This window comes from Pseudomonas sp. SC3(2021) (genome assembly GCF_019856535.1).
Classification (GTDB): Bacteria; Pseudomonadota; Gammaproteobacteria; order Pseudomonadales; family Pseudomonadaceae; genus Aquipseudomonas; species Aquipseudomonas monsensis.
In genome coordinates, this window is record NZ_CP082236.1 from 6,004,128 (window position 1) to 6,061,798 (window position 57,671).

Annotated in this window: 49 protein-coding genes and 4 tRNA genes (1 of these 53 only partly in view); 32 read left to right on the plus strand and 21 right to left on the minus strand. The window is 60.1% G+C overall.

Going from position 1 to position 57,671, the window contains the following annotated elements:
* The 8 genes from puuE to K5Y35_RS26630 all read left to right on the plus strand — a co-directional run.
* Nucleotides 1-592, plus strand: partial view of an allantoinase PuuE gene (puuE, locus tag K5Y35_RS26595; protein ID WP_222833359.1) — the 3' portion only. It extends 335 nt beyond the left edge of the window; the window shows 592 of its 927 coding nt (coding positions 336-927); its start codon lies off the left edge, out of view; the stop codon is at nt 590-592.
* The gene (gene uraD / locus K5Y35_RS26600) at nt 589-1,104 is read left to right on the plus strand and encodes a 2-oxo-4-hydroxy-4-carboxy-5-ureidoimidazoline decarboxylase (RefSeq protein ID WP_186747529.1); all 516 of its coding nucleotides are present in this window, start codon (nt 589-591) and stop codon (nt 1,102-1,104) included. The genes puuE and uraD overlap by 4 nt, the downstream gene beginning before the upstream one ends.
* A gap of 87 nt (nt 1,105-1,191) precedes the next feature.
* Nucleotides 1,192-2,187 carry an allantoicase gene (gene alc, locus K5Y35_RS26605; RefSeq protein ID WP_128616521.1) on the plus strand — a complete coding sequence of 332 codons (996 nt, stop codon included), beginning with the start codon at nt 1,192-1,194 and terminating at the stop codon, nt 2,185-2,187.
* 121 nt (nt 2,188-2,308) lie between these two features.
* The gene (locus K5Y35_RS26610; protein ID WP_016773758.1) at nt 2,309-2,812 is read left to right on the plus strand and encodes an ureidoglycolate lyase; all 504 of its coding nucleotides are present in this window, start codon (nt 2,309-2,311) and stop codon (nt 2,810-2,812) included.
* A gap of 51 nt (nt 2,813-2,863) precedes the next feature.
* The gene (locus K5Y35_RS26615; protein ID WP_222833360.1) at nt 2,864-4,174 is read left to right on the plus strand and encodes a urate hydroxylase PuuD; all 1,311 of its coding nucleotides are present in this window, start codon (nt 2,864-2,866) and stop codon (nt 4,172-4,174) included.
* A gap of 168 nt (nt 4,175-4,342) precedes the next feature.
* Nucleotides 4,343-5,701 carry a nucleobase:cation symporter-2 family protein gene (locus K5Y35_RS26620; RefSeq protein ID WP_123467409.1) on the plus strand — a complete coding sequence of 453 codons (1,359 nt, stop codon included), beginning with the start codon at nt 4,343-4,345 and terminating at the stop codon, nt 5,699-5,701.
* 155 nt (nt 5,702-5,856) lie between these two features.
* Nucleotides 5,857-6,642 carry an outer membrane protein OmpK gene (locus K5Y35_RS26625; RefSeq protein ID WP_222833361.1) on the plus strand — a complete coding sequence of 262 codons (786 nt, stop codon included), beginning with the start codon at nt 5,857-5,859 and terminating at the stop codon, nt 6,640-6,642.
* A gap of 372 nt (nt 6,643-7,014) precedes the next feature.
* Nucleotides 7,015-7,800 (plus strand): outer membrane protein OmpK, encoded by a 786-nt coding sequence (locus K5Y35_RS26630; protein WP_123467415.1) that lies wholly within the window; start codon nt 7,015-7,017, stop codon nt 7,798-7,800.
* Between the two features lie 114 nt (nt 7,801-7,914).
* Here the strand turns inward: K5Y35_RS26630 and K5Y35_RS26635 are convergent, their stop codons facing one another.
* Nucleotides 7,915-9,087 (minus strand): patatin-like phospholipase family protein, encoded by a 1,173-nt coding sequence (locus tag K5Y35_RS26635; RefSeq protein WP_123467417.1) that lies wholly within the window; start codon nt 9,085-9,087, stop codon nt 7,915-7,917.
* A 36-nt stretch (nt 9,088-9,123) separates the two neighbouring features.
* Nucleotides 9,124-10,056: a lipid A biosynthesis lauroyl acyltransferase gene (locus K5Y35_RS26640; RefSeq protein WP_222833362.1), complete on the minus strand. Its 933-nt coding sequence runs from the start codon at nt 10,054-10,056 to the stop codon at nt 9,124-9,126.
* Nucleotides 10,057-10,173: 117 nt separating this feature from the next.
* Between K5Y35_RS26640 and minC the strand changes: the two genes are divergently transcribed.
* The 8 genes from minC to K5Y35_RS26680 all read left to right on the plus strand — a co-directional run bounded on the left by minC (nt 10,174) and on the right by K5Y35_RS26680 (nt 18,225).
* Complete coding sequence (minC, locus tag K5Y35_RS26645) at nt 10,174-10,911, plus strand: septum site-determining protein MinC (RefSeq protein ID WP_038367080.1); 738 nt, start codon at nt 10,174-10,176, stop codon at nt 10,909-10,911.
* A 169-nt stretch (nt 10,912-11,080) separates the two neighbouring features.
* A complete protein-coding gene (gene minD, locus K5Y35_RS26650) occupies nt 11,081-11,893 on the plus strand; it encodes a septum site-determining protein MinD (protein ID WP_096822931.1) in 813 nt (270 codons plus the stop codon).
* Nucleotides 11,893-12,147, plus strand: a complete 255-nt coding sequence (gene minE, locus K5Y35_RS26655) for a cell division topological specificity factor MinE (protein ID WP_003223146.1) — start codon at nt 11,893-11,895, stop codon at nt 12,145-12,147. Before minD ends, minE begins: the two co-directional genes overlap by 1 nt.
* A gap of 91 nt (nt 12,148-12,238) precedes the next feature.
* Nucleotides 12,239-12,874 carry an RluA family pseudouridine synthase gene (locus K5Y35_RS26660; RefSeq protein ID WP_007960625.1) on the plus strand — a complete coding sequence of 212 codons (636 nt, stop codon included), beginning with the start codon at nt 12,239-12,241 and terminating at the stop codon, nt 12,872-12,874.
* Between the two features lie 115 nt (nt 12,875-12,989).
* On the plus strand, nt 12,990-14,279 hold the full coding sequence (locus tag K5Y35_RS26665; RefSeq protein WP_123467421.1) for a M18 family aminopeptidase: 1,290 nt from the start codon (nt 12,990-12,992) through the stop codon (nt 14,277-14,279).
* A gap of 137 nt (nt 14,280-14,416) precedes the next feature.
* The gene (locus K5Y35_RS26670) at nt 14,417-14,593 is read left to right on the plus strand and encodes a hypothetical protein (protein WP_177490707.1); all 177 of its coding nucleotides are present in this window, start codon (nt 14,417-14,419) and stop codon (nt 14,591-14,593) included.
* A 77-nt stretch (nt 14,594-14,670) separates the two neighbouring features.
* On the plus strand, nt 14,671-16,824 hold the full coding sequence (locus K5Y35_RS26675; protein ID WP_222833363.1) for a mechanosensitive ion channel family protein: 2,154 nt from the start codon (nt 14,671-14,673) through the stop codon (nt 16,822-16,824).
* Between the two features lie 66 nt (nt 16,825-16,890).
* Nucleotides 16,891-18,225 carry an amidohydrolase gene (locus K5Y35_RS26680; protein WP_222833364.1) on the plus strand — a complete coding sequence of 445 codons (1,335 nt, stop codon included), beginning with the start codon at nt 16,891-16,893 and terminating at the stop codon, nt 18,223-18,225.
* A gap of 498 nt (nt 18,226-18,723) precedes the next feature.
* Here K5Y35_RS26680 and K5Y35_RS26685 read toward each other — a convergent pair whose 3' ends face one another.
* Nucleotides 18,724-19,437 (minus strand): UTRA domain-containing protein, encoded by a 714-nt coding sequence (locus K5Y35_RS26685; RefSeq protein ID WP_123467427.1) that lies wholly within the window; start codon nt 19,435-19,437, stop codon nt 18,724-18,726.
* Nucleotides 19,438-19,788: 351 nt separating this feature from the next.
* On the opposite strand from K5Y35_RS26685, the gene K5Y35_RS26690 reads away from it, so the two are divergent.
* The 6 genes from K5Y35_RS26690 to K5Y35_RS26715 all read left to right on the plus strand — a co-directional run bounded on the left by K5Y35_RS26690 (nt 19,789) and on the right by K5Y35_RS26715 (nt 25,142).
* A complete protein-coding gene (locus K5Y35_RS26690; protein ID WP_123467429.1) occupies nt 19,789-20,856 on the plus strand; it encodes an ABC transporter substrate-binding protein in 1,068 nt (355 codons plus the stop codon).
* 176 nt (nt 20,857-21,032) lie between these two features.
* Complete coding sequence (locus K5Y35_RS26695) at nt 21,033-21,839, plus strand: alkaline phosphatase family protein (RefSeq protein WP_222833365.1); 807 nt, start codon at nt 21,033-21,035, stop codon at nt 21,837-21,839.
* A gap of 5 nt (nt 21,840-21,844) precedes the next feature.
* Nucleotides 21,845-22,681 carry an ABC transporter permease gene (locus tag K5Y35_RS26700; protein ID WP_177490697.1) on the plus strand — a complete coding sequence of 279 codons (837 nt, stop codon included), beginning with the start codon at nt 21,845-21,847 and terminating at the stop codon, nt 22,679-22,681.
* Nucleotides 22,668-23,468, plus strand: coding sequence for an ABC transporter permease (locus tag K5Y35_RS26705; RefSeq protein WP_007965346.1), 801 nt, complete (start codon nt 22,668-22,670; stop codon nt 23,466-23,468). The genes K5Y35_RS26700 and K5Y35_RS26705 overlap by 14 nt, the downstream gene beginning before the upstream one ends.
* A complete protein-coding gene (locus K5Y35_RS26710) occupies nt 23,465-24,454 on the plus strand; it encodes an ABC transporter ATP-binding protein (RefSeq protein ID WP_222833366.1) in 990 nt (329 codons plus the stop codon). Before K5Y35_RS26705 ends, K5Y35_RS26710 begins: the two co-directional genes overlap by 4 nt.
* Before the next feature lie 34 nt (nt 24,455-24,488).
* Nucleotides 24,489-25,142, plus strand: coding sequence for an HAD family hydrolase (locus tag K5Y35_RS26715; protein WP_128616332.1), 654 nt, complete (start codon nt 24,489-24,491; stop codon nt 25,140-25,142).
* A 143-nt stretch (nt 25,143-25,285) separates the two neighbouring features.
* On the opposite strand, the gene K5Y35_RS26720 is transcribed toward K5Y35_RS26715, so the two are convergent.
* A complete protein-coding gene (locus K5Y35_RS26720) occupies nt 25,286-26,248 on the minus strand; it encodes a zinc-binding dehydrogenase (protein WP_123467439.1) in 963 nt (320 codons plus the stop codon).
* A gap of 138 nt (nt 26,249-26,386) precedes the next feature.
* Between K5Y35_RS26720 and K5Y35_RS26725 the strand changes: the two genes are divergently transcribed.
* The gene (locus K5Y35_RS26725; RefSeq protein ID WP_185015818.1) at nt 26,387-28,471 is read left to right on the plus strand and encodes a carboxy terminal-processing peptidase; all 2,085 of its coding nucleotides are present in this window, start codon (nt 26,387-26,389) and stop codon (nt 28,469-28,471) included.
* 133 nt (nt 28,472-28,604) lie between these two features.
* On the plus strand, nt 28,605-30,395 hold the full coding sequence (locus K5Y35_RS26730; protein WP_222833367.1) for a bifunctional diguanylate cyclase/phosphodiesterase: 1,791 nt from the start codon (nt 28,605-28,607) through the stop codon (nt 30,393-30,395).
* Between the two features lie 78 nt (nt 30,396-30,473).
* On the opposite strand, the gene K5Y35_RS26735 is transcribed toward K5Y35_RS26730, so the two are convergent.
* The 7 genes from K5Y35_RS26735 to K5Y35_RS26765 all read right to left on the minus strand — a co-directional run bounded on the left by K5Y35_RS26735 (nt 30,474) and on the right by K5Y35_RS26765 (nt 38,531).
* On the minus strand, nt 30,474-30,833 hold the full coding sequence (locus tag K5Y35_RS26735; protein WP_222833368.1) for a hypothetical protein: 360 nt from the start codon (nt 30,831-30,833) through the stop codon (nt 30,474-30,476).
* Nucleotides 30,830-35,596, minus strand: coding sequence for an RHS repeat-associated core domain-containing protein (locus K5Y35_RS26740; RefSeq protein WP_222833369.1), 4,767 nt, complete (start codon nt 35,594-35,596; stop codon nt 30,830-30,832). The genes K5Y35_RS26735 and K5Y35_RS26740 overlap by 4 nt, the downstream gene beginning before the upstream one ends.
* Nucleotides 35,597-35,835: 239 nt before the next feature.
* The gene (locus tag K5Y35_RS26745; RefSeq protein WP_128616548.1) at nt 35,836-36,243 is read right to left on the minus strand and encodes a sel1 repeat family protein; all 408 of its coding nucleotides are present in this window, start codon (nt 36,241-36,243) and stop codon (nt 35,836-35,838) included.
* Nucleotides 36,244-36,615: a hypothetical protein gene (locus tag K5Y35_RS26750; RefSeq protein WP_003223109.1), complete on the minus strand. Its 372-nt coding sequence runs from the start codon at nt 36,613-36,615 to the stop codon at nt 36,244-36,246.
* Nucleotides 36,612-36,953 (minus strand): helix-turn-helix domain-containing protein, encoded by a 342-nt coding sequence (locus tag K5Y35_RS26755; protein WP_123465960.1) that lies wholly within the window; start codon nt 36,951-36,953, stop codon nt 36,612-36,614. Before K5Y35_RS26755 ends, K5Y35_RS26750 begins: the two co-directional genes overlap by 4 nt.
* A 112-nt stretch (nt 36,954-37,065) precedes the next feature.
* Nucleotides 37,066-37,521: a YkvA family protein gene (locus tag K5Y35_RS26760; protein WP_123465958.1), complete on the minus strand. Its 456-nt coding sequence runs from the start codon at nt 37,519-37,521 to the stop codon at nt 37,066-37,068.
* Between the two features lie 293 nt (nt 37,522-37,814).
* On the minus strand, nt 37,815-38,531 hold the full coding sequence (locus tag K5Y35_RS26765) for an FKBP-type peptidyl-prolyl cis-trans isomerase (RefSeq protein WP_123465956.1): 717 nt from the start codon (nt 38,529-38,531) through the stop codon (nt 37,815-37,817).
* A gap of 271 nt (nt 38,532-38,802) precedes the next feature.
* On the opposite strand from K5Y35_RS26765, the gene K5Y35_RS26770 reads away from it, so the two are divergent.
* Both K5Y35_RS26770 and K5Y35_RS26775 read left to right on the plus strand, forming a co-directional pair.
* Complete coding sequence (locus K5Y35_RS26770) at nt 38,803-40,611, plus strand: di-heme-cytochrome C peroxidase (RefSeq protein ID WP_222833370.1); 1,809 nt, start codon at nt 38,803-38,805, stop codon at nt 40,609-40,611.
* The gene (locus K5Y35_RS26775; protein ID WP_222833371.1) at nt 40,608-41,777 is read left to right on the plus strand and encodes a catalase family protein; all 1,170 of its coding nucleotides are present in this window, start codon (nt 40,608-40,610) and stop codon (nt 41,775-41,777) included. The genes K5Y35_RS26770 and K5Y35_RS26775 overlap by 4 nt, the downstream gene beginning before the upstream one ends.
* A gap of 202 nt (nt 41,778-41,979) precedes the next feature.
* Here K5Y35_RS26775 and K5Y35_RS26780 read toward each other — a convergent pair.
* The 4 genes from K5Y35_RS26780 to K5Y35_RS26795 form a co-directional block, all read right to left on the minus strand.
* Nucleotides 41,980-42,056 (minus strand) — tRNA-Asp (locus K5Y35_RS26780).
* Between the two features lie 19 nt (nt 42,057-42,075).
* A tRNA-Val gene (locus K5Y35_RS26785) sits at nt 42,076-42,151 on the minus strand.
* A gap of 198 nt (nt 42,152-42,349) precedes the next feature.
* Nucleotides 42,350-42,426: transfer RNA gene (locus K5Y35_RS26790), tRNA-Asp, on the minus strand.
* 19 nt (nt 42,427-42,445) lie between these two features.
* Nucleotides 42,446-42,521, minus strand: a tRNA-Val gene (locus K5Y35_RS26795).
* Between the two features lie 159 nt (nt 42,522-42,680).
* On the opposite strand from K5Y35_RS26795, the gene rdgC reads away from it, so the two are divergent.
* The 3 genes from rdgC (at nt 42,681) to sugE (ending at nt 45,163) form a co-directional block, all read left to right on the plus strand.
* Entirely contained in the window at nt 42,681-43,601 is a 921-nt protein-coding gene (gene rdgC / locus K5Y35_RS26800) for a recombination-associated protein RdgC (protein WP_047600223.1), read from the plus strand.
* A gap of 162 nt (nt 43,602-43,763) precedes the next feature.
* Nucleotides 43,764-44,729: a bile acid:sodium symporter family protein gene (locus K5Y35_RS26805; protein ID WP_222833372.1), complete on the plus strand. Its 966-nt coding sequence runs from the start codon at nt 43,764-43,766 to the stop codon at nt 44,727-44,729.
* 119 nt (nt 44,730-44,848) lie between these two features.
* Complete coding sequence (gene sugE, locus K5Y35_RS26810; protein WP_123465948.1) at nt 44,849-45,163, plus strand: quaternary ammonium compound efflux SMR transporter SugE; 315 nt, start codon at nt 44,849-44,851, stop codon at nt 45,161-45,163.
* Between the two features lie 97 nt (nt 45,164-45,260).
* Here the strand turns inward: sugE and K5Y35_RS26815 are convergent, their stop codons facing one another.
* The 4 genes from K5Y35_RS26815 to K5Y35_RS26830 form a co-directional block, all read right to left on the minus strand.
* Nucleotides 45,261-47,135: an MFS transporter gene (locus K5Y35_RS26815; RefSeq protein ID WP_222833373.1), complete on the minus strand. Its 1,875-nt coding sequence runs from the start codon at nt 47,133-47,135 to the stop codon at nt 45,261-45,263.
* A gap of 99 nt (nt 47,136-47,234) precedes the next feature.
* Nucleotides 47,235-48,386 (minus strand): TDT family transporter, encoded by a 1,152-nt coding sequence (locus K5Y35_RS26820; RefSeq protein WP_222834503.1) that lies wholly within the window; start codon nt 48,384-48,386, stop codon nt 47,235-47,237.
* 105 nt (nt 48,387-48,491) lie between these two features.
* Nucleotides 48,492-48,803 (minus strand): cupin domain-containing protein, encoded by a 312-nt coding sequence (locus K5Y35_RS26825; protein WP_222833374.1) that lies wholly within the window; start codon nt 48,801-48,803, stop codon nt 48,492-48,494.
* A gap of 52 nt (nt 48,804-48,855) precedes the next feature.
* Entirely contained in the window at nt 48,856-50,055 is a 1,200-nt protein-coding gene (locus K5Y35_RS26830) for an MFS transporter (RefSeq protein WP_222833375.1), read from the minus strand.
* A 91-nt stretch (nt 50,056-50,146) separates the two neighbouring features.
* On the opposite strand from K5Y35_RS26830, the gene K5Y35_RS26835 reads away from it, so the two are divergent.
* On the plus strand, nt 50,147-50,689 hold the full coding sequence (locus tag K5Y35_RS26835; protein ID WP_123465938.1) for a TetR/AcrR family transcriptional regulator: 543 nt from the start codon (nt 50,147-50,149) through the stop codon (nt 50,687-50,689).
* Nucleotides 50,690-50,934: 245 nt separating this feature from the next.
* Nucleotides 50,935-54,405: a PAS domain-containing hybrid sensor histidine kinase/response regulator gene (locus K5Y35_RS26840; RefSeq protein ID WP_222833376.1), complete on the plus strand. Its 3,471-nt coding sequence runs from the start codon at nt 50,935-50,937 to the stop codon at nt 54,403-54,405.
* Between the two features lie 34 nt (nt 54,406-54,439).
* Here K5Y35_RS26840 and rmuC read toward each other — a convergent pair whose 3' ends face one another.
* Complete coding sequence (rmuC, locus tag K5Y35_RS26845) at nt 54,440-55,804, minus strand: DNA recombination protein RmuC (RefSeq protein ID WP_185015799.1); 1,365 nt, start codon at nt 55,802-55,804, stop codon at nt 54,440-54,442.
* A 175-nt stretch (nt 55,805-55,979) separates the two neighbouring features.
* Nucleotides 55,980-56,303 (minus strand): sel1 repeat family protein, encoded by a 324-nt coding sequence (locus tag K5Y35_RS26850; RefSeq protein ID WP_186748347.1) that lies wholly within the window; start codon nt 56,301-56,303, stop codon nt 55,980-55,982.
* Between the two features lie 1,022 nt (nt 56,304-57,325).
* Here K5Y35_RS26850 and K5Y35_RS26855 point away from each other — a divergent pair.
* Complete coding sequence (locus K5Y35_RS26855; RefSeq protein WP_108589715.1) at nt 57,326-57,550, plus strand: hypothetical protein; 225 nt, start codon at nt 57,326-57,328, stop codon at nt 57,548-57,550.
* The last annotated feature ends 121 nt before the right edge of the window (nt 57,551-57,671 follow it).

The following is a 57,671-nucleotide window of genomic DNA, read 5'->3' on the forward strand; positions in this document are numbered from 1 at the left end:
GATCCGTGCGATGGTCGAAGCCGGTCACGAGATTTGCAGCCACGGCTACCGCTGGATCGACTACCAGTACATGGACGAGGCGCAGGAACGCGAGCACATGCTCGAAGCAATCCGTATCCTCACCGAAATCACCGGCGAGCGCCCATTGGGCTGGTACACCGGCCGCACCGGCCCGAACACCCGTCGCCTGGTGATGGAAGAAGGCGGTTTCCTCTACGACTGCGACACCTACGACGACGACCTGCCTTACTGGGAACCGAACAACCCGACCGGCAAGCCGCATCTGGTGATCCCGTACACCCTCGACACCAACGACATGCGCTTCACCCAGGTGCAGGGTTTCAACAAGGGCGACGATTTCTTCGAATACCTCAAAGACGCATTCGACGTGCTCTACGCCGAGGGCGCCGAAGCGCCGAAGATGCTTTCGATCGGTCTGCACTGCCGCCTGATCGGTCGTCCGGCGCGTCTGGCGTCGCTCAAGCGCTTCATCGAATACGCCAAAAGTCATGAACAGGTGTGGTTCAGCCGTCGCGTCGACATCGCACGCCACTGGCACGCAACCCACCCGTACCAAGGGGCCGCCAAATGAGCCGCTTTCAAACCCTGCAACCGTCGAGCCTGAGCCGCGACGCCTTCGTCAACGCCTTCGCCGACATCTACGAACATTCGCCATGGGTGGCCGAGAAGGCCTACGACCTGGGCGCGGACGCTTCGATCGACGAGATCGAAACCCTGCACCAGCGCATGAGCGACATCCTGTTGAGCGCCGATCACGCCAGCCAGCTTGCGCTGATCAACGCTCACCCGGACCTGGCCGGCAAAGCCGCCGTCCAGGGCCAGCTTACCGCGGCCAGTACTGAAGAACAGTCTGGCGCGGGGATTCACCAATGCACGGCCGAAGAGTTCCAGCGCTTCACCGAGCTGAACGACGCCTACAAGGCCAAGTTCAAGTTTCCCTTCATCATGGCGGTAAAAGGCAGCAACCGGCATCAGATCCTCGCGGCGTTCGAAACGCGCATTCACAACTCGGTCGATACCGAATTCAAATGCGCGCTGGCGGAGATCAACAAGATTGCCCTGTTCCGTTTACTGACCCTATAGCGAGCCTGACCCGAGTACATCAAACGCGGAGAGTACCCAGGGTCTTGCAAGCATCCCCAGCCACTTATTTAAAGGCAGACAAGAAGAATGAAAGCTTACGCCGTACCTTTCGAGAAGTTCGTCAACCTGGCCGATGCCCGTCTGGGCACCAAAATCATCTCGGTCACCGATGACTGGTTCGCAGACGCCAATCGTCTGTTTCAGCCGACCCCGGCCGTGTGGAAGGAGGGGGTGTTCGACGACAACGGCAAGTGGATGGACGGCTGGGAATCGCGCCGCAAGCGCTTCGAAGGCTTCGACAGCGCCGTAATCCGTCTGGGCGTACCGGGCTCGATCAAAGGCGTGGACATCGACACTTCATTCTTCACCGGCAACTTCCCGCCATCGGCCTCGCTGGAAGCGTGCTTCCTGGCCTCGGGCGAGCCGGACGAAAACACCCAGTGGACTGAAGTGCTGTCGGCCGTCGAGCTGCAGGGCAACAGCCACCACTACCACGAAATCAGCAACGACAAAGCCTTCAGCCACCTGCGCTTCAATATCTACCCGGATGGCGGTGTGGCCCGTCTGCGCGTGTACGGCATTCCGTTCCGCGACTGGTCGGCGGTTGGCGACAACGAGCAAGTCGACCTGGCTGCAGCCCTGAACGGTGGCCGCGCCCTCGCCTGCTCCGACGAACACTTCGGCCGCATGAGCAACATCCTCAACCCGGGCCGTGGCATCAACATGGGCGACGGCTGGGAAACCGCACGTCGTCGTACCCCGGGCAATGACTGGGTGATCGTCGCACTGGGCCACCCGGGCGAGATCGAAAAAATCATCGTCGACACCCTGCACTTCAAGGGCAACTACCCAGACACCTGCTCGATCCAGGGCGCGTTCGTGAAAGGCGGTACTGACAGCCAGATCGAAACCCAGTCGCTGTTCTGGCGTGAACTGCTGCCGAGCCAGAAGCTGGAAATGCACGCCGAACACACCTTCGTCGAACAGATCAAGGCACTGGGCCCGATCACCCACATCCGCCTGAACGTGTTCCCGGATGGTGGTGTGAGTCGCCTGCGTGTATTGGGCAAGGTCGCTAAATAAGCAGTGAGGCTATTCGCGAGCAAGCTCGCTCCCACATTTGGAATGCATTCCCCTGTGGGAGCGAGCTTGCTCGCGAAGGCGTCGGTACAGTCAACACAGAATTTTGGATAAGAAGAACAGCATGCGCACACTGACGATTGAACCGCTGACCAAAGAAGCCTTCGCCCCCTTCGGTGACGTGATCGAAACCGACGGCAGCGATCACTTCATGATCAACAACGGTTCGACCATGCGCTTCCATAAACTGGCGACGGTCGAAACCGCTACGCCTGAGGACAACGCGATCATCAGCATTTTCCGCGCCGACGCGCAGGACATGCCGCTGACCGTTTGCATGCTGGAACGCCATCCGCTGGGCAGCCAGGCTTTCATTCCGCTGCTCGGCAACCCCTTTCTGATCGTGGTCGCGCCAGTTGGCGATGAACCTGTATCAGGCTTGGTCCGCGCCTTCGTCACCAACGGCAGGCAGGGCATTAATTACCATCGCGGCGTCTGGCACCACCCGGTGCTGACGATCGAAAAGCGGGATGACTTCCTGGTGGTTGATCGCAGTGGCACAGGCAATAACTGCGATGAGCATTTTTTCAAAGAGGATGAGCGTTTGATCCTCGCCCCCCACCAATAAGAGAAGGTCTGATCACTCGACAACAAGAGTGACAGGCGAGAGGTAAAGACTGTGGAAGCACATCTGTTGGAATGGCTGAACCTGAGCGTGCGCTGGGTTCACATGATCACTGGCGTGGCCTGGATCGGCGCGTCGTTCTACTTCGTCTGGCTGGAGAACAACCTCAACCGCGTCAACCCGAAAACCGGTCTGGCCGGTGACCTGTGGGCGATCCACGGCGGCGGTATCTATCACCTGGAAAAATACAAACTGGCCCCACCGTCGATGCCGGAGAACCTGCACTGGTTTAAATGGGAAGCCTACTTCACCTGGATGTCGGGGATCGCGCTGCTGTGCGTGGTGTTCTACTCCAATCCGACGCTCTACCTGCTGGCTCCGGGCAGCACACTGAGCGGCCCTGAAGGCGTGGCCATCGGTATCGGCTCGCTGTTCCTCGGCTGGTTCATCTACTCCTTCCTGTGCGACTCGGCCCTGGGCAAACGCCCTGCTCTGCTCGGCTTCATTCTGTTCGTGCTGATCATCGGCGCAGCGTATGGCTTCAGCAAAGTGTTCAGCGGTCGTGGTGCGTACCTGCACGTCGGCGCGATCATCGGCACCATCATGGTCGGTAACGTGTTCCGCATCATCATGCCGGCGCAACGTGCACTGGTTGCCGCGATTGCCGAGAACCGCACGCCGGATCCGGCGCTGCCAGCCAAGGGTCTGTTGCGTTCGCGTCACAACAACTACTTCACCCTGCCGGTGCTGTTCATCATGATCAGCAACCACTTCCCGAGCACTTACGGCAGCCAGTACAACTGGTTGATCCTGGCCGGGATTGCAGTGTTGGCGGTGTTGGTGCGTCACTACTTCAACACCCGTCATGACAGCCACAAGTTTGCCTGGACCTTGCCTGTGGCAGCGGTGGGCATGATCAGTCTGGCGTACGTCACCGGCCCGATGCCGATGTCGACCGCGCCGGAAGTGGCCAAGGCGCCAGCCAAAATCGAGTACCAACCGCTGCCGGAAACGGCACTGGGCGGCGGCTTGAAACCGGCTGAAGCGGCACCGGCAGCCCCTGCCGAACCTGCAGCAGCACCGGCGCAAGCCTCCAACGCAGGGCCTGGCTTCGACAAAGTGCACAACGTGATTCAAGAGCGTTGCACGGTTTGCCATTCGGCCAAACCAACCAGCCCGTTGTTCAGCGCAGCTCCGGCGGGTGTGATGCTCGACACCCCTGAGCAAATTCGCCAGAACGCGGCACGCATCCAGGCGCAAGCCATCACCACGCAGATCATGCCACTGGGCAACATCACGCAGATGACCCAGCAGGAACGTGACCTGATTGGTGCATGGATCGCCCAGGGAGCGCAGACCAACTAAGCAGTAAAAGCATCGCTGGCAAGCCAGCTCCCACAGGGTTTTGCACTGCCTGTGTGGGAGCTGGCTTGCCAGCGATTGGCCGCAACGCGGTTGACCTGATGCAAAGAAACAGCTGTGAGCAACCCGGCAGCTGTTCAATCACAAGAATAAAAAGATCCGAGGTGTTGCATGTCCGAGCTGTCCAAAGCGCGCATCCCCGACGCACCCGCCATTCAGCGTTTGCCCCTTTTGCAACTGATCCTGGTCGGTTTGCAACATGTTCTGCTGATGTACGGTGGTGCCATCGCGGTGCCGCTGATCATTGGACAGGCCGCTGGCCTGAGTCGTGAAGAAATTGCCTTCCTGATCAACGCCGACCTGCTGGTCGCCGGTGTCGCCACCATCGTGCAGTCCTTGGGTATCGGCCCGATGGGCATTCGCATGCCGGTGATGATGGGCGCCAGTTTTGCCGCCGTCGGCAGCATGGTTGCCATGGCCGGCATGCCCGGTATCGGCCTGCAAGGCATCTTCGGTGCGACGATCGCCGCTGGGTTCTTCGGCATGCTCATTGCGCCTTTCATGTCCAAGGTCGTGCGCTTCTTCCCGCCGCTGGTGACCGGCACGGTCATCACCTCGATCGGTTTGTCGCTGTTCCCCGTGGCCGTGAACTGGGCCGGAGGCGGTGCCGCCGCTGCGCAATTCGGTTCACCAATTTACCTGGCCATCGCCGCACTGGTGCTGGCGACCATTCTGCTGATCCACCGTTTCATGCGCGGTTTCTGGGTCAACATTTCCGTGCTGATCGGCATGTGCATCGGCTACGTGCTGTGCGGCGCGCTCGGCATGGTCGATCTGAGCGGCATGGCCAACGCGCCATGGATTCAGTTCGTCACCCCGCTGCATTTCGGCATGCCGAAATTCGAACTCGCGCCGATTCTGTCGATGTGCCTGGTGGTGGTGATCATCTTCGTCGAGTCCACCGGGATGTTTCTGGCGCTGGGCAAGATCACCGACCAGGAAGTCTGCCCACGGATGCTGCGTCGCGGCCTGCTGTGCGATGCCGGCGCCTCGTTCGTCGCCGGTTTCTTCAACACCTTCACCCACTCCTCGTTCGCGCAGAACATCGGCCTGGTGCAGATGACCGGCGTGCGCTGCCGCTCGGTGACCATCGTTGCCGGCGGCCTGCTGATCGTGTTGAGCCTGCTGCCGAAAGCCGCGTTCCTCGTCGCGTCGATTCCACCGGCGGTGTTGGGCGGCGCAGCGATTGCGATGTTCGGCATGGTTGCCGCAACCGGCATCAAGATCCTCCAGGAAGCCGACATCGGTGACCGTCGCAACCAACTGCTGGTGGCGGTGAGCATCGGTATGGGCCTGATCCCGGTGGTGCGTCCGGAGTTCTTCGCCCACCTGCCAATGTGGATGAGCCCGATCACCCACAGCGGCATCGCCATGGCCACGCTCAGCGCGCTGACGCTGAACCTGCTGTTCAACATCCTTGGCGGCAAAGAGCGCGCAGCGATCAACGACTGCCACGCGCACCAGCACTAACGAAATAACCCTGTGGGAGCGAGCTTGCTCGCGAAAGCGGTGCGTCATTCAACAGTGATGGCGACTGACACGCCCTCTTCGCGAGCGAGCTCGCTCCCACAGGGGGCAAGCAACCGCTCTGCGCCTCAAACAATAAAAACAAGAGGGAGCACCAGATGATTCGCACGCAAACCAACGTTCTGTTGAGTGGCGGCCTGCTGGCCGCGAGTCAGGCCATGGCCGGCGATTTACTGCTGTGGCAGACCAACAGCCTGAGCTATCTGTATGGCAAGAACTTCGCGATCAACCCGTCGATCCAGCAGACGGTGACGTTCGAACACGTTGACAAATGGAAGTACGGCGACAACTTCCTGTTCGTCGACAAAATCTTCTACAACGGCCAGGAAGACCGCAACAAAGGCCCCCATACCTTCTACGGCGAATTCACCCCACGCTTCTCGTTCGGCAAGATCTTCGACCGCAAGCTCGAATTCGGGCCGATCAAGGACGTGCTGCTGGCGATGACCTACGAGTACGGCGAAGGCGAGAGCGAGGCCTACCTGATCGGCCCCGGTTTCGACCTCAAGGTGCCGGGCTTCAACTACGTGACCCTGAACATCTTCCGCCGCCAGACCGAAGGCCCGCGCCCCGGCGACGGCGTCTGGCAGATCACCCCCGGCTGGTCCTACAGCTTTCCCCTGGGCAATTCCGATGTGCTGATCGACGGCTATCTGGACTGGGTGGTCGACAACGATGAGAACTCGCGCGGCACCTACCACGCCAACCTGCACATCAATCCGCAGATCAAGTACGACCTGGGCAAGGCCTTGGGCTGGCGTCAGAAGCAGCTGTATGTCGGTACCGAATACAGCTATTGGAAGAATAAATACGGCATTGAAAGCAGCCACAACTTCGACACCAACCAGAACACCGCCAGCCTGCTGGTGAAGGTGCACTTTTAAGATGGCCCGCAACCGTGCCCCATACCTGTCGTCGGTGCTCTGTTGCGGGGCACTTGAGAGCTGGCCGAGGAGTCAGTATTCTCCGCGGCCTCTTGAATTCGGTCTAAAAAAAAGCCCGGATTTAATTCCTGACCAGCGGGCCAACTTATCCCGGCCCCGGTCAGTACCGAGGCATCCCGAAAACACGCTCAATCGACTGTTTTTCAGCAGCCGATCGGGCGTTTTTTTGCTTTTCGAACGCCTTGGCTCAGCTCTTGCTAACAGCATCAAAGCTGACCGGTCGGATGACTTTTACAGCAATGAAAAAAGGTGCCACACCAGAGCGCCGATCTTAAAAAAAATAAACGTAGAACCTACTTTGGGAGCAACCGAATGAAACGTATGTGCACCAGCCTGATGCTCGCGGGATCGATGTTGGCCGGCGGCCAGGCCATGGCCGACGGCCTGCTGCAATGGCAGAACAACAGCCTGACCTACCTCTACGGCAAAGACTTCAAGGTCAACCCGGCGATCCAGCAGACCGTTACCTTCGAGCACGCCGATGGCTGGAAGTATGGGGACAACTTCCTGTTCGTCGACAAGATCTTCTACAACGGCAAGCCGGACGGCGGCGTCGGCAACAACACGTACTACGGCGAGTTCAGCCCGCGCCTGTCGCTCGGCAAGATCCTCGACCAGAAGATCGAGTTCGGCCCGATCAAGGACGTGTTGCTGGCGATGACCTATGAGTTCGGTGAGGGCGATGTCGAGTCTTACCTGATCGGCCCAGGCTTCGACCTGGCGATCCCGGGTTTCGACTACTTCCAGTTGAACTTCTACCAGCGTCACACCGAAGGTTCGCGCCCGGGTGACAACGTCTGGCAGATTACGCCGGTGTGGTCCTACACCATCCCGGTCGGCGACTCGAACATTCTGATCGATGGTTTCATGGACTGGGTGGTCGACAACGACGTCAACAGCAAGGGCGAATACCACGCCAACCTGCACTTCAACCCACAGATCAAATACGACCTGGGCAAGGCGCTGAATTTCGGCGAGAAGCAGCTCTACGTCGGTGTTGAATACGACTACTGGAAAGACAAGTACGGGATCGACGACACCCGTGCATTCACCACCAATCAGAACGTGACCAGCTTCCTGGTGAAGTTCCACTTCTGATCCAGCGGCGTCCGCAAGGACGCCTTCGCGAGCAAGCTCGCTCCCACAGGGATTTTGTGAACGACACATTTCCTGTGGGAGCGAGCTTGCTCGCGAATGGCTTCAGCACAGGTTTCAGGCCGGAACCACCGCCTCGGTGATCCCCAGAAACCGGCACAGCTCCTCGCGCTTGGCCAGCGCATCGCGCCGTCCCAAGTCAATCAGCTCGCTGCAATACCCCGCCTCGAACAGCAGATAACTCAACACCCCTGCCCCACTGGTCTTGGTCGCCCCCGGTCCGCGCAAGAACAGGCGCAACGCCGCTGGCAATTCCTGGCGATGCCGCGCCGCGATCTCATCAATCGGCTGACTCGGCGAAATCACCAGCACCTCCACCGGCGCCACGCCCAGCGTACGGGTCGGCGTGCCTTCGGGCATCAAATGGCTGAACTGGTTGAGACGCTGCAGCAGTTCGATATCGCTCTCCAGACTGTCAATAAACGTGCTGTTGAGCATGTGCCCGCCGATCTGTGCCAGCGTCGGCTGTTGCCCGGTGTAGGCGCGCTCCAACGGCTGCTGCGGATCGAAACCGCGCGGGTTGCCACTGACGCCCACCACCAGCACCCGGCTCGCGCCCAGATGCAGTGCCGGGCTGATCGGCGCGGACTGGCGCACCGCGCCATCACCAAAATATTCATCGCCGAGTTTGACCGGCGCGAACAGCAACGGAATCGCCGAACTGGCAAGCAGATGCTCCACCGTCAGTTGGGTCGGCACGCCAATACGCCGATGCCGCAGCCACGCGTCGATCTTGCCGCCGCCCTGATAGAACGTCACGGCTTGCCCCGACTCGTAGCCGAACGCCGTCACCGCCACCGCATGCAACTGCTTGCGCGCGATGGATTCGGCGATACCGGGCATGTGCAGTTTTTCTTCGAGTAAATCGCGCAAGGGCGAACTGTTGAGCAGCGCCACCGGCAATTGTCGACCGAGGCCGAGCAGGCTGTGGCTGACAAAACGACTGGCCTGATGAATGACGCCAGGCCAGTCACTGCGCAGCACACGATGACTGCGAAAGCCTTGCCAGAACAAAGTGAGGCGTTCGATGGCGGCGCGAAAGTCAGTGGCACCGCTGGCCAGACTGACGGCGTTGATCGCCCCGGCCGAGGTGCCGACGATCACCGGAAACGGATTGTCCGCGCCCGACGGCAGCAACTCGGCAATCGCTGCCAGCACGCCCACCTGATACGCCGCCCGAGCCCCGCCGCCGGAAAGAATCAAACCTGTAACCGGTTCAGCTGGGCTCATCGCAACACTCCGGGGTGCTTGAAGGGATGGGGGCAATCAACCGCGTTTGGCGTACAGCTTCGGCTCGCCGGGCGGGCGGCTCTTGAAGCGGCGATGTGCCCACAGGTATTGCTCGGGACAGGCTCGCAGGGCACTTTCCACCCACTGGTTGATGCGGATGCAATCGGCTTCTTCGGTCTCGCCGGGAAAGTCTTCCAGCGGCGGATGAATCACCAAGCGGTAACCGCTGCCATCGGCCAGACGTTCCTGAGTGAACGGCACGACCAGCGCCTTGCCCAGACGGGCAAATTTCGTCGTCGCAGTAACGGTCGCCGCCTGAATGCCGAACAGCGGCACGAAGATACTTTGCTTGGCGCCGTAGTCCTGATCCGGTGCGTACCAGATTGCCCGTCCCGAGCGCAGCAGCTTGAGCATGCCACGCACATCGTCGCGCTCCACGGCCAGCGAATCGAGATTGTGCCGCTCGCGACCACGACGCTGAACGAAGTCGAACAATGGATTCTTGTGTTCGCGGTACATGCCGTCGATGGTGTGTTGCTGGCCGAGCAGCGCCGCGCCGATCTCCAGCGTGGTGAAGTGCGCGGCCATCAGGATCACGCCCTTGCCTTCACGCTGGGCCTTTTGCAAATACTCAAGGCCTTCAACGTGGGCCAGTTTGGCCAGGCGCTCGCGCGACCACCACCAGCTCATCGCCATTTCAAAAAAAGCGATGCCGGTGGATGCGAAGTTTTCCTTGAGCAGGCGTTTGCGCTCGGCGGCGGATTTTTCCGGGAAGCACAGCTCAAGATTGCGCTTGGCGATGCGCCGCCGGTCGCCGGCCACGCGATACATCAAGGCGCCCAAAACTCGACCGATGGTCAGCAACACCGGATAAGGCAGCTGCACGATCAGCCACAAAAGCCCCAGACCGCACCAGAGCGGCCAGAAGCGTGGAGAAAGAAATGTTTTTCGAAAACGCGGGCGATCCATTAAAGCTTCCGTAAATACAGTGGCCGCGCATTCTACATCGTTCGACCCGGCTTGCGGCCTGCGGGCGTTCTCGTTATAAGTCTCGGCACTTTTAGTGACAAGCCGTTGTATGCCGACATGAGCCAAACCGAACCGTTAGACCAAGATCCCGTATTCCAGCTCAAGGGCAGCATGCTGGCCATTACTGTGCTGGAACTGGCCCGTAACGACCTCGAAAGCCTCGATCGGCAATTGGCCGCCAAAGTCGCCCAGGCGCCGAATTTCTTCAGCAACGCGCCGCTGGTTCTGGCACTGGACAAACTGCCGCCGAGCGAAGGCGCGGTCGATCTGCCGGGGCTGATGCGCGTTTGCCGTCAGCACGGCCTGCGCACCCTGGCGATCCGCGCCAGCCGTATCGAAGACATTGCCGCGGCCATCGCCATCGACATCCCCGTACTGCCACCGTCCGGTGCCCGTGAACGGCCGCTGGAAACCCCGGAAGCGGAAGTCAAAAAGAAGCCGGAAAAACCGCCTGAGCCGACCATCAAACCGACCCGCGTCATCACCACGCCAGTACGTGGTGGCCAACAGATATACGCCCAGGGTGGCGATCTGGTGGTGGTGTCGTCGGTCAGTCCGGGGGCGGAACTTCTCGCCGATGGCAACATCCATGTATACGGCCCGATGCGTGGCCGTGCGCTGGCCGGCGTCAAGGGCGATACCAAGGCACGGATTTTCTGTCAGCAATTGAGCGCTGAACTGATCTCCATCGCAGGCCATTACAAGGTTTCCGAGGATTTGCGTCGTGATCCGATGTGGGGCTCGGGCGTACAGGTCAGCCTGTCGGGCGACGTGTTGAACATCATTCGGCTTTAACGGATACTGCCGCATTTTCCAAGCATCTCTAAAACGTAGCGAAAACGGCTCAAACGAAGTAGGAAAAAGGCCAAAAGCCGAATTCCAGCCAAGGCTGTCCGACTGCAGTAGTTTTCAAGAGATGTTTTTCAGGGGCTAAAAAGTCCTTCTTCCTTAGGGGTGAAACACCTTGGCCAAGATTCTCGTGGTTACATCCGGCAAGGGTGGTGTGGGTAAGACCACCACCAGCGCCGCTATCGGTACCGGCCTCGCTCTGCGCGGCCACAAAACAGTGATCGTCGACTTCGACGTGGGCCTGCGCAACCTTGACCTGATCATGGGTTGCGAACGCCGCGTGGTGTATGACTTCGTCAACGTGGTCAACGGCGAAGCCAACCTGCAACAGGCGCTGATCAAAGACAAGCGTCTGGAAAATCTTTACGTGCTGGCCGCCAGCCAGACCCGCGACAAAGACGCGCTGACCGTCGAAGGCGTGGAAAAAGTCCTGATGGAGCTCAAGGAGCAATTCGAGTTCGTCGTCTGCGACTCCCCGGCGGGCATCGAGAAAGGCGCACACCTGGCCATGTACTTCGCTGACGAAGCGATCGTCGTGACCAACCCGGAAGTGTCCTCGGTACGTGACTCGGACCGCATGCTCGGCCTGCTGGCGAGCAAATCGCGCCGCGCCGAACGTGGCGAAGACCCGATCAAGGAACACCTGCTGATCACCCGCTACCACCCGGAGCGTGTTGAAAAAGGCGAGATGCTGGGCGTTGAAGACGTCAAGGAAATCCTCTCGGTAACCCTGCTCGGCGTGATCCCGGAATCCCAGGCGGTGCTCAAGGCATCCAACCAGGGCGTGCCGGTGATCCTCGACGACCAGAGCGATGCTGGCCAGGCTTATAGCGATACCGTCGACCGCCTGCTGGGCAAAGACAAAGCACACCGGTTCCTCGATGTCGAGAAGAAGGGATTCTTCGAGCGCCTGTTTGGAGGTAGGTAATGAACCTTTTTGACTTCTTTCGTGCCAACAAAAAGCCAAGTACCGCCTCGGTAGCGAAAGAGCGTCTACAGATCATCGTGGCGCATGAGCGCGGCCAGCGCAGCACGCCGGATTACCTGCCAGCCTTGCAGAAGGAACTGGTCGACGTGATCCGCAAGTACGTCAACATCGGCAACGACGACGTACATGTTGCACTGGAAAGCCAGGGCAGTTGCTCGATTCTGGAACTCAACATCACCCTGCCTGATCGCTGAGTCGATCCGGCAGGAACGACGGCGGTTCAGGGCCATTCCCGTGCGGGAATGGCCCTGAACCGCCGTTGGCATTTGTTACGAGGCTGTTTTAATGCCGCTGTCCAACATCCGCATCATCCATCAGGACGCCGCCGTACTGGTGGTCGACAAACCGACGTTGCTGCTCTCGGTGCCCGGCCGCGCCGACGACAACAAGGACTGCCTGATTACCCGCCTGCAGGAAAACGGCTACCCGGAAGCGCGCATCGTCCATCGCCTGGACTGGGAAACTTCCGGCATCATTCTGCTGGCACGCGACGCCGACACGCATCGCGAACTGTCGCGGCAGTTTCACGACCGTGAAACCGAAAAGGCCTACACCGCCCTGGCCTGGGGTCAACCGGAACTCGACAGCGGCAGCATCGACCTGCCATTGCGCTACGACCCACCGACCAAACCGCGTCATGTGGTCGATCATGAGTTCGGCAAACACGCGCTGACCTTCTGGCGCGTGCTGGAACGCTGCGGCGACTGGTGTCGCGTCGAGCTGACGCCGATCACGGGGCGTTCGCATCAATTGCGCGTGCACATGCTGTCGATCGGGCACCCGTTGCTCGGTGATGGCCTCTACGCCCACGAGCAGGCGCTGGCGGCATGGCCACGGCTGTGCCTGCACGCGAGCATGCTCAGCTTCACCCATCCGCAAACCGGCGAACGCCTGCGCTTCGAGTGCCCGGCGCCGTTCTGACCAACACCGCAGCCCCTTGTAGGAGTGAGCCTGCTCACTCCTACAAGGATCCGGTGCAGATTCAATTCCCTGGCCGATGCGTTAAACTCCCGCCCATTGCTGTCTGGAGCTTCTTATGCGCGAAGAGTTGAACCAAGGCCTGATCGACTTCCTCAAGGCCTCCCCTACCCCGTTCCACGCCACCGCCAGCCTTGTTCAGCGTCTGGAGGCCGCCGGTTACGTGCGCCTCGACGAGCGTGAGCCGTGGAACACCGAGGCCAACGGCCGCTATTACGTCACCCGTAACGACTCCTCGATCGTCGCGATCAAAATGGGCCGCAACTCGCCGCTGTATGACGGTATCCGTCTGGTCGGCGCCCACACCGACAGCCCGTGCCTGCGGGTCAAGCCGCAACCGGAACTGCAACGTCAGGGCTTCTGGCAACTGGGCGTCGAAGTCTACGGCGGCGCACTGCTGGCACCATGGTTCGACCGCGACCTGTCGCTGGCCGGCCGTGTGACCTTCCGCCGTGACGGCAAGGTAGAGAGCCAGTTGATCGACTTCAAGGCACCGATCGCGATCATTCCCAATCTGGCCATTCACCTCAACCGTGAAGCCAACCAGGGCTGGGCGATCAACGCACAGACCGAACTGCCGCCGATCCTCGCGCAGTTCGCCGGTGACGAGCGTGTGGATTTCCGCGCCGTGCTGACCGATCAACTGGCCCGCGAACACGGCCTCAACGCCGACGTGGTGCTCGATTACGAGCTGAGCTTCTACGACACGCAAAGTGCCGCGGTGATTGGCCTGAACGGTGACTTCATCGCCGGTGCCCGTCTGGATAACCTGCTGTCCTGCTACGCCGGCCTGCAGGCCCTGCTGACCGCCGACACCGAAGAAACCTGCGTGCTGGTGTGCAACGATCACGAAGAAGTCGGTTCCTGCTCGGCCTGTGGCGCCGACGGCCCGATGCTCGAGCAGACCCTGCGCCGTCTGCTGCCGGAAGGTGACGAGTTCGTCCGCACCATCCAGAAATCCCTGCTGGTGTCGGCGGACAATGCCCACGGCGTGCACCCGAACTACTCGGAAAAGCATGACGCCAATCACGGCCCGAAACTCAACGCCGGTCCGGTGATCAAGGTCAACAGTAACCAGCGCTACGCCACCAACAGCGAAACCGCCGGTTTCTTCCGCCACCTGTGCATGGCCGAAGAAGTCCCGGTGCAGAGCTTCGTCGTGCGCAGCGACATGGGCTGCGGCTCGACCATCGGCCCGATCACCGCCAGCCACCTGGGCGTGCGCACGGTCGACATCGGCCTGCCGACCTTCGCCATGCACTCGATCCGCGAACTGTGCGGCAGCCATGACCTGGCGCACCTGGTCAAAGTTCTGAGCGCGTTCTACGCCTCCCGCGACTTGCCGTAAGCCCCTGCTGTGTGGCGAGGGAGCTTGCTCCCTCGCCACACGATCAGCGCAAAACCGGCTCTATTCTGATACACATCAGCCCGGTGCAGCGAAAACCGACCTAGACTTGAATCATTCCTTTCGACAAGGCAGTCACCATGATCTCGATGTCTTCATTCCACGCCATGCTCGTGCCCATCCTCACCGGGATGATCATGCTGGCCATCGGCTTCAACTTCCGCGACAAGAATGCTGGCGTCTTTGCCATGTGGGTCGGCATGCTGACGATCCTCGCCACCGTGGTCTACAAGATCCTCGCCAAACTCAACGAATAAATCCGCGCCCGGCTCGCATTGATAATGACGGGCTCGTACACTCCAGCGAATCCGCCCCTTGCGAGGTTGACCGCCTAGTGTTTGCTCGTCTTTTTGCTTTGCCCTGCCTGTTCCTCGTTTGCCTGATGACGCTGCTGCCGCTGGCGCCGGCCCATGCGGTCGGCCTGCCCGGTCTGCTCAACACCAGCAAAGCCCAGCCCGAAGCGCAGGAACCCCTCGGCCAGTCCCTCGACGAAGTCATCAAGTCGCTGGAAAACGACAAGCAACGCGCGCAACTGCTGACCGATCTGAAGAAGCTGCGCGACGCCACCAAAAAAGCCCAGGCCAGCCCCGAAGAAGGCGTGCTGGGCCTGATCGGCGGCACCCTGGCCAGTTTCGAAAAACAGTTCACCGGTGCCGACAGCCCACTGACTCGCTGGGGTAACGAGTTCGACCTGGCCAAGGACGAACTCGACAACCTGATGTTGCCGGCCAGTGAATGGCTGCCGATCATCTTCGCCTTCGCCGTGATCCTGATGGTCTGGAGCCTGCTCGCCGCTGCGCTGATCTGGCTCGGTCACCGGGTGCGCATGCGCTTTGGCCTGACCGAAGAACTGCCCCAGCACCCCAGGGCTCTCGACATGCTGCGCTTTGCCCTGCGCAAGCTCGGGCCGTGGCTGATTGCACTGGTCATCACCGTCTACATGAGCTACGCACTGCCATCTTCATTGGGCAAAAGCCTGGCGATGGTGCTGGCCTATGCCCTGGTGGTCGGCACCTGTTTCTCGGCGATCTGCGTGATCGCGTTTTCGCTGCTCGACGGCCCGCACCGGCACCGGGCGCTGTACATCCTGCGCCATCAGGCCTTCCGCCCGCTGTGGCTGATCGGCAGCTTCGCCGCGTTTGGTGAAGCGCTGAACGACCCGCGCCTGGTGGACAGCCTCGGCGTGCACCTGGCGCACACCACCGCGACCATTACCAATGTCCTCGCGGCGCTGTTCACCGGCCTGTTCATCCTGCGTTTCCGTCGGCCGATCGCGCACCTGATTCGCAACCAGCCGTTGTCACGGCGCCTGACCCGCCGGGCGCTGAGCGACACCATCGAAATCCTCGGCACCTTCTGGTATGTGCCGGCGCTGGTGCTGGTCGGCATCTCGCTGTTCGCCACCTTCGTCTCCGCCGGCGACACCAGCACCGCCTTGCGCCAGTCGCTGATCTGCACCGTGCTGCTGGTCATGTGCATGGTGATCAACGGCCTCGTGCGCCGGCATTCACTGAAACCGCAGCGCGGGCCGAAACGCCATGCGCTTTACTCGGAACGCCTGAAAAGCTTCTTCTACACCCTGGCGCATCTGCTGGTGTGGCTGGCCTTCATCGAACTTGGCCTGCGCGTCTGGGGCGAATCGCTGATCGGCTTCACCGAGGGCGAAGGGCATGACGTCAGCGTCAAACTGTTCAGTCTGATCGGCACGCTGATTTTCTCCTGGCTGATCTGGATCCTCGCCGACACCGCCGTGCACCACGCCCTCACCCGCTCGCGCAAAGGCCTGGCGAATGCCCGCGCACAGACGATGATGCCGCTGATCCGCAACGTGCTGTTCGTGGCGATTTTCATCATTGCGCTGATCGTCGCCCTGGCGAACATGGGCATGAACGTCACGCCGCTGCTGGCCGGTGCCGGTGTGATCGGTCTGGCCATCGGCTTCGGTGCACAGTCGCTGGTCGCCGACCTGATCACCGGTCTGTTCATCATCATTGAAGACTCGCTGGCGATCGACGACTACGTCGACGTCGGCGGCCACCTCGGCACCGTCGAAGGCCTGACCATTCGCACCGTGCGCCTGCGCGACATCGACGGCATCGTCCACACCATCCCGTTCAGCGAAATCAAAAGCATCAAGAACTACTCCCGGGAATTCGGCTACGCGATTTTCCGCGTGGCGGTGCCGTACAACATGGAAATCGACGACGCGATCAAACTGATGCGCGAAGTCGGCCAGAAAATGCGCACCGATCCCCTGCAGCGGCGCAACATCTGGTCACCACTGGAAATCCAGGGCGTGGAAAGCTTCGAGTCCGGCAGCGCGATCCTGCGCGCCCGCTTCAAGACCGCGCCGATTAAACAATGGGAAGTTTCCCGGGCGTTCAACCTGTCACTCAAACGCCACCTCGACGAGGCCGGCCTGGACCTGGCAACGCCGCGCATGAGCGTGCAAGTGATCACCGCCGGCGGTGGCCAGCCCAAGGAATAGCACTTGGGCGCGAGGTGCGGGTCACAGGCAGGGAAGCCAGAACAACAATAACCAAGGAGAAACCCGATGCAGCTCACCCGCCTGACCCAAGCCCTTCTACTCAGCCTTGTCGCCGGCCACGCCGCTGCCGCCACCCTGGACAGCAGCCGCGAACACATCGCCGCGCAGGCCAAGGCCCTTGAACCGGAACTGCTGGAAACCCGCCGCGACCTCCACGCCCACCCGGAACTCGGCAACAGCGAAAAACGCACCTCGGAGCTGGTCGCCAAACAGCTCAAGGCGCTGGGCCTGGAAGTCAAAACCAACGTCGCCCGCACCGGCGTGGTCGCCGTCCTCAAAGGCGCCCTGCCCGGCCCGACCGTGGCCCTGCGCGCCGATATGGACGCACTGCCGGTCAAGGAAGTCGCCGACCTGCCGTTCGCCTCGCAAGCCAAAGGTACCTACCTCGACAAACAAGTCGACGTGATGCACGCCTGCGGCCACGACGCCCACACTGCGATCCTGCTGAGTACAGCGAAAATTCTTACAGGCATGCGCGACACCTTGCCGGGCACCGTGGTGTTCTATTTCCAGCCCGCCGAAGAGGGCCCGAGCGACTTCATCCCCGACGGCAAAAACACCTGGGGCGCGAAAATGATGGTCGAGGAAGGCGTGATGAAATCACCGAAACCCGACGCCGTGTTCGGCCTGCACGTCTGGGCCGGCGTCCCCGCCGGCCAGATCGCCTACCGCCCGGGCGCCACCCTCGCCAGCTCCGACGACCTGCGCATCAAAATCCTCGGCAAACAAACCCACGCCGGCCGCCCCTGGGACGGCATCGACCCGATCACCGTCGGCGCACAAACCATCGTCGGCCTGCAAACCGTGGTCAGCCGCCGCACCGACATCTCGTCCTATCCGTCAGTCGTGAGCATCGGCACCATCAACGGCGGCACCCGCTACAACATCATTCCCGAATCCGTGGACATGAGCGGCACCATTCGCTCCTACGACTACGGCATCCGCCAGAAACTGCACGCAGACGTGCGCCAGACCATCGAAAAAATCGCCGAAAGCGGCGGCGCGAAAGCCGACGTGACCATCATCGAAAAATACGACCCGACCATCAACTACCCGGCACTGACGGAGAAAATGCTGCCTACGTTGAAATGGGCAGCCAAGGATGACGTGGTAAATGCACCCTTGGTGGGCGGCGCGGAAGACTTCTCGTTCTTTGCCAAGGAAGTGCCGGGGCTGTTCGTGTTTCTCGGGGTGACACCGCGGGATCAAGACATGAGCAAAGCCTCGCCGAATCACAATCCGGGGTTCTTTGTGGATGAGTCGGCGCTGGTGGTGGGCGTGAGGACGATGGCGTCGTTGGCGACGGATTATTTGTATGCCAATGCGGGGGCAGGCAAGTAGGTTTGAGATGACTGTGGGGGCGCTTTCGCGAGCAGGCTCGCTCCCACATTTAGACCGTGTGCAGCCTGCCAGAAATTGGTCGGCTGTCAGGCCGCCATCGCTGGCAAGCCAGCTCCCACAGGGATTGAGTTCACCGTTAGATATTCGTATCGCTTCGGCTTCTCACCACTCAACACAATGAGCGTTAGCTCGAGTACCGCTTTTGATCTTGATCCACGGGCGACGTCGGAAGGCTGAGTGGAGGGATTGATCCGGGGGGTGGGAGCGCAGCGACCGTTTGGCGCAGCCAAACACAGCGAGAGGAGGTGCAGCGAAGCAAACCGTAGGCGCTGCGCCCGGATCGATCCCGGAGCGAAGGAACCCCGAGCATTAGCGAGCGGGCCGGACGTAGGAGCAAGCCTTTTTGGTTACTTTTTCGGCGTCTGGAAAAAGTGACCCGCCGTAAGGGCGGAACCCTAATCAGCAACACCCGAAGCAACGGATATGCCCCCAAAACGATCAAACCACATCAACCGATACGTGAATCGCATCATGCCGCCAAAACTCCAGATCACAATCAATCAACCGCTCATGCTGATCATAATTGACCCGAGCAATCCTCAACCCCGGGCTCCCGACAGAAACACGCAACGCCGCCGCTGCATCCACCGACAATGAAGTCGGCACAATCTCGAACCGCACCCGCCCATAGTGCAAATCGTAATGCCGCGCATACAACTCGGTAATCGACTGATTCAAATCGAACCCCAGAATCCCCGGAAAAAACTGCGGATTCAGATAGTGCTCCACATACAACACCAGCCGCCCGTCAATCCGCCGTGACCGGCAAATCTGAATCACGCTGGACAGCGCCGGCAACTGCAACCACTCACACACCGCCGCCGACGCCGGCTGCAGGCGCGCCGAAATCACCTCGGTCGACGGCACCCGCCCCTGCGCACTGACCATCGCGTGAAAGTGACTGCGCTGCATCAGGTTGTACGCCAGGCGCGGCGGCGAAACGAACCAGCCACGCCGCTCCTCACGATAAATCTGCCCTTGCGCCTCCAGTTGCAACAACGCCTCGCGCACCGTAATCCGCGTCGTACCAAACAACTCACTGAGCTTGCGCTCGGCCGGCAACTTGCTGCCGGGCGCGAGAAGTCCGTGGTCGAGTTGCTCCTGCAACACCTGGCCAATGGCTGTCACCGCTTTTGTTGCCTCATCGCGCATCAACGTTACCTATCTGGACTAGACCAGCACTGTTTCGGGGCAAAACCTGGCGGCCAATGAACCGTTTCCGCGTGTGGAAAGCCTAGGCAGTGCAGATGACCGAAAGATGACAAAGCTGCCGAACGGTCGTACTCACGGCTTGCAATACATCGGCCAAGTCCCTTGCCGGCCGGGCCTTTGAGCCTGGTCTACGCTTACGGGGCAGTCACCGATCCGGCGCAATTAAAACGCCTGAAGCACGGCCGCCGACATGAAAGTGTCATCCAGCCCCCTTAAATTGGCTCAGGTATTGCTGACCTAGACCAACACAAACCGCAATCGCAGCGTTGAACACGACCAAGGAGCTTCGGAATGAAACAGCTTTTCCTGGCAACACTGTTAGGCTCGACCATTGCAATGTGCACCGCCGCCATGGCGGCCGACACCGACCTCAAAACCCTCGAAGCCGCTGCGAAAGCGGAAGGCGCCGTCAACAGCGTCGGCATGCCCGATGACTGGGCCAACTGGAAAGGCACCTGGGAAGACCTGGCCAAGACCTACGGCCTGAAACACATCGACACCGACATGAGCTCGGCCCAGGAAATCGCCAAGTTCGCCGCTGAAAAGGACAACGCCACCGCCGACATCGGCGACGTCGGTGCCGCCTTCGGCCCGATCGCGGTCAAGCAGGGCGTGGTGCAACCGTACAAGCCAAGCACCTGGGAGCAGATTCCGGCATGGGCCAAGGACAAGGACGGCAACTGGGCGCTGGCCTACACCGGCACCATCGCCTTCATCGTCAACAAAAAGCTGCTGCACGGCTCCGAAGTACCGACCAAATGGGCTGACCTCAAGGGCGGCAAATACAAGGTTTCGATCGGTGACGTGAGCACCGCCGCGCAAGCCGCCAACGGTGTACTGGCCGCGGCCCTGGCCAACGGCGGCGACGAGAAGAACCTCCAGCCGGCCCTGCTGCTGTTTGCAGACATCGCCAAGCAGGGTCGCCTGTCGATGGCCAACCCGACCATCGCCACCATGGAAAAAGGCGAGATCGAAGTCGGTGTGGTCTGGGACTTCAACGGCCTGAGCTACAAGGCCAAGATGGCCAACCCGGATGACTACGTGGTGCTGATCCCGTCCGACGGCTCGGTGATCTCCGGCTACACCACCATCATCAACAAGTACGCGAAAAACCCGAACGCCGCCAAGCTGACCCGCGAATACATCTTCAGCGACGCCGGCCAGACCAACCTGGCGCGCGGCAACGCCCGTCCGATCCGCGCCGAGCACCTGCAACTGCCGGAAGACGTGAAAGCCAAGCTGCTGCCGAACGAGCAGTACAAGAAGGTCACGCCGATCAAGGACGCCGACGCGTGGGAAAAAACCTCCAAGGCCCTGCCACAGAAGTGGAACGAAGAAGTCATCGTCGAGATGAAGTGATGGCTTGACCCACTGTTTGATCCGACAAAGATCCCTGTGGGAGCGAGCTTGCTCGCGAATGCGGTTATTCATTCAGCATTGATGTTGGCTGACATGACGCCTTCGCGAGCAAGCTCGCTCCCACAAGGGATTGAGTTGATTTCGGAATATTTGAATTTCGCGGAGTTGTTGCCCCTATGAAACACAACGTCATCCTTGTCGTGCTCGACGGCCTCAACTACGAGGTCGCACGTCACGCCATGGGGCATCTGCAAGCTTATGTAGGCGCAGGACGCGCCGCGCTCTACCAGTTGGAGTGCGAGCTGCCGGCCCTGTCCCGACCGCTTTACGAATGCATCCTCACCGGCGTAACGCCAATCGACAGCGGTATTGTCCACAACGATGTCTCGCGCCTGTCCAACCAGCGCAGCATCTACCACTACGCCCGCGACGCCGGCCTGAAAACCGCCGCTGCGGCCTATCACTGGGTCAGCGAGCTGTACAACCGCTCGCCATTCGTGGCCGCCCGCGACCGTCACACCGACGATCCGGCGCTGCCGATCCAGCACGGACATTTCTACTGGAATGACCACTATCCGGATTCACACCTGTTCGCTGACGCGGAAAACCTGCGCCTGCGCCATGCGCCGAACTTCCTGCTGATCCACCCGATGAACATCGACGATGCCGGCCACAAGCACGGCCTCGACACCCCGCAATACCGCAACAGCGCCCGCTTCGCCGACATCATCCTGGCCGACTACCTGCAAGGCTGGCTCGATGCCGGCTATCAAGTGCTGGTGACTGCCGACCACGGCATGAACAACGACCGCTCGCACAACGGCCTGCTGCCGGAAGAACGCCAAGTGCCGCTGTTCGTCCTTGGTAACGCCTTCAGCCTCAACACTGACGCCGCGCCGAAACAGATCGACATTTGCGGCACGGTCTGCGAACTGCTCGGCGTGCCCCACGACAAACCTGTGTGCCGGGAGTTGCTCAAGTGAATGCCATGACTCGCGGCAAATGGCTCGCGGCCCTGTGCCTGGTGCCCTTCGCTCTGTTCTTTATCGTGTTCGAAATCGCCCCGCTGGTCTGGGTGATGATCAACAGCCTGCAGTCGGAAGAGTTCGGCTGGGGCTTCGCCAACTTCAGCAAGATCTTCAGCTCGAAGTTCTATTTGCAGGCGATCCAGTACAGCCTCGAGATCAGCTTCTGGTCGAGCGTGTTCGGCATCATCATCGCCGTGCTCGGTGCGTATTCCCTGCGCCGGGTCGATTCGAAACTGCGCAACTTCGTGAATGCCTTCGCCAACATGACCAGCAACTTCGCCGGCGTGCCCCTGGCCTTTGCGTTCATCATTCTGCTCGGGTTCAACGGCAGCATCACCCTCATGCTCAAGCAGGCGGGAATCATCGAGGATTTCAACCTGTACTCGAAAACCGGCCTGATCATCCTCTACACCTACTTCCAGATCCCGCTCGGCGTGCTGCTGCTCTACCCGGCCTTCGACGCCCTGCGTGAAGACTGGCGCGAATCCGCCGCGCTGCTCGGCGCCAACGGCTGGCAGTTCTGGCGCCACATCGGCCTGCCGGTGCTGACCCCGGCCCTGCTCGGCACCTTCGTGATCCTGCTGGCCAACGCCCTCGGCGCCTACGCCACGGTGTACGCGTTGACCACCGGCAACTTCAACGTGCTGCCGATCCGCATCGCGGCGATGGTCTCCGGCGACATTTCGCTGGACCCGAACCTGGCCAGCGCGCTGGCCGTGGTGCTGGTAGCGCTGATGACCATCGTCACCGTCGTGCATCAACTGCTGTTGAAGAGGAGCTACCATGTCTCGCGCTGAATCCGGCCCGGCCGGCGTCTACCACCGCGTCGTGGTTTATCTGCTGTTCGCGATCCTGTTGCTGCCGCTGGTTGGCACGCTGATCTACTCGATCGCCAGCAGCTGGTCGGCGACTATCTTGCCCAGCGGCTTCACCTTCAAGTGGTATCTGCAGTTGTGGAGCGATCCACGCTTCCTGCACGCTTTCGGCCAATCGTTGCTGGTGTGCGTCGGCGCGCTGGTGCTGTCGGTGGTGCTGATTCTGCCGCTATTGTTCGTGGTGCATTACCACTTCCCGAAACTCGATGCGCTGATGAACATCCTGATCCTGCTGCCCTTCGCGGTGCCGCCGGTGGTGTCGTCGGTGGGGCTGTTGCAGCTCTACGGTTCCGGGCCGCTGGCGATGGTCGGCACGCCATGGATCCTGATCGGTTGCTACTTCACCGTGGCGCTGCCGTTCATGTACCGCGCGATCACCAACAACCTGCAGGCGATCAACCTGCGCGACCTGATGGACGCCGCGCAACTGCTCGGCGCCAGCACCTTTCAGGCGGCCTTCCTTGTAGTGCTGCCGAACCTGCGCAAAGGTCTGATGGTCGCGTTGCTGTTGTCGTTCTCGTTCCTGTTCGGTGAATTCGTGTTCGCCAACATCCTCGTCGGCACACGCTACGAAACCCTGCAGGTGTACCTCAACAACATGCGCAACAGCAGCGGTCACTTCACCAGTGCGCTGGTGATCTCGTATTTCTTTTTCGTGCTGGTCCTGACCTGGATCGCCAACATCTTGAACAAGGACAAAAGCGAATGAGCTATGTCAGCGTCCAGAACCTGAAGAAAAACTACGCGGGCACCACGGTGTTCAGCGACATCAATTGCGAAATCAACAAGGGCGAATTCGTCACCCTGCTCGGCCCGTCGGGTTGCGGCAAGTCCACGCTGCTGCGCTGCATTGCCGGCCTGACGCCGGTGGATGGCGGCAAGATCCTCCTTGATAACGTCGACATCGTGCCACTGAGCCCGCAAAAACGCGGGATCGGCATGGTGTTCCAGAGCTACGCGCTATTCCCCAACATGACCGTCGAGCAGAACGTTGCCTTCGGTCTGCGCATGCAGAAGGTCAATGCCGACGACAGCCATAAACGCGTTGCCGAAGTGTTGAAACTGGTTGAACTGCACGACTTCGCCAGTCGCTATCCGCACCAGCTCTCCGGCGGTCAGTGCCAACGTGTCGCCCTCGCCCGCTCGCTGGTCACGCGCCCGCGTCTGTTGCTGCTGGATGAACCGCTGTCGGCCCTTGATGCACGAATTCGTAAACACTTGCGTGAACAGATCCGCCAGATCCAGCGCGAACTCGGCCTGACCACAATCTTCGTCACCCACGATCAGGAAGAAGCGCTGACCATGTCTGACCGGATTTTCCTGATGAACCAAGGGAAAATCGTCCAGAGCGGCGACGCCGAAACCCTGTACACCGCGCCGGTCGATCTATTCGCCGCCGGTTTCATCGGCAACTACAACCTGCTCGACGCCGACAGTGCCTCGAAACTGCTGCAACGGCCGATCAACCACCGCATCGCGATTCGCCCGGAAGCCATCGAATTGAGCCTCAACGGCGAACTGGATGCGCAGATCCGCAGCCACAGCCTGCTCGGCAACGTCATCCGCTACCGGGTCGAGGCGCGCGGCGTGGAACTGGTGGTGGACGTGCTCAACCGCTCGGCGGCGGATCTGCACCCCGACGGTCAGCGCCTGGCGCTTTCCATCGATCCGACAGCCCTGTGTGAGGTAGCCTGATGACTTTGCTGACGTTGAAGAGAGAACTGCACTGATGGCTTTGGCAATTTTTGATCTGGACGAAACCCTGATCCACGGCGACTGCGCCACCCTCTGGAGCGAACAGATGGGTCGCCTGGGCTGGGTCGATCCCGAGTCGTTCATGCGCAAGAACAATGAACTGATGGACGCCTACAGCCATGGCAAATTGCGCATGGAAGAGTACATGGCGTTCAGCCTTGAGCCGCTGATCGGTCGCCCCCCGGAAGAGGTCGAACATCTGGTCGGTCCGTGGGTGGAAGACTTCATCGAACCGATCATCTTCAGCGACGCGACCAAAACCATTGCCGCCCATCGCAAGGCCGGCGACCGGATCCTGGTGATCTCGGCCTCGGGCACGCACCTGGTCAAACCGATTGCCGAACGTCTGGGCATCGACGAGATTCTGGGCATCGAACTGGACGTTGCCCATGGCGTTTACAGCGGTCAGACCGTCGGCACCCTGACCTACCGCGAAGGCAAAATCACCCGCTTGCTGGAATGGCTGGATGCCGAGGAAGAGAACCTCGAGGGCGCAAGCTTCTATTCCGACTCACGCAATGATCTGCCGTTGCTGCTGAAGGTGGATTTCCCGCACGTGGTCAATCCGGATCCGGTGTTGCTGGAGCATGCCGAAAAGGCCGGTTGGCCGATCCATCTGTGGAAATGACAAAGATTTAATCTGCACAGGCAGGTTGATATTCCAAACCTGAGTTCGACCCGATGCATCAGGTCGATGTAGCCCAGCAGAACAACCCGGTCAGTCCCCTCTCCCTATGGGAGAGGGTTAGGGTGAGGGGCTTTTCCCTGCTGTCAGCTCAGACTTTCATCAATCACCAACACCAATTTCCCGGAAACCGTATTACTCGCTAACTCCGCAAACGCCGCCTCGGCATCCTTCACCGGGAAAGCCTTGGCCAACTGCGGACTCAAGCGCCCCTCTGCAAACAACGGCCACACCTGCTGGCCCAGATCACTCAACAAATCCGCCTTGAACTGATCATCGCGACTGCGCAACGTCGAGCCCAGCAGTTGCACACGCTTGGCCAAGACCTGCGCCAGATCCAGTTTTGCCTCACGGCCGCCCATCAAACCGATCAATACCCAGCGTCCATCCAGCGCCATCAGCTTGAGGTTGAGCGCCGAGTAGTTGCCTCCTACCGGATCGAGAATCACATCGAACGGGCCGAAATCGCGCAGGCTTTCCAGATCGTCGGTACGCACGACCCCGCCCTGGGCCCCCAGCGCCTCACAGTAAGCCAGCCGCTCGGCAGAACCGACGCTGACCCAGCACGGATTGCCAAAGGCTTTGCACAGCTGAATGGCGGCTGAACCGATTCCACTGGCGCCAGCGTGCAAGAGAACCTTCTCACCCGGCTTGAGCGCCGCAAGTTGAAACACATTCAGCCAGACTGTTGCATAAACCTCAGGCAATGCGGCGGCCTCGATCAACGACACGCCTTCGGGCACGGGCAGCACATGCCGTCCGTCGACGACCACCTCTTCGGCCATCCCGCCCCCGGCCAACAAGGCGCAAACCCGATCGCCGACCTGCCACGAACTGCCCGCGCCGACCTCGCTGATCACCCCCGAGCACTCAAGGCCGAGCACTTGGCTGGCGCCAGGCGGTGGCGGATAGAGCCCGGCTTTTTGTAATAAATCGGCGCGATTGAGGCCGGCTGCCGCCACGCGGATGCGGACTTGTCCTACATCACATGTAGGACTCGGCTCTTCAACCCATGCCACTTGACCTTCAACGCCTTGCAATGCCTTCACAGTGCCTCCATAGTGAGTCTGGACTGAGCCCGAAGCTGTAGCGCCGGGCTTTTTGCATTATGCGACCGGCTCTCGTAGAACCGGCGACTTCAAAGACGGCCTAATATGCGTTATCAATTGTCCCCGCGTCGAATCAGCATGAAGCATTTGCTCCCCAGCACCGCCCTCGCTCTTTTCATCGGTATCGGTTTGTTGCCGGTGTCGGGCACCACATTCGCAGCCAACAGCTGGGACAAGTTGCAGCCTGATCGCGATGAAGTCATCGCCAGCCTGAACGTCGTCGAGTTGCTCAAGCGTCACCACTACAGTAAGCCGCCGCTTGACGATGCGCGCTCGGTGATCATCTACGACAGCTACATCAAGCTGCTGGATCCGTCGCGCAGCTACTTCATGGCCAGCGACATCGCCGAATTCGACAAGTGGAAGACCCAGTTCGACGACTTCCTGAAAAGCGGCGACCTCAACGCCGGGTTCACCATCTACAAGCGCTATCTGGACCGCGTCAAGGCGCGTCTGGACTTCGCCCTTGCCGAGCTGAACAAAGGCGTCGACAAGATGGACTTCACCAGCAAGGAAACCTTGCTGATCGATCGCAAGGACGCCCCTTGGCTCAAATCCACCGCCGAACTCGACGACCTGTGGCGTAAACGCGTCAAGGACGAAGTCCTGCGGATGAAGATCGCCGGCAAAGAGCCGAAGCAGATCCAGGAAACCCTGACCAAGCGCTACAAGAACCAGTTGGCGCGCCTGGACCAGACCCGTCCGGAAGACATCTTCCAGGCGTACATCAACACCTTCGCCATGTCGTACGATCCGCACACCAACTATCTGTCGCCGGATAACGCGGAAAACTTCGACATCAACATGAGCTTGTCCCTCGAGGGCATCGGTGCCGTGTTGCAGAGCGACAACGACCAGGTGAAAGTCGTGCGTCTGGTGCCGGCAGGCCCGGCCGACAAGACCAAACAGGTTGCCCCGGCCGACAAGATCATCGGCGTTGCCCAGGGCAACAAAGAAATGGTCGACGTGGTCGGCTGGCGTCTGGACGAAGTGGTCAAACTGATCCGTGGTCCGAAAGGCACTGTGGTCCGCCTGGAAGTGATTCCGGCGAGCAATGCGCCGAACGACCAGACCACCAAGATCGTGTCGATCACCCGTGAAGCGGTGAAGCTCGAAGATCAGGCGGTGAAGAAGTCCATCCTCAACCTGAAACAGGACGGCAAGGACTACAAACTCGGCGTCATCGAGATCCCGGCCTTCTACCTCGACTTCAAGGCGTTCCGTGCCGGTGACCCGGATTACAAGAGCACCACCCGTGACGTCAAGAAACTGCTGACCGAACTGCAGAAAGACAAAGTCGACGGCGTGGTCATCGACCTGCGCAATAACGGCGGCGGTTCCCTGCAGGAAGCCACCGAGCTGACCAGCCTGTTCATCGACAAGGGCCCGACCGTGCTCGTGCGTAACGCCGATGGCCGTGTCGATGTGCTCGAAGATGAAAATCCGGGCGCATTCTACAAAGGCCCGATGGCGTTGCTGGTCAACCGCCTGTCCGCCTCGGCTTCGGAGATCTTTGCCGGCGCCATGCAGGACTACCATCGTGCGCTGATCATCGGTGGCCAGACCTTCGGCAAGGGCACCGTGCAGACCATCCAGCCGCTGAACCATGGCGAGCTGAAACTGACCCTGGCCAAGTTCTACCGGGTGTCCGGTCAAAGCACCCAGCATCAGGGCGTCCTGCCAGACATCGACTACCCGTCGCTGATCGACACCAAGGAAATCGGCGAGAGCGCCCTGCCGGAAGCCATGCCGTGGGACACCATCCGCGCGGCGATCAAACCGGCGGCCGATCCGTTCAAACCGTTCCTGGCTCAGCTCAAGTCCGAGCATGACACCCGCACCGCCAAGGATGCCGAGTTCGTGTTCATCCGTGACAAGCTGGCGCTGGCGCAGAAACTGATGGAAGAGAAAACCGTCAGTCTCAATGAAGCCGAGCGTCGTGCCCAGCACACCGACATCGACGCCAAACAACTGGCCATGGAAAACATCCGTCGCAAGGCCAAAGGCGAAGAACCGCTCAAAGAGCTGAAAAAAGAAGATGAAGACCTCATCGCGGCTGCCGACCCGGACAAGGTCAAACCGGAAGACGATGCTTACCTGAGCGAAACCGGGCGCGTGCTGCTGGATTACCTGAAGCTGAGCAATCAGGTGGCCAAGAAGTAAGGTGATGGCAATTTAATGGTGATGATCCCGGGATCGTCATCAAACAGTCATCATTCTGTCGTGCAATAAAGGACTGGGAGCCACTCTTTTCATCGAGAGCGCTCCCAGTCCTTTTTTATCGCCAGAGATTGCCATGACCACGACCGAACAGCTGAGTGCCTTGAGCTCGATCTTGAGTCAAAGCGGCTTACACAGCCTGTTCCAGCCAATCATCTGCCTCTCTGAGCGACGCATACTCGGTTACGAAGCCCTCACCCGTGGCCCGTCCAACAGTCCGCTGCACTCACCCATTGCCCTGTTCGCCGTGGCGCGTCAGGCCGGGCGCCTGAGCGAACTGGAGATTGCCTGCCGACAATCGGCCTGCCGCCGTTTCAATGAGCAGCAACTGCCGGGCAAACTGTTTCTCAACGTCTCGCCAGAGTCCCTGCTCGAAGCTGCCCATCAACCGGGGCGCACCCTGCAGTTGCTACAAGACTTCGGTATTCCGCCGAGCCAGGTTGTGATCGAACTGACCGAGCAGACACCAATCGATGACTTCCAGTTACTGCAAACCGCGCTGCATCACTACCGGGCGATGGGCTTTTCGATTGCGCTGGATGATCTCGGTGCCGGCTACTCCAGCCTGCGCCTGTGGTCGGAGCTGCGTCCGGATTACGTGAAAATCGACCGCCACTTCATCGACGGCATTCATCAGGATGCGTTGAAACGGGAGTTCGTCGGTTCGATCCTGCAGATCGCCAAAGCCTCACGCGCGCAGGTGATTGCTGAAGGCATCGAACTGCCAGAGGAGTTGGCAGTGTTGACCGAAATGGGCGTGGATCTGGTGCAAGGATACTTGCTTGGTCGCCCACAAGAGCACCCGCCCCGCGACGCCCGTGCGATGATGCCCAAACATGACAGCAGCACCGTCGCGCTGAACGACGAAGGCAGCGACCTCAGCGCCCTGCTCAACGACCAACCGGCTGTGGGGCGCGACACGCCAACCGCTACGGTACTGGAAGCGTTTCGCCGTCAGGCCAATCTGAACTCGCTGGCCGTGCTCGACGAACAAGGCCAGCCGTGCGGCATCGTCCACCGCCATTCCTTGTCCGATGCCCTGCTCAAACCCTTCGCCACCGACCTGTTCGCGCGCAAACCGATCAGCCGCCTGATGAACGACGACTTCCTCGCCGTGGAAATGAGCCAGTCGCTGCAACAGGTCAGCCGCCTGATCACCAGCCGTGCTCGCCAGCGCATCGAAGAAGACTTCATCATTACCCTCAACGGCAGCTACCTCGGCCTCGGTCGGGTGATCGACGTGCTCAAACTGATCACCGAACTGAAGATCCAGCAGGCCCGCTACGCCAACCCGCTGACCCTGCTGCCCGGCAACGTACCGATCCAGCAATGCCTGACCCGTCTGCTGCAACAGGGCCGCGAATCGGTCATCTGCTACGTCGACATCGACAGCTTCAAACCCTTCAACGACATCTACGGCTACGGCCGCGGCGACGAAGTCCTGCTATGCCTGGCGCAATGCCTGAACGAACGCGTCGACCCGTCCCGCGACTTCGTCGGCCACATCGGCGGCGACGACTTCCTCCTCGTCCTCGGCCCGGAAGACTGGCGCAAACGCCTCAACCAGTTGCTCGACGACTTCCAGAGCCAATGCCGCCGCTTCTATCGCCCCGAACACCTCGACGCCGGCCGCTTCATCGCCCCGAATCGCCAGGGAATACGGCAGGAGTTTCCGCTGTTGTCATTGTCCATCGGCGTGGTGCACCTGCATCCCGAAGCCTGCGCACAGCTGGACGCCAGTCAACTCGCGGAAATGGCGTCGCAGGCGAAGCATCATGCGAAAAATGTTCCTGGGTATAGCGTGCATGTGATTGATAGCCTAACTTCCACCGACCTCCATCCCCCACAACTAATCGGCCAGCGCTGATTCCCCAAACAACAGAACTCCCTGTGGGAGCGGGCTTGCCCGCGAAGGGGTCAGTTGAATTAGCCCAATTTTTCGGCCTTACCCCATATCTGAATCATCGACGTGATATTTCAATAAACAACTCAACAAAACCTGCATAAACTGACGCTGATCCTCTACGTCATCATCAAAATAAGTTGTGATCCTTGTAAAGACCTCATCAAAGCTATCACCAGCTTCCAAGTAGTACTTCAGTGTGTCGATACACCACTCGCGCTCACCAACACTATAGGATAGAAACTCAGGCTTCATAAGAATATCAAACAGCTCAGCAAGCTCTTGCTTGTCATTGACGTTCTTCGAGACGATGATTTTTTCACGATCATCATCATGAGTATTTTCTATATCAAATAGAAAAAGCAGACCACGCAAAACAAAATATTCAGGCTTACGTTTCAATTCACAAACTCCGTATAAGAGGTTATAGGCTCAGCTGCCTTATTGAGAATTACTACCGCATGTGTTTGCTGTCCATAAACGACTCCTCCCCTCTTGTACCCCTCGCCAACAACCTTACCCATATTTATAGGTTCTTTGGAGGCAAGTTGGCCATTTCGTCTGAAAACAAGCTGAGCACGATGTATGGCATTAAGTTGATCTCGATAACTAAAAAAGTGAGTAGCAGCACTAGGTATTTTGGGCTGCCCTGCTCGTCTCCCATTGTTATAAACCTCAATAACTCCAGTTGTGGGATTTCTTCCCGTCATTGAGCGTTCTTGCTGAGAAGCTAACGTGGTCTGTTTGCCATGTTTCTCTAAAAAGTGTGCGTCTTGTGTGGCTTTCTCCATTTCAACCAAACGCCGATGAGCATTTTCTTCTGCCACCTCATCAAGCCTCGCCCGCCGCTCCTGCGCCGTCATCTTTGGCAGCGAAGGCGCTCCCTCTTCGACGACCACGCGACCGGCCTCGTACCGCATTGGACGTCGTGGCTCCGGCGGCGGGCAACTGCAGCTCAACCCCAACGGATCCACCCACCCCGTCGGATTCGGCACGTACTGGTACTGATTCAACCCTCCGGCCAGCTTCACCGGATCCGGCGTCAGGTACCGCCCCAGCCGCGGGTCGTAATACCGGTGGCGGTTGTAATGCAGTCCGCTCTCCGCATCGAAATACTGCCCCTGAAACCGCAGCGGCTGGTCCAGGTAGTCCTCGCCGGCCAGGGTGATCGCCGCGACTTTGCCGTAGGCGTCGTATTGCGCCGACCAGACGATTTCGCCGCTGTAGTCGGTCAGTTCCTGCGGCGTGCCGAGGTGGTCGAGTTGGTAGTAAAACGGGCAGGCCTTTTTCGGGCCTTTGCCGTCGAGCAGCGCCAGCGGGCGGAAGGTGCCGGGTTCGTAGACGTAGCTGCGGTGCTGGGTTTTGCTGCTTTCGGCGACGAGGTGGTCGCCTTGCCAGAAGTACTCGGTGCTGACGCCGTCGACGGTTTTGCGGATGCGCCGGCCGAAGGCGTCGTAGCGATAACTGGCGGTTTTGCCGTCGGGGCGCGTCAGGCCGATCAGGCGGTGCTGGCTGTCGTAGCGGTATTCGGTGACCAATTGCTGGTCGCGGCCACGGCGTTCGCGGATCAGGTTGCCGAAGGCGTCGTAGTCGTAATGGCGGTCGCCCTGCATCAGCAGGCGGTTGCCCCTGATTTGTGTCGGGCCGGGGCGGTCCTGCATCAGCAGGTTGCCGGCCGGGTCGTGGGCGAAGGTTTCCGGCAGTTCGTCGCGCGAGTGGCGCACGCGGATCAGCCGGTCGAGGGCGTCGTAACCGTAGGTGCGCTGGCCGTGGCGGCTGTCGGCAATGTGCTCGAGGTTGCCGTTGGTGCTGTAGGCATAATCGCGGCGGTACAGCGAAGCGTGCTGATGGCCTACAGCGTGGGCGAGTAAACGGCCCTGGTCGTCGTAGGCATATTCGCTGAGCAGCAGGCCTTGCTGACGTTGTTGTTCGCGACCGGACTGGTAGACGTGGCGGGTCAGCGATGCGCCGTTGAGGTCGATGGCGGTGAGCGCGCCGCCCTTGGCATAGTGATAGTCGAGCTTGCTGTTGTCCGGCAGGCGCTGGCGCTTGAGCTGACCGCAGGCGTCGTAGGCGTAACGCAGGGTGCCCCAGCCCTGATGCTCGGTGATCAGCCGATCCTGCAGGTCATATTCGAAGGCCAGCGGATGTTTTTGCCCGTCATCGACGCCCACCAGACGCCCGAGGCGGTCGTAGCGGTATTCGACCTTGACCCCGTCGGGCAGGGTCTTGATCAGCAGGCGCCCGGCGGTATCGCGCTCGTAAGCGGTGACCAGCGTCGAACCGTCATCGCCGAACTCGGTCTTTTCCAGCAGATGCCCGTTGAGGTCATAGGCATACGCCGTACGGCGGCCGTCGAAGCCGGTTTCCTGTCGGATCAATCCGGTGGACGTGTAGTCCAGGCGGTATGTTTCCCCGGACTCGTTCTCGATCTCGGTGAGCAACAACTGCGCATGGTCGTAGCGGTACTGCACCCGCGTGCCGTCGGGGTTGATCTTGCGCGAGACCAGGTGCAGGTCATCGTCATACTCGTAGCGGGTGATGCGCCCGAGTTCGTCACGCTCGGCGGTGACCTGACCGTAGGCGCCGTAGCTGTAGGCGCGGGTGGCACCGGTAGGCGCCGTCGTCTGAACCAGCCGGCCCAGTGCATCCCACTGCTGGCGCGTGACAGCGCCATGTTCGTCGCACGTGGTGGTCCGTCGCCCCAGCGCATCGTAGGAAAAGCGCCGCACGCCACCGTCGGGCAAGGTCTCTTCAACGAGCTGGCCGAGGTCGTTCCAGACCCGCACATGGCGGCTGCTGTCCGGGTAACGGATCGACAGCAACCGCCCACGGGCGTCGTAGTGGTAATGGGTGACATGGCCGTCAGGATCGACCGCCTCGGTGACATCGCCCTGGGCATTGCGCCGCCAGGTCCACACCGCCTCGCCCCGTGCACGGCTGTGCAGGAAACCGTTACGGTATTCGTAGGACGTCGGCTCATCGTCCGGCGCAAGCAGCGCCACCAGCCGTCCGGCCTCGTCGTAGCGGTATTCGGTGATCGCACCTAACGCATCTTGCTCGGCGACCAAGCGCCCCGAGGAGTCGTAGGCCTTGAGCTGTTCGCCACCGTTGGCCTCGACCTTGCGCACCAGGCGTGCGCGGTCATCGTGGACGTAGGTTTCCTCGGTGCCATCGACGTAATGCACCGCCACGCTGCCGTCGTCATTCCAGACATAACGCGTGTCCACCTGCGAAAACGACGCCCAGTGCCGCACGCACCGGGCCGCCTTGCCGGACCGCTCCCACTCCCAGAAGAAACTGGCGCCACCGGTCAATTGCCGTTGCAGGATGACGTGTTGATCGTCGTAGTCGTAACGCTCGCTGTCGCCGGCGGCGTTGGTTGCCTCGATCAGTCGCTGTTGGGCGTCGTAGCGGTAACTGACCAGGGGCTGTTCGGTGTGCCAGTCACCTTCGCGAAAAATCTGGTACTCGACGCCGATCAGATGCGCACGCTCATAGCGCAACAGCAGCGACCGACCCGCGCCGTTGTCCAGTCGCTGAACCCTGTCAGACCGATCCCGTAAAACACGTAACCGGTTGTCGTACGAATCGCTGACCGCCGTCAGCCGCCCCGCCCGAAAGTGATAAAACCGCGCCGTTTCCCCCGCCAGCGCAAGAATCAGCTCCTCCGGCTCATCCCCCAGAAAAATCGCCGCCCGCGACAGGCTGTTGTGAATCGCCGGCCGTTCAACGCTGGGCAACGGAAAGCGTGTGCGGCGGTTTTCGTGATCGACCCAGACCACCACATCGCCATCGAACTCCAGGCAATGCGCCAGCGAATGACTCCAGCCAAACCCCAGCCCGACATCGTTCTCAACCGCGCTGGTGCGGTACAACCGGGTGAACTCGAACGGCAGCAAGCCATCGAGCGTGCCATCGGTCAGGGTCAGCAGTTCTTCGCCGGTGACCATCGATACCGGACAACCATTGGTGCAGGTGCGCGACACGCAATCGGCGCTGTCGCCGTTGGGGTTTTTCGCTTGATCCGACTTATCGTCGTGGTGTGCGCCTTTCTTCAGCGAGGTATTACGCCGGGCATTCCAGCGCAGTTGCATGCGACCCTTTTTCACCCCTGCGACGATGCCGCGTGCGGCGACGGTTTTGTATTGATCGACGTACTTGATGAACCCGCCGACGATGCCGAACAGCGCCTTGACCAATCGCATCACCGCCGACAGCAGTTGCACCGCACGATCCGCGAGTCGCAGCGTCAGATAGGCGATCCCGGCACCACCACTGGCGAACGTCAGGACGATACTGATCAGCACATCGAGCAGCAGCTGCACGATCATCATCGACGCCGCTTCAGCAGTCTTGCCGGCAATTTCACTGGGCGGCAGCATCTCCAGCCAAAGACTGGCCGTACGCAGCAGCAAACACAGTGCCGCCTCATCACTGACCAGCAACTGCAACTGTTGCATGACCTCGGGAGCCGTCGCGGCCAGGTTCATCAGATCGGTCGCGCCACTACCCAGTCGATCCACAAAAGCGCCGGGGTTCTTGAGAATCTCCGACAGCATTACAATGCTGTCCCATACCCCCTCAATGGCTGCCCAGCTCCCGGCCAGCGTGCCGTTCCCCGCGGCGGTGGCGACCGACTGCGACCACTGCGGCTTGAAGCCCTGCCACTCGCTGCGCAGCCAGTCCTCCAGCTCAAGAGCCAGACCGTCGTAGGATGCAAAAAGCTGTTCGACCTGTTTCGGACTGACGCCACCGTGCACTTGTACCCGGTAGAAATTACCGGGCTCGCCACGAAATGCGCCCTCGCCGCGCGCATCAAGCGTGACAGGCGCGACGGCCCCGCCATCCACCGCCACCACATCGACCACGATGTTGCCCAGTGGAATGTCATAGACGGATTCAAACTTGCTCTCGATCAGCATCAATCCGCCCTGGGGGCACTGGACGACGCCGGAGACGAATTCGCTGTCGCCAGTGCTGACGGCGGTGCTGCGATCACCGAAGCGGATAATCCGCTCCATGCCCATCAGCGACGGCAGATCGGCCGCATGACTGACCTGATCAGCCGTGCTGCTCAACCAGTGCTCAAGCTGCTGGCGATAGAGCGTGAGGGTGTCGGGAAAGCTGTCGAGTTCCTGCTCGATACGAGTGACGGCTTGCATCAACGCACGTCGGCGTGCAGGACGAACTGAAAAACCGGGTCAAACATTGGCGTTCCCTCGCGCAAAAAGTTAGGCGCGGGAACTGTGCGGGGGATCAATCGGGAAAGAAGTCAGGCAAGTAGGCACTTGCTGTAGGACTAATCTGCAATAAACCGTTTACTACAAAACGTACAGACAAAAACGAAAACGTGGCGAGAGGTTTCCCTCACGCCACGTTTATCTGATCGACACAAATGGATTTACTGCGTTGAATCCCGCGCGTTCAGCTCTTTCAGTTTGAGCTCGGCCAGCGGGTGTCCGGCCTTGGCGGCCATGCCCCACCAGCGGGCTGCGTCCGCCGGGTCCGGTGCTTTGCTCGGGGTGCCTGCGAGACTGATCACACCGACCTGATAGGCCGCTTTGCCATCCCCGGCCAATGCCGCGAGACGCAACAAACGCACGCCTTCTTCACGTGCGCCGAGGCCAACACCACGGAAGGTCAGGATGTGCCCGTAAAAGCTTTGCGCACCGACGTCGCCAAGATTGGCCATGCGCGCGAACTGGCCTTCAAGCCAGCGCCAGCCTCGCGGCTGACGGACAAACCACGACCAATGAAACAGCCTGCGGGCCAGCCAATAAGCGGCACGCGCCTTGAGTCGCAAAAACACTCAGGCCTCCGCCGATTCCGGGTATTCGTATTCGAAAACTCTGACCACTTCCGATGCATGCCAAGAGGCAGCGGCAACACCATCGGACGGCCCCGAAAAACGCCCCAGACGTTCAACGCATTCAAAAAAACCGGTGCGCGGCAGGCGACTGGCGCCCTGACTGATCACCAGCGAACTGCGCAACGGTTGTTCGGCCTTGGCGTCCAGTGCCGCCAGATGTTCCAGTGCAGCGGTCAGGGTTTGCATCGCCGGCGTCGGCAACTGCAAACGTTCGAGCAAGGCTCGGTAAGTCAGAAGATGGCGCTGCCGGCGCGCCTGATCCAGTTCTCCCAGCAATCCGTCCCAATGTTGACGACTGATGCGTACGCTCACGATTCATCCCTCCAACCTGGCACCGTCAGTTCCCAGGCCAGGCTGCGACGAATCGCGGCGTCAGGCTGACGCTCGCCGCTTTCGATCATGGCCAGATAAGACGGGCTGATGCCTACCGTGCGGGCCAGCGCCTCGATGGCGATGCCCTTCCCTTCGCGCAAACTGCGTAGTTGATCCAGACCTGGAAGAATCGGGTCCAGTGTGGTCGCGAGCGGCGCTTGAGCCTGCTGCGACGGTGTTTCGTTGATCCCTGCTGCTTTCAGTAGAGCCTGATAGTGAGCCCAAGGCAGAACTGCGTATTCGGGCTCGCCATCGCGTGCAATTATCTGAATATCCATGACTACCCCGTAGGACAACAACACTTAGCGAGTCGGCACTTTTCCATAGAAGTGTAATCCTAACAGCGGCCAAGGTCGCGGGGGGTATCTATCTGCAGAGCGACTTCGTCAATCAGGGCTTTTTCGGCCCCTGAAGCTGCAATTGCTCGGGGGTATCAGGCAGGCGTTCAACCACCGCCAGTTTTTCCGGCTGCTGGCGATTGCGCCAGAGACGAAAGGCACTGAGTTCATCATCGAGGGTTTTCATCAACCAGGCGAGAACGGCGATATCGTCGAGCATGCCGAACATGGGAATGAAATCGGGAATGGCATCTACCGGGCTCAGGAAGTACATCAGGCCAGCGACCACGGAGATCAACGCTTTCGGGCTGATCGCACGGTATTCGCCGCGCCAGTAGGCCAGGCACAATGCCTGCAACAAACGCAGGTCGTCCTTGAGTTTGCCGAGGCGATTGCCCTGTGCCGCGCCTTTGCTGGCAACGGCAAACAACAGGGTCGGCAAGCGTCCACGCGCCAGCAGACGGCCGGCCAGGGGCAGGAATCGAGCGAAATTCCACGGAGCTTTCATCTATTCCTCCCATTGAAATGTTATCCACACAAATTGTGGATAACCTTGTGAACAGAGCTGCATTTCAGCGCTGAGAGCCCCGTTTTATAAGGGCTGCGCTCAGATCGGGCGTTTTTTACTCACATAAAAAAGCCCAATATTTCATTGACTTGGCGGCTCAGGGCGTCTAGTACGGGCAGCCTCAAAGGTATGACTGTGCTGACCGGCATCGGTTCGCTCTGTTTACCCTTGCCATCCGCCAGATGCAACAACGCCCCGCATAAGCGAGGCGTTGTTGTTGAAACCGGAGCCGATTACTTGGCAGCGGCGTCTTCTTTGGCTGGATCCTTGATGGCCAGCAGTTCCAGGTCGAAGACCAGAACCGAGTTGGCCGGGATTGCCGGGCTTGGCGATTGCGCGCCGTAAGCCAGATCGCTAGGGATGTACAGTTTGTACTTCTCGCCAACGTGCATCAGTTGCAGGCCTTCGACCCAACCCGGAATCACGCCGCTTACCGGCAGATCAATCGGGCTGCCGCGCTCGACGGAGCTGTCGAATACGGTGCCGTTGGTCAGCTTGCCGGTGTAGTGAACGGTCACTACGTCAGTCGGCTTGGGCTGTGGGCCGTCGGCTTTCTTGATCACTTCGTACTGCAGGCCGGAAGCGGTGGTGGTGACACCCGCTTTCTTGCCGTTTTCTTCGAGGAATTTCTTGCCGGCAGCTGCCGACTCTTCGCTCATTTTGGCCATGCGCTCTTCAGCACGCTTTTGCAGCGCGGCGAAGGCTTCGACCAGTTCTTCATCTTTCAGCTTCTGTTCTTTCTTGCCGACGGCATCTTCGATGCCCTGGGCTACCGCTTTGGAGTCCAGATCATCCATGCCTTCCTGAGCCAGGCTCTTGCCCATGTTCAGGCCGATACCGTAGGAAGCTTTTTGCGCCGGGGTTTTCAGCTCTACGCTGGTCTGCGAATCACAACCCGCGAGGACCAGGCTAACCAGGGCTACCGCCGCCGCCAACCGATGCTGTTTCATGCTATTTCCTTGTTCATGCGCCGAATAGGGCAATCGAGTAAAGCCGCGAGCTTATCAGGCCGCCACGACCAATGGCTACCGGCATGAGAGCAGTAAAGCGACGATAAGTTCAGGGATTAAAACGCATTTGGGCGAAGACACGATGAAGCTTCTGTCATCTGCTGCTGACAACCGTAGCCTCCTCTTCCCACAACATCTGGCGTAATGGCCACTTGCCGCACAGGGTCAGGCTCAGGCATAACAACACAACAACTCGACAAGGATGTTTATCTTGCGCCTCTTACTCCGCGTGCTGACCCTGATCATCGTGCTGTCGGGACTGGTCCTGACAGTGGTTCTGTACTACGTCGCCAACCCGAAATTGCCTTTCTACACGCCCGTGCAGCAGGTGCATTACCTGGATCAGTGGACGGAACAAGAGCGGCAAACCTATTACTTCACCCCTCAGGGCACCCAGGTCAAAGGCCTGCACTACGAGTGGTTCCAGGCGCTGGAGTTGCCTTTCTCAGAGCAACGCTTCACGGCCCCCGACTACCTCGCGCGCTTTGGTTTTCTGATCGACCCGCTGCAAACAGCCACACCGGACAACCCCGGCAATTTGCCCGTCGGTTTTGCCCGACATCAGAACGCCGGCAGCACCGAGAAATATCTGGACATCACCTGTGCCGCTTGCCACACCGGCGAATTGCACTTTAAAGGCCAGGCCGTGCGCATCGACGGTGGCACGGCGCAGCATGTATTGCCTTCAAGTGTTCCTACACTGCGCGGCGGCAGTTTCGGACAGGCATTGGTGGCAAGTCTGACCTCGACTTACTACAACCCGTGGAAATTCGAACGCTTCGCCCGCCACGTACTGGGCGATGAATACGACGCGCGCCATGCGCAACTGCGCAAGGATTTCAAGCAATCGCTGGATACGTTTCTCAAAGTGGCGTGGAACGACACCCATCGCGGCCTCTACCCGACCGAGGAAGGCCCGGGGCGCGCCGACGCATTCGGGCGGATCGCCAATGCGACGTTCGGTGATGCGATCTCCCCTGCCAATTACCGCATCGCCGACGCTCCGGTGGATTACCCGCAACTGTGGGACATGTGGACATTCGACTGGGTGCAGTGGAACGGGTCGGCGCAACAGCCGATGGCGCGCAATATCGGCGAAGCGTTGGGCGTTGGCGCCACCCTGAATTTCTTCGATGCCAACGGCCAGCCGCTGCAAGGCGATGCGCGCTATGCCTCCAGCGTGCGCGTGCGCGACCTGCACAAGATCGAGGAAACCCTGCAGAAACTGCGGCCACCTGCCTGGCCGGAGGCCTTGTTCGGTGCAGTCGATAAACCTCTCGCGGCCAAAGGACGCGCGCTGTTCGCGGAAAATTGCGCCGGCTGCCATGTGCCACGCAAGACTCAGGAAGGCGAGCGCTGGGTACAGCGCTTACCCCTGTTGCCGGTGGACGTCATCGGCACCGACCCAAACGCCGCCAACAACATTGCCAGCCACCGCTTCGACCTGACGGCCCTGCAATGGGACCTGAAAGAACTGGAAAAAATGGACGTCAAACTGCACCCGACGCCCGAGGAGCCGCTGGATCTGAGTCAGTTGTCGGTGGCCAAGGGCCTGGCATACGTGACCGCCTTCGTCGAAGGCCGTGCCTATCGCGAGGCTCAGGTCACGCCCGAGGAGAAGCCGCGCCTCGACGGATTCGGCCTGCCGATCGGTGTTCGCGAAAAAGTCGCGTACAAGGCGCGACCGCTGGCCGGCGTCTGGGCCACCGGGCCATTTCTGCATAACGGTTCGGTGCCGAGCCTTTATCAACTGCTGTCACCGCAGGATGAACGCGCCACCACCTTCTATAAAGGCACCTTCGAATACGACCCACGGCACCTGGGCTATCGCACCGAAGCCTTCACCAATGGCTTCCTGTTCGACACGCGGATCAGCGGCAATCACAACAGTGGTCACGAGTTCCGTGCCGGCGAACGCGGCAATGGCGTGATCGGCCGCCTGCTGCTGCCGGAAGAACGCTGGGCGCTGCTCGAATACCTGAAAGTCCTCGGCGGCCCTCTGGAGGCGCAACTGCCATGATGTTTTCGACCTTCAATAAGCGCCTGTCATTGCTGGCGCGGATCTGGTTGTGGCTGGGCCGCCTGCTGGGCAGAACCTTGCTGCTTTTGCTCTTTATTGGCCTGATTGGCTGGGCCATCGGCACGGCGTGGTGGGCCTGGCAGCATCGCGGGCCGGTGTCGGCTCTGGAACAGATTCCCTCCGGTGAAGCCGGGATGACACAAGGCGTGATCCAGACGGCCGTGCGCATCGTCGATCAACACCGTGAAAGCACGCGTTTCCTGCGCGACGCGCATGCCAAGGCTCACGGCTGCGTGAAGGCTGAAGTGCAGGTAATACCGCAACTGGCGCAATCGCTGCGCCAAGGGGTCTTCAGCGAACCGGGACACACCTGGCAGGCGATAATTCGCCTGTCCAACGGCAATGCTTACCCGCAGTTCGACAGCATTCGCGACGCACGGGGCATGGCGATCAAGCTGCTCGACGTACCCGGCAAGCAGTTGTTGGGAAATCGCCAGGAACAGCACGAGCAAGACTTTGTGATGTTCAGCCACCCCAACTTCTTTGTCAGCGATGTCGCCGAGTACCGTCAGAATGTGGCGGCGCAGGCTGACGGCAAGAAGATCCTGGCGTTTTTCCCCGGTTGGGATCCGCGCACCTGGCAGGTCCGCCATCTGCTTATCGCGCTGGCGACGCTGTCGCCGCCCCCGGACAGTCCGACAGGGACGACTTACTTTTCGGTTTCGCCCTACAAGTTCGGTGAGGCGAATGCGAAGTTTCGCGTGGCACCGGCCCCGGACAATTGTCCGGCTTACACCCTGCCAAAACAGAACCACGACCTGCCGAACTTCCTGCGCAGCGCGTTGAATCAGCAGTTGTCGACGGATCGCGTGCCGGCCTGCTTCGTCTTGCAGATTCAGCGTCAGGATGCGAACAAGTACATGCCGATCGAGGACACCAGCATCGAATGGCGCGAGCAGGATTCACCCTTCGAAACCGTGGCGCGGATCACCCTGCCGCCACAGGATTTCGATACCCCGGCGCTGAATCTGGCCTGCGATAACCTGTCGTTCAATCCGTGGTTTGGTATCGAGGCCCATCGGCCGATTGGCGGGATCAACCGCCTGCGCAAGGCGGTGTATGAGGCAGTGAGCGATTATCGGCATAGCCAGAACGCCACGCAGTAAGCAGCGGCCTGTGGCGAGGGGATTTATCCCCGGTGGCTTGCGCAGCTGGCCTCGGCTTTAAAAGTCGGGCCGGCTTCGTAACCCAACGGGGATGAATGCCACAGAGGCAATGCAGAAATTGTCGAATCGCAGATAGCACAAAGCCCGCACAAGGCGGGCTTTGTGTGGTCATCTGGCGTTCAGTGTTCCAGATAACCGAATATGGCGCAGCGGACGGGACTCGAACCCGCGACCCCCGGCGTGACAGGCCGGTATTCTAACCGACTGAACTACCGCTGCGCGAAACGCTTGAAACGAATGGTGGGTGATGACGGGATCGAACCGCCGACATTCTGCTTGTAAGGCAGACGCTCTCCCAGCTGAGCTAATCACCCTTCGCTTCGTTACGGGGCGCATTATGCCACAAGTTTTCGTAAAGTGTTGATTTAATTGAATTTTTTTTCAAATAAATCCGAAAACCGGTGAAACGACACAACCCGATGGAACAAGGTACAAACGTGAGACAGAAAAAAACCCGCCTCAGCGGGTTTTTCCGTGGTGACCTGGCGTTCAGTGGTCCAGGTTACCGAATATGGCGCAGCGGACGGGACTCGAACCCGCGACCCCCGGCGTGACAGGCCGGTATTCTAACCGACTGAACTACCGCTGCGCTAAACACTTGAAACGAATGGTGGGTGATGACGGGATCGAACCGCCGACATTCTGCTTGTAAGGCAGACGCTCTCCCAGCTGAGCTAATCACCCTTCGCTTCGGTGTGGCGCGCATTCTACGGAGCGACCCAACCTCTGGCAAGCACTTTTTTAAATAATTTTCTCAGGCCTTCCAAAGGCTTAGAGAAGGGTTGGCCTACGGCACGGCGAAGACAATAATGCCCCCCTTTGTATAAAGGAGAGACTCACCCCATGTGGTTCAAAAACCTGCTTATCTATCGCCTGACCCAAGACCTGCCTGTCGATGCCGAGGCGCTGGAAACTGCACTGGCCACCAAACTGGCGCGTCCATGTGCAAGCCAGGAGTTGACCACCTACGGTTTCGTCGCGCCATTCGGCAAAGGCGAAGATGCTCCACTGGTGCACGTCAGCGGTGATTTCCTGCTGATCGCTGCACGTAAAGAAGAACGCATTCTGCCGGGCAGCGTCGTGCGTGACGCCGTCAAGGAAAAGGTTGAAGAGATCGAAGCCGAGCAGATGCGCAAGGTCTATAAGAAGGAACGCGATCAGATCAAGGATGAAATCATCCAGGCCTTCCTGCCGCGCGCGTTCATTCGTCGCTCGTCGACCTTCGCTGCCATCGCGCCGAAACAGGGCCTGATCCTGGTCAACTCGGCCAGCCCGAAGCGCGCCGAAGACCTGCTCTCCACCCTGCGTGAAGTGCTCGGCACCCTGCCCGTCCGTCCGCTGACCGTGAAAACCGCGCCGACCGCCGTGATGACCGAATGGGTCACCACCCAGCAAGCCGCCCCGGACTTCTTCGTACTGGACGAGTGCGAACTGCGCGACACCCACGAAGACGGTGGCATCGTGCGCTGCAAGCGTCAGGACCTGACCAGTGAAGAAATCCAGTTGCACCTGAGCACAGGCAAAGTCGTGACTCAACTGTCGCTGGCCTGGCAGGACAAACTGTCGTTCATGCTCGACGACAAAATGACCGTCAAGCGCCTGAAGTTCGAAGATCTGTTGCAGGATCAGGCGGAACAGGACGGCGGCGACGAAGCGCTGGGCCAGCTGGATGCGAGCTTCACCCTGATGATGCTGACCTTCGGCGACTTCCTGCCGGCGCTGGTTGAAGCGTTGGGCGGTGAAGAGACGCCGCAGGGGATCTGACGAAAACCTGTTCCATCTGAAGGAACAGGATCAACTGTGGGAGCTGGCTTGCCAGCGGTAGCGGTGTAACAGATGACTGTAGTGGCGTCTGACACACCGCCATCGCTGGCAACCCGGCTCCCGCATGTTTTAGGGTGTTCATTTAATAATAAGGATCAAGCCATGCGCGCACTGGCTGCACTCAGCCGCTTTGTCGGCAATACCTTCGCTTACTGGGTTCTGATTTTCGCCGTGATCGCGTTTCTGCAACCGGCGTGGTTTCTCGGTCTCAAGGGCGCCATCGTGCCGCTGCTTGGCCTGGTCATGTTCGGCATGGGCCTGACCCTCAAGCTCGACGACTTCGCGGCCGTCGCCCGCCATCCGTGGCGCGTCGCGCTGGGCGTGGTTGCGCACTTCGTGATCATGCCCGGCATGGCGTGGTTGCTCTGCCAGATTTTCCACCTGCCGCCGGAAATCGCCGTCGGGGTGATTCTGGTCGGCTGCTGCCCGAGTGGCACGTCTTCCAACGTCATGACCTGGCTGGCCCGCGGTGACCTGGCGCTGTCAGTGGCGATTGCCGCCGTCACCACCCTCCTCGCTCCGCTGCTGACCCCGGCCCTGATCTGGCTGCTGGCTTCGGCATGGTTGCCAGTGTCGTTCATGGAGTTGTTCTGGTCGATCCTGCAAGTGGTGTTGCTGCCGATCATCCTCGGCGTGGTTGCACAGCGCTTGCTCGGTAACAAGGTGCGCCATGCGGTGGAGGTGTTGCCGCTGGTGTCGGTGGTCAGCATTGTGATCATCGTCACTGCGGTGGTGGCTGCCAGTCAGGCGAAAATCGCCGAGTCCGGCTTGTTGATCATGGCGGTGGTGATGCTGCACAACAGCTTCGGTTACCTGCTCGGTTACTTCACCGGCCGCCTGTTCAACCTGCCATTGGCCCAGCGCAAGTCGCTGGCACTGGAAGTGGGCATGCAGAATTCAGGGTTGGGCGCCGCGCTGGCCAGCGCGCACTTTTCGCCATTGGCGGCGGTGCCCAGTGCGCTGTTCAGTGTCTGGCACAACATTTCCGGGGCTTTGCTTTCCACCTACTTCCGGCGCATGAGCGAGAAAGAAGATCGCGAGACGCTGGCCGGGCAAGCGGCCGACTGACTGCGAAACTTGATCCCCGGGTTAATGCTCGTCAGACTATTGCGCTACGCGGGGACGACCCTGCGACTCGCTCGAGTGCTTAATCTGGGGACGACCCCGTCAAACGATGGAGGTCTTTCATGTCCTGGATCATTCTGTTTTTCGCCGGTCTGTTCGAAGTCGGCTGGGCCGTCGGCCTGAAATACACCGACGGCTTCAGTCGTCCGCTCCCCACTGCACTGACCGTTGCGGCGATGGCCATCAGCCTTGGCCTGCTCGGCCTGGCGATGAAGGAACTGCCGCTGGGCACGGCCTATGCGATCTGGACCGGGGTCGGTGCCGTGGGCACGGTGATTGCCGGAATCATTCTGTTTGGCGAGTCGATGGCGTTGATTCGGCTGGCCAGTGTGGCGTTGATCGTTACCGGGTTGATCGGCCTCAAAATCAGCGCCTAAGCCTCTACCGCTATCGCGAGCAGGCTCACTCCTGCAGGGGGACGCATTTCAAATGTAGGAGTGAGCCTGCTCGCGATGAGCCCAGATCAGTGGGCAACTATCGAACGCTGCCGCGCAACGCCCCCACCACCCCCTGCAACTTCGCCGGCTCCGCCGCCTCAACCGCTACCGCCGAACCTGCCACCAAGGTCACGCGCGACCACAACCGCTTGAACAGGCCCTTGTTCGGATCACGGCTGAAGAAACTGCCCCACAACCCTTGCAACGCCAGCGGAATCACCGACACCGGGGTCTCCTCGAGAATCCGCGTCAGCCCCCCCTTGAACTCATTGATCTCGCCGTCAGTGGTCAACTTGCCTTCCGGGAAGATGCACACCAGCTCACCGTCCTTCAGATACTGGGCAATCCGGGTGAAGGCCTTTTCATAGATCTGGATGTCTTCGTTGCGCCCGGCGATCGGAATCGTCCCTGCGGTGCGAAAGATAAAGTTCAGCACCGGCAGGTTGTAGATCTTGTAGTACATGACAAAGCGAATCGGCCGACGCACCGCGCCACCAATCAGCAAGGCGTCGACAAACGACACGTGGTTGCACACCAGCAGGGCCGCACCTTCGTCGGGAATCGCCTCCAGGTTGCGATGCTCAACCCGGTACATGGAATGGCTGAGCAGCCAGATCAGGAAACGCATGCTGAATTCGGGAACGATCTTGAAGATGTAGGCGTTGACGCCGATGTTCAGCAGCGACACCACAAGAAACAGCTGCGGAATCGACAGCTTGGCCACACTGAGCAACACAATCGAAACGATCGCCGAGACCACCATAAACAGCGCATTGAGAATGTTGTTGGCAGCGATCACCCGCGCCCGCTCGTTCTCCGCGGTGCGCGACTGGATCAACGCATACAGCGGCACAATATAGAAACCGCCAAAAATGCCGAGGCCGAGAATGTCGACCAACACCGCCCAGGTGTGCACGAAGCCCAGCACTTCAATCCAGCTGTGGCCCGTGACGCTTTCCGGGATACCGCCGGAATGCCACCACAACAACAGACCAAACACGGTCAGACCGAACGAGCCGAACGGCACCAGACCGATCTCGACCTTACGCCCGGAGAGCTTCTCGCACAGCATCGAACCCAGTGCGATACCGACCGAAAATACCGTAAGAATCAGGGTGACCACGGTTTCGTCGCCGTGCATCCACTCCTTGGCGTACGCCGGGATCTGCGTCAGATAAATCGCCCCGACAAACCAGAACCACGAGTTGCCGACAATCGAGCGCGACACCGCTGGCGTCTGCCCCAGACCGAGTTTCAACGTCGCCCAGGACTGGCTGAAGATGTTCCAGTTCAGGCGCATTTCCGGGGACGCGGCTGCGGCGCGCGGGATGCTGCGGCTGGCCAGATAACCCAGCACGGCAATCCCGACAATGGCAGTCGATACCAGCGGCGCGTAATGGGTCGATGACATGATGACTCCGGCGCCAATCGTCCCGGCGAGGATCGCCAGAAACGTGCCCATCTCCACAAGGCCGTTACCGCCTACCAACTCATCCTCACGCAGCGCTTGCGGCAGGATCGAATATTTCACCGGCCCGAACAGCGCCGAGTGCGTGCCCATGGCGAACAGCGCCACCAGCATCAGCGACAAGTGATCAAAGAGAAACCCGACCGATCCTACGGCCATGATCGCGATTTCCGCGAGTTTGATCAGACGGATCAGCGCGTCCTTGGCGAATTTTTCGCCAAACTGCCCGGCCAGTGCCGAGAACAGGAAAAACGGCAGAATAAACAGCAGCGCACACAGGTTGACCCAGATCGAGCGGTCACCTTCGATGGTCAGGCGGTAAAGAATGGCGAGGATCAACGACTGTTTAAAAACGTTGTCGTTGAACGCACCGAGCGACTGGGTGATGAAAAACGGCAAGAAGCGCCGGGTGCGCAGCAGGTTGAACTGTGAGGGGTGACTCATCTTCCGTGTGTCCCTGATGTTTAAGGTAGAGAGGCCTGGGTACTGCTTATTGGAATCTCGAACCGCGATCCAGGCCACACCTTACCTAAACTTTCCAGGTTATTTCTTCAAACCTGCAATGCAGGGCGAGACAAACAGCTCGCCGCGCCATGCGCCTTGCACGGTACGTTTGCCGACAATCAGCCACATCACTGCCAGTAAAGTCACCAACACCGTGCCGACGACATTGAAAAACGCCAGATCGAGAACGCTGGCCAGTTTTAGCGTCGCCAGCGAATACACGCCCAACGGAAAGGTGAAGCCCCACCAGCCGAGGTTGAACGGGATACCGTCGCGCAAATAACGCGCGGTAATCAGTAATGCCATCAACATCCACCACAAGCCGAAGCCCCACAGCGTGATACCTGCCACCAGGCCCAGGCCCGAAGCAATTTCACCGACACCCGGCAGACCGTTGGCGGCAAAGATTGCCGGCGCGTCGCCCCCCAGCAACAACATGCCCAACGCTCCCGTGCCGATCGGACCGAGCGCCAGCCAGCTCGACGCGGCCATGTTTTCGTGGGGCAGCTTGTGCAGGGCCATACGCAGCAACAGGATCGTCAGGATGCTGAACGCCACCGGCAGGGAAAAGGCCCAGAGCACGTAGCTGGTGGTCAACACCACCAGTTGCGCATGGGCATCGGCGAGATGCGGTGCGAGCAAGCCGCCACTGGCCGCTGACACTTCTGCGGCCACCACGGGCAACAACCACACAGCGGTCATCTGGTCGATGCTGTGCTCCTGACGGGTAAACATCATGTAGGGAATCAACACGCCGCAGGCCAGCGACATGCCCACATCGAGCCACCACAGCACTTCGGCAAGGTGAATCACACCTTCCCCCCAGCGTGGCAGGCCGAACAGCAGAAAGCCGTTGATGATCGTCGCCAGGCCCATGGGAATGGTGCCGAAGAACATCGACACGGTGGAATGACCGAAAATCCGCCGCGCCTCGTCAAAGAACAGGATCCAGCGCGCGGCGTAGGCGAAGGTAAACAGGGTGAACAACAGGATGTTGAACAGCCACAGCCCTTCGGCAACGGTGTGTAATCCGGGAATTGCCAGCGGCAATTGCGCCAGCGCCAACGCCAGCACACCGGTGCCCATGGTTGCGGCGAACCAGTTAGGGGTAAATTGGCGGATCACTTCACGCGGATGCTGAAGCTGACTGAATGGCTTGAGGCCGGTTTTGACGCTGTTGGGGCAAATCATCATGAACTCCTGTCCTCTGGTGAGGTTGAGTCCATGGTAGATCTGAATCGAATATCTATATAACGGGCAATATCTCTAACTGTTATCTGTTTTATGGATAAGCCGTCAGACACTGCCTTCGCTTTCTATCACCAGAATCCGCGCCGCGCCCTGCGGATGCGCCACATGCTCAGTGCCAACCGAGGCATAAAAAATATCACCGACCTCCAGCAGCACCTGCTTTTCTTCACTTCCCTCGCGATAGCGCATCTGCACCCGGCCATCGAGCACCACAAACACTTCCTCACCGTCGTTGATGTGCCATTTGTACGGCTGATCCGTCCAGTGCAGGCGCGTGGTGATGCCGTTCATGTTGGCGATGTCCAGCGCGCCCCAGGCGCGGTCGGCGGTGAAGGACTTGCTGCGAATGATCTTCATGAATCGTTCCGTGAGCAGATTGACTACGCAAGGCTAACCGAAAGCGCTGCGCTTATGGCGCGCGACACACCTTGGCCGGCGCCGGACGCAAGCTGAGCAACAATGCCGCCACGGCCAGCACAATCAACACCGCGCCATAACCATCGGTGGTCACCAACAACCCCAGGCTGCGGGTCAGGTGCCCGGCCAGCAACGCCGGCAAACAGAACGCCAGGTAACTCAGCACGTAATATGCCGACATCAGACCGGCCCGCTCATGGGGCAAGGCCAGCGGTACCAGGCTGCGCACGGCGCCGAGAAATCCCGCACCGAACCCACAACCGGCCACCAGCGTACCGAGGAAAAACAGCGACAGACTGGCGCTGTGCACGCCGAGCAGAATCAGCACCAGGCCGATCGGCAGCAGACTCGCGCCCCATTGCAGCGCGCGGGCGGCGGGTCGATTGCGCATGGTGACAATCATCAGCGCTCCGGTCACAGTCAGGGCCGCCACGGTCGCGCCACCGATCAGGTTGGAGGTCGAACCGGTGGCGGTGCGCACCAGCGACGGGGCCAACGACGCGTAAAAACCGCCGAGCGCCCAGGTCGCGGTGTTCAGCGGCAGCACTCGCCACAGGGTCGGGCGCGCCTGCAACGGCACATGCAGCGTCGGTCGCAGCGACGCCCACGCCCCCGCTTGGTGGGTGACCGTTTCCGGCAGGCGCCAGACATACAGCGCCTGCAACACAAACAGCGCAAGCAATAACCAGTAGGTCAACTGCAGCGGCGCCGGGGCGAACTCGGCGAGCAAACCGCAGCCCATGCCACCCAACGCCATGCCCAATAATGGCGCGACGCTGTTGATCAATGGCCCTTGCTGACGATCCGTATCGAGCAGTGTTGCGCTTAAAACGGCGGTAGCCATGCCGGTGGCGAAGCCTTGCAGCACCCGTGCGCTAATCAGCCAGGTCACGCTGTCGGCCCCGATAAACCACACCATCGCCAAAGCGTTGAGCAGCACGGCAGTAAAAATCACCGGTTTGCGTCCGAGGTGATCGGACAGCGAACCGACGGTCAGTAACGCCGCCAGCAGACTGAGGGCGTAAACGCCGAAAATCAGGGTCAGCACCGCTGCCGAGAAGTGCAACTGGTCCTGGTACAGGTGATACAACGGCGTCGGCGCGGTGGAAGCGGCGAGAAAACTGAGTAAGGTGATCGCCAGAAACCACAGGCTGGAACGGTTGGAAGCGCCGTTATTAAAAGGGCTGGTCATGTGCACACTCCGCAAAAGCTAATTTTTTGCTTTTGCGGAGTGTGCTACCGCCTCACGCTTAAAGCAAATTCTTTGTGTTAAGGTCTGCCCCATGGCTATTAAAGAAGGTTTACGCCCCGGTGGCCGCAGCGCCCGGGTGCAAGATGCAATTCATTCGGCGGTCCGTGCACTGCTGCAGGAACAGGAGCGTTCGAGCGTGACCGTGCCGCAGATCGCCGCACGCGCCGGGGTCACGCCATCGACGATTTATCGACGCTGGGGTGATCTGGCGGCGTTGCTGGCGGACGTCGCGCTTGCCCGCATGCGCCCTGACAGCGAACCGGCACAAACCGGCAGTCTGCGCAGCGATATCCGCGCCTGGGCCGAGCAATACCTCGACGAGATGAGTTCCGAGCCCGGGCGCAACATGATGCGCGACGTGCAGGCCAGTGCCACGCCGGGGTACTGCGTGACAATCCTCGGCGCGCAGCTGCAGACCATCATTGAGCGCCACCCGGATGAAGCGGCGCCGAGTATTGATCGGTTGATCAATCTGGTGGTGGCGCCAGTGGTGTTCCGGATTCTGTTTTCAGCGGCGGCGCTGGAGGTTGAAGAGTTGCATCGACTGATTGATATCGCGTTGCGTCAGGACTGACGCCATCGCTGGCAAGCCAGCGCCCACAGGATCTGTGAGGTCACAGCGTCTGTGCCACTGGAGATTTTTGTGGGAGCTGGCTTGCCAGCGATGAGGCCTGAACGGTCACTGCAAAAACCACCCGGTTCTTGCGCTGCGACACCTCGCCACGCCACGACCTTGGTCGACACTGACTAACCGCCGCGCACATGCGAGACTGTCCGCCCGGGCAGGAATGCCAGGGAGTCTTCTGTCGGGAGTGTTGCATGTCGTTGTCCACCGGGCTGATCGCCGCCGTCGCCCTGGCCTATATGGCCATCATGTTCGCCATCGCCTTCTACGGCGACCGTCGCAGTGCGCCGTTGCCGCCGCGGATGCGCGCGTGGGTGTACAGCCTGTCGCTGGCGGTTTACTGCACCAGCTGGACGTTCTTCGGCGCCGTCGGTCAGGCCGCCGAACAACTGTGGTCGTTCCTGCCGATTTACCTCGGGCCGATCCTGCTATTGGTCGGCGCGCCGTGGGTCCTGCAAAAAATGGTGATGATCAGCAAACAGGAGAACATCACCTCCATCGCTGACTTCATTGCCGCGCGCTACGGCAAATCGCAATCGCTGGCGGTGGTAGTCGCGCTGATCTGCCTGGTCGGCGTTCTGCCCTACATCGCCCTGCAACTCAAAGGTATTGTCCTCGGCGTGAACCTGTTGATCGGCGCCGGTGCCGATGCCATGGGCACTCGCGCCCAGGACACCGCACTGATCGTCTCGCTGGTGCTGGCGCTGTTCACCATTGTCTTCGGCACGCGCAACCTCGACGCCACGGAACACCACCGTGGCATGGTGCTGGCGATTGCCTTCGAATCGCTGGTCAAGCTGTTCGCCTTTCTCGCCGTCGGAGCCTTCGTGACGTACGGTCTGTACGACGGCTTCGACGATCTGTTCAATCAGGCGATGCTCGCCCCGCGCCTCGAGGAATACTGGAAAGAGACCATCAACTGGCCGTCGATGGTGGTACAGACCGGCGTGGCGATGATGGCGATCATCTGTTTGCCGCGGCAATTCCACGTCACCGTGGTGGAGAACATCGACCCGCAGGATCTGCGCCTGGCCAAATGGGTATTTCCGGCGTACCTCGCCCTCGCCGCGCTGTTTGTCGTGCCGATCGCCCTTGCCGGGCAGATGCTGCTGCCCAGCGACGTATTGCCCGACTCATTCGTGATCAGCCTGCCGCTGGCCCAGGCCCATCCGGCACTGGCGATGCTGGCATTTATCGGCGGTGCGTCGGCTGCCACCGGCATGGTGATTGTCGCCAGCGTGGCGCTGTCGACCATGGTGTCCAACGACATGCTGTTGCCGTGGTTACTGCGGCGCAATAATGCCGAGCGGCCGTTTGAGGTGTTCCGCCAGTGGATGCTCTCTGTGCGCCGGGTGAGCATCGTGGTGATTCTGCTGCTGGCCTATGTCAGCTACCGCCTGCTCGGTTCGACCGCGAGCCTGGCAACCATCGGCCAGATCGCCTTTGCCGCGGTGACGCAACTGGCACCGGCGATGCTGGGCGCGCTGTACTGGAAACAGGCCAACCGTCGTGGCGTTTTCGCCGGACTCGCAGCCGGGACCTTTCTGTGGTTCTACACACTGGTTCTGCCGATTGCTGCGCACAGCCTCGGCTGGTCCCTGAGCAGTTTTCCGGGGCTGGCATGGCTGCACGGTAATCCGCTGAACCTGCCGATCACGCCACTGACCCAAGGCGTGGTGCTGTCGCTGGCCGGTAACTTCACTTTGTTCGCGTGGGTATCGGTGCTGTCGCGCACGCGAGTATCGGAGCACTGGCAGGCCGGGCGTTTTATCGGACAGGAAATCAGCGCCCGGCCGAGTGCGCGCTCGATGCTTGCGGTGCAAATCGACGATCTGCTGCAACTGGCCGCACGCTTTGTCGGTGAAGAACGTGCGCGGCAAAGCTTCATCCGTTTTGCTTATCGCCAGGGCAAAGGCTTCAACCCGAACCAGAATGCCGACAGCGAATGGATTGCCCATACCGAACGGTTGCTGGCCGGGGTGCTCGGAGCGTCTTCGACCCGTGCGGTGGTAAAAGCCGCCATTGAAGGCCGGGAAATGCAGCTTGAGGACGTCGTCCGGATCGCCGACGAAGCCTCGGAAGTGCTGCAATTCAACCGCGCCCTGCTGCAAGGCGCGATCGAGAACATTACCCAGGGCATCAGCGTGGTCGACCAGTCGCTGAAACTGGTGGCCTGGAACCGTCGCTATCTGGAGCTATTCAACTACCCGGACGGCTTGATCAGCGTCGGCAGGCCGATCGCCGACATCATTCGCTACAACGCCGAGCGCGGCTTGTGTGGCCCCGGCGAAGCGGAAGTGCATGTCGCCCGGCGCCTGCACTGGATGCGTCAGGGCCGTGCGCACACCTCGGAACGTCTGTTCCCCAATGGCCGGGTGATCGAGCTGATCGGCAACCCGATGCCCGGCGGCGGTTTCGTCATGAGTTTCACCGACATCACTGCGTTCCGCGAAGCCGAACAGGCGCTGACCGAGGCCAACGAAGGCCTGGAACAACGAGTCACCGAGCGGACTCAGGAACTGTCGCAACTCAACGTCGCCCTGACCGAAGCCAAGGGCACCGCCGAGGCCGCCAACCAGTCGAAAACGCGCTTTCTGGCCGCCGTCAGCCACGACCTGATGCAACCGCTGAACGCCGCGCGCCTGTTCTCCGCGGCCCTCTCCCATCAGGACGACGGGCTGAGCAGCGAGGCGCAGAAACTGGTGCAGCACCTCGACAGTTCGCTGCGTTCGGCCGAGGACCTGATCAGCGACCTGCTGGACATTTCCCGCCTGGAAAACGGCAAGATCAATCCCGATCGCAAGCCGTTTGCCATCAACGAACTGTTCGACACCCTCGGCGCCGAATTCAAGGCGCTGGCGCAGGAACAAGGCCTGAGCTTCCGCGTGCGCGGCAGCCATTTGCGCATCGACAGCGACATCAAGTTGCTGCGGCGAATTCTGCAGAACTTCCTCACCAACGCCTTCCGTTATGCCAAAGGTCCGGTTTTGCTGGGTGTGCGGCGCCGTGGCGACGAATTGTGTCTGGAGGTGTGGGATCGCGGACCGGGCATTCCGGAAGACAAACAGCAGGTGATTTTCGAGGAGTTCAAGCGCCTCGACAGCCACCAGACCCGCGCCGAAAAGGGCCTCGGGCTGGGTTTGGCGATTGCCGATGGTCTGTGCCGGGTACTGGGGCATACGTTGCGTGTGCGATCGTGGCCGGGGCGCGGCAGCGTGTTCAGCGTCAGTGTACCGTTGGCCCGCACGCAAACCGTGCCGGCCAGCACCACTACCGAATTGAATGGCAAGTTGCTGGGCGGTGCGCAGGTGCTGTGCATCGACAATGAAGACAGCATTCTGATCGGCATGAACAGTTTGTTGACTCGCTGGGGCTGCCAGGTCTGGACTGCACGCAATCGCGAGGAATGTGTGGCGTTGTTGAGCGAGGGGGTGCGCCCGCAATTGGCGCTGGTGGACTATCACCTCGATCACGGCGATACCGGCACCGAGTTGATGGCATGGTTACGCACCACGCTGGGAGAGCCGGTGCCGGGAGTGGTGATCAGTGCCGATGGCCGGCCGGAAACCGTGGCGCAGGTGCATGCGGCAGGGCTGGATTACCTGGCCAAACCGGTGAAACCGGCGGCGTTGCGGGCGTTGCTGAGCCGGTATGTGCCGCTTTAAGCGCACTCATGAGCCCTTGCCACAGAAGTCCGGGTTACTCTGGCAGTTCCACCAGCCCATCGACATCGGTCATCGCCCGCTCCAGCAGATCAGCCGGCAAGCTCTTGCTCGCCCGCGCGCCCAGCAATTTGAGCTGCTCACTGCGACTGACCAGATTGCCGCGTCCCTCGGTCAGCTTGTTGCGCGCCGAGCTGTAGGCTTTGTCCAACTGCTGCAAGCGATTGCCGACCTCGTCCAGATCCTGAATGAACAGCACGAACTTGTCATACAGCCAGCCCGCGCGCTCGGCGATTTCCCGGGCGTTCTGACTTTGGCGCTCCTGCTTCCACAGGCTGTCGATCACCCGCAACGTGGCCAGCAAGGTGGTCGGGCTGACGATAACGATATTGCGGTCGAAAGCCTCCTGAAACAGGCTCGGCTCGGCTTGCAACGCGGCGGAAAATGCCGCTTCGATCGGCACGAAGAGCAGCACGAAATCAAGGCTGTGCAACCCCTCCAGACGCTTATAATCCTTGCCCGCCAGCCCCTTGACGTGATTGCGCAGGGACAGCACGTGCTGCTTGATCGCGATCTGCCCCAGGGTGTCGTCTTCAGCGGCCACGTATTGTTGATACGCCGTGAGGCTGACCTTGGAGTCGACCACCACCTGCTTGTCGCCCGGCAGATAAATCACCACATCCGGCTGGAAACGCTCGCCATCCGGCCCCTTGAGGTTGACCTGAGTCTGGTACTCGCGGCCCTTCTCCAGCCCGGCGTGTTCGAGCACCCGCTCAAGAATCAGCTCGCCCCAGTTGCCCTGGGTTTTCTGGCCTTTGAGGGCGCGGGTCAGGTTGGTCGCCTCGTCGCTCAGGCGCAGGTTGAGCGCCTGCAAGCGTTCCAGTTCCTTGGCCAGCGAGAAACGCTCGCGGGCTTCGGCCTGGTAGCTTTCTTCCACGCGCTTTTCGAAGGACTGAATGCGCTCTTTCAACGGGTCGAGTAACTGGCCGAGCCGCTGCTGGCTGGTTTCGGCGAAGCGCTGTTCGCGCTCATCGAAGATCTTGCCTGCCAGTTCGGCGAACTGTGCACGCAGCTCATCGCGCGAACCTTGCAGGTCGTTGAGGCGCTGTTGATGGCTTTCCTGCTGCTCGCGCAGTTCAGCATTCAGCGAAGCGGCCTGTGCATCGAGGCGACGCAGTTCGGCTTCCTTGTTGGCGCGTTCAAGGTTCCAGGCGTGGGAAGCGTCGCGGGCGTCATCGCGTTCGATTTGCAGCAACTCGACTTCGCGGCGCAGGGCGGCCAGTTCGGCTTGCTTGGCGGCGTTGGCCTGCCCGAGGTCGGCGATTTCGTCGCGGCTGGCATCCAGTTGTGCGTTGAGCCCGTCCTGCGACAGTTGCGCCATGGCCAGCCGCTCTTCGAGCAAGGCGACCTCGGCCTGCCTGTCACTGGCCCGGCGCTGCAACTGCCAGGCCAGTGCCAGCAGCGGCAACCCCGCCGCTGCGAGACCGAGCAACACGCTGGTCAAGTCCATAGCCATAGCGACTCCTGCCAATCTTATAAAGCCTGAAGGTTAACCAAGGCGTCAGGTCTTGGACAGCTCAGTCTGCGATGAGCCCGAGTTCCTCTTGCGCACGACGGTCGCCGGCGCGGGCGGCCTGACGCAAAAGATCCTGACCGATACGCCGGTCCCGGGCATTGCCGCATTCACGGCACATCAACTGGCCGAGACGGCTTTGCGCTGCAACCACACCTTCACGCGCCGGCTGCTTGAGCAGGCGACCGGCCAGGTGCTTGGCATTGTGGCTGGCGCTCAGCCGCGGGCTGTCGAGCAGCCACTCGGCCACACGCACGGAAAATCGCTTGGGCGGGGTAACAGGAAGTGGTTGTGAGGTAACAGAGTCTGATACTGAGCGAAACTTCATAAAACACTGTGGGACAGATCGGAAGGCGCGCCACTCTACTCTCTTTTTCCTACAGGTAAAGTCGAAAAATAACCCGGCACGCCCGTGCTAGAGCAAGCGCTCGGGACAATCCACAGAAGCTGTGGATAACTCAGTGGACAACCGCCCTCCAACCCGCGCAAAGCCTTATGGAATGGGGCTCGCAGTCAAACTGACGATTTTTTCACCAACAAAAAAAAGCGATGGTTTTCATTGACTTAAACTTTCGATACAGGCAGTGACCGGGGTCAGGATTGTTATGACAGCGCCGTTACAGGCTGCGCAACTAATGTGCACAAGTACCTGTTACCCGGTTATATCGGTGCGCTTTTTCGGGTCGTTTTGCATCCCGAACGGGAGATAAGCGGCCTGGCGCCGGAAATGGCTGCACGCTTTTGTGGCGACCGACGGTTGATCGGGCGAGACTCCTTCGCCAGCAGACTCGCTACCCCACCAGACCGCGATCGCACTGGAAGCGAGCCTGCTGGCGAAGAGGCCAGTCATGTCACCTGTGATCCGCGCGACCGCACGTCATCTTTTTAACGATGGGTTTGCATAACCCGCAACGATTGGTTAGTATCCGCGGCGTTAGTACCAAGCTGAAAGTCAATTCCGGTCGAACACATCCCCACGGTCAACCTTCTTCCAAGAAGCCTCTACCGAAAAAAGCGGGAAACGACCCCTCGATGGTTTCCAGGTAAATCTTGCGACGACACGTCTTTGAATGAATACAAAGGGTGTTGCGAAGAACACTTACTCTGACCGAACCAACCTGCAAATTGATCAGGATCTTCACCCCGGGCCCAGAACCTTTGCCCTCGTTGTGATGCCTGTCCTCCTAAGTACCTACCTGCCAGCCCAAGCGCGCCAACTTATTCAGCGCTTCAAACTGGCTGCTTTGTTCCAGTCGGGTTCTTCGTTCGACCAACGGTGGTCGACGTTACTGGAACGTTTTAACGTTGCACGGTTCTTATCCGTGTCATTTGTAGGAACACCTAATAACTATGTCTACTCAAATCCAGACTCAGGATGCCATTCGCACCCTAACCAACGCCTTCGCACCGATGAACTGCCTGATCATGGCCGCTCGCAAAGGCTGCTTCAGCTTCACCGTAGTCAATGAACACGGGATCGCCCGCCACAGCGAGCGTCTGTACCCCGATCAGTACTCCAGCGCAGAACCGCTGCAGGCCGTGATCGATCGTACACGTCAGGCCCTGGTTGCCTGAAAGCCGAAAAGGCTGCAAAAAGCAAAAGCCCCGCCTGAAACGCGGGGCTTTTTATTGCCTGATATTTCAGTTTTTGCCCGTCGCGCCTAAGCACCTTCGGATATAACGGTTATAACTCGAA

What these genes read in the sequence shown, in the direction of transcription:
- uraD (WP_186747529.1), top strand. Translation starts at nt 589, where the DNA reads ATGAGCCGCTTTCAAACCCTGCAACCGTCGAGCCTGAGCCGCGACGCC.
- alc (WP_128616521.1), top strand. Translation starts at nt 1,192, where the DNA reads ATGAAAGCTTACGCCGTACCTTTCGAGAAGTTCGTCAACCTGGCCGAT.
- K5Y35_RS26610 (WP_016773758.1), top strand. Translation starts at nt 2,309, where the DNA reads ATGCGCACACTGACGATTGAACCGCTGACCAAAGAAGCCTTCGCCCCC.
- K5Y35_RS26620 (WP_123467409.1), top strand. Translation starts at nt 4,343, where the DNA reads ATGTCCGAGCTGTCCAAAGCGCGCATCCCCGACGCACCCGCCATTCAG.
- K5Y35_RS26625 (WP_222833361.1), top strand. Translation starts at nt 5,857, where the DNA reads ATGATTCGCACGCAAACCAACGTTCTGTTGAGTGGCGGCCTGCTGGCC.
- K5Y35_RS26630 (WP_123467415.1), top strand. Translation starts at nt 7,015, where the DNA reads ATGAAACGTATGTGCACCAGCCTGATGCTCGCGGGATCGATGTTGGCC.
- K5Y35_RS26635 (WP_123467417.1), bottom strand. Translation starts at nt 9,087, where the DNA reads ATGAGCCCAGCTGAACCGGTTACAGGTTTGATTCTTTCCGGCGGCGGG.
- K5Y35_RS26640 (WP_222833362.1), bottom strand. Translation starts at nt 10,056, where the DNA reads ATGGATCGCCCGCGTTTTCGAAAAACATTTCTTTCTCCACGCTTCTGG.
- minC (WP_038367080.1), top strand. Translation starts at nt 10,174, where the DNA reads ATGAGCCAAACCGAACCGTTAGACCAAGATCCCGTATTCCAGCTCAAG.
- minE (WP_003223146.1), top strand. Translation starts at nt 11,893, where the DNA reads ATGAACCTTTTTGACTTCTTTCGTGCCAACAAAAAGCCAAGTACCGCC.
- K5Y35_RS26660 (WP_007960625.1), top strand. Translation starts at nt 12,239, where the DNA reads ATGCCGCTGTCCAACATCCGCATCATCCATCAGGACGCCGCCGTACTG.
- K5Y35_RS26665 (WP_123467421.1), top strand. Translation starts at nt 12,990, where the DNA reads ATGCGCGAAGAGTTGAACCAAGGCCTGATCGACTTCCTCAAGGCCTCC.
- K5Y35_RS26670 (WP_177490707.1), top strand. Translation starts at nt 14,417, where the DNA reads ATGATCTCGATGTCTTCATTCCACGCCATGCTCGTGCCCATCCTCACC.
- K5Y35_RS26680 (WP_222833364.1), top strand. Translation starts at nt 16,891, where the DNA reads ATGCAGCTCACCCGCCTGACCCAAGCCCTTCTACTCAGCCTTGTCGCC.
- K5Y35_RS26685 (WP_123467427.1), bottom strand. Translation starts at nt 19,437, where the DNA reads ATGCGCGATGAGGCAACAAAAGCGGTGACAGCCATTGGCCAGGTGTTG.
- K5Y35_RS26690 (WP_123467429.1), top strand. Translation starts at nt 19,789, where the DNA reads ATGAAACAGCTTTTCCTGGCAACACTGTTAGGCTCGACCATTGCAATG.
- K5Y35_RS26695 (WP_222833365.1), top strand. Translation starts at nt 21,033, where the DNA reads ATGAAACACAACGTCATCCTTGTCGTGCTCGACGGCCTCAACTACGAG.
- K5Y35_RS26700 (WP_177490697.1), top strand. Translation starts at nt 21,845, where the DNA reads ATGACTCGCGGCAAATGGCTCGCGGCCCTGTGCCTGGTGCCCTTCGCT.
- K5Y35_RS26705 (WP_007965346.1), top strand. Translation starts at nt 22,668, where the DNA reads ATGTCTCGCGCTGAATCCGGCCCGGCCGGCGTCTACCACCGCGTCGTG.
- K5Y35_RS26710 (WP_222833366.1), top strand. Translation starts at nt 23,465, where the DNA reads ATGAGCTATGTCAGCGTCCAGAACCTGAAGAAAAACTACGCGGGCACC.
- K5Y35_RS26715 (WP_128616332.1), top strand. Translation starts at nt 24,489, where the DNA reads ATGGCTTTGGCAATTTTTGATCTGGACGAAACCCTGATCCACGGCGAC.
- K5Y35_RS26725 (WP_185015818.1), top strand. Translation starts at nt 26,387, where the DNA reads ATGAAGCATTTGCTCCCCAGCACCGCCCTCGCTCTTTTCATCGGTATC.
- K5Y35_RS26730 (WP_222833367.1), top strand. Translation starts at nt 28,605, where the DNA reads ATGACCACGACCGAACAGCTGAGTGCCTTGAGCTCGATCTTGAGTCAA.
- K5Y35_RS26740 (WP_222833369.1), bottom strand. Translation starts at nt 35,596, where the DNA reads ATGCAAGCCGTCACTCGTATCGAGCAGGAACTCGACAGCTTTCCCGAC.
- K5Y35_RS26755 (WP_123465960.1), bottom strand. Translation starts at nt 36,953, where the DNA reads ATGGATATTCAGATAATTGCACGCGATGGCGAGCCCGAATACGCAGTT.
- K5Y35_RS26760 (WP_123465958.1), bottom strand. Translation starts at nt 37,521, where the DNA reads ATGAAAGCTCCGTGGAATTTCGCTCGATTCCTGCCCCTGGCCGGCCGT.
- K5Y35_RS26765 (WP_123465956.1), bottom strand. Translation starts at nt 38,531, where the DNA reads ATGAAACAGCATCGGTTGGCGGCGGCGGTAGCCCTGGTTAGCCTGGTC.
- K5Y35_RS26775 (WP_222833371.1), top strand. Translation starts at nt 40,608, where the DNA reads ATGATGTTTTCGACCTTCAATAAGCGCCTGTCATTGCTGGCGCGGATC.
- rdgC (WP_047600223.1), top strand. Translation starts at nt 42,681, where the DNA reads ATGTGGTTCAAAAACCTGCTTATCTATCGCCTGACCCAAGACCTGCCT.
- K5Y35_RS26805 (WP_222833372.1), top strand. Translation starts at nt 43,764, where the DNA reads ATGCGCGCACTGGCTGCACTCAGCCGCTTTGTCGGCAATACCTTCGCT.
- sugE (WP_123465948.1), top strand. Translation starts at nt 44,849, where the DNA reads ATGTCCTGGATCATTCTGTTTTTCGCCGGTCTGTTCGAAGTCGGCTGG.
- K5Y35_RS26815 (WP_222833373.1), bottom strand. Translation starts at nt 47,135, where the DNA reads ATGAGTCACCCCTCACAGTTCAACCTGCTGCGCACCCGGCGCTTCTTG.
- K5Y35_RS26820 (WP_222834503.1), bottom strand. Translation starts at nt 48,386, where the DNA reads ATGATTTGCCCCAACAGCGTCAAAACCGGCCTCAAGCCATTCAGTCAG.
- K5Y35_RS26825 (WP_222833374.1), bottom strand. Translation starts at nt 48,803, where the DNA reads ATGAAGATCATTCGCAGCAAGTCCTTCACCGCCGACCGCGCCTGGGGC.
- K5Y35_RS26830 (WP_222833375.1), bottom strand. Translation starts at nt 50,055, where the DNA reads ATGACCAGCCCTTTTAATAACGGCGCTTCCAACCGTTCCAGCCTGTGG.
- K5Y35_RS26835 (WP_123465938.1), top strand. Translation starts at nt 50,147, where the DNA reads ATGGCTATTAAAGAAGGTTTACGCCCCGGTGGCCGCAGCGCCCGGGTG.
- K5Y35_RS26840 (WP_222833376.1), top strand. Translation starts at nt 50,935, where the DNA reads ATGTCGTTGTCCACCGGGCTGATCGCCGCCGTCGCCCTGGCCTATATG.
- K5Y35_RS26850 (WP_186748347.1), bottom strand. Translation starts at nt 56,303, where the DNA reads ATGAAGTTTCGCTCAGTATCAGACTCTGTTACCTCACAACCACTTCCT.
- K5Y35_RS26855 (WP_108589715.1), top strand. Translation starts at nt 57,326, where the DNA reads ATGTCTACTCAAATCCAGACTCAGGATGCCATTCGCACCCTAACCAAC.